Origin of the sequence: Cupriavidus laharis (genome assembly GCF_914271435.1) — a bacterium.
GTDB classification, from domain to species: Bacteria; Pseudomonadota; Gammaproteobacteria; order Burkholderiales; family Burkholderiaceae; genus Cupriavidus; species Cupriavidus laharis.
Window position 1 is genome coordinate 1 of sequence record NZ_CAJZAI010000003.1, and the last position, 57,671, is coordinate 57,671.

General features: G+C 66.9%; 43 protein-coding genes and 1 rRNA gene (1 of these 44 running past the window's edge). 19 read left to right on the forward strand and 25 right to left on the reverse strand.

Translation table 11 applies throughout. The features are described 5' to 3' along the window. Positions 1-93 precede the first annotated feature (93 nt). Positions 94-207 (forward strand): 5S ribosomal RNA (gene rrf / locus LDO29_RS07325). Positions 208-269: 62 nt separating this feature from the next. Here the strand turns inward: rrf and LDO29_RS07330 are convergent. The 20 genes from LDO29_RS07330 to LDO29_RS07425 all read right to left on the reverse strand — a co-directional run bounded on the left by LDO29_RS07330 (position 270) and on the right by LDO29_RS07425 (position 26,655). Then, a complete protein-coding gene (locus LDO29_RS07330) occupies positions 270-779 on the reverse strand; it encodes a hypothetical protein (RefSeq protein WP_224079136.1) in 510 nt (169 codons plus the stop codon). Between the two features lie 33 nt (positions 780-812). After that, positions 813-4,049 (reverse strand): DUF6519 domain-containing protein, encoded by a 3,237-nt coding sequence (locus tag LDO29_RS07335; protein WP_224079137.1) that lies wholly within the window; start codon positions 4,047-4,049, stop codon positions 813-815. Between the two features lie 32 nt (positions 4,050-4,081). Continuing rightward, positions 4,082-6,199 carry a hypothetical protein gene (locus LDO29_RS07340; protein WP_224079138.1) on the reverse strand — a complete coding sequence of 706 codons (2,118 nt, stop codon included), beginning with the start codon at positions 6,197-6,199 and terminating at the stop codon, positions 4,082-4,084. Continuing rightward, on the reverse strand, positions 6,196-8,862 hold the full coding sequence (locus tag LDO29_RS07345) for a putative baseplate assembly protein (RefSeq protein WP_224079139.1): 2,667 nt from the start codon (positions 8,860-8,862) through the stop codon (positions 6,196-6,198). Before LDO29_RS07345 ends, LDO29_RS07340 begins: the two co-directional genes overlap by 4 nt. Beyond that, a complete protein-coding gene (locus LDO29_RS07350) occupies positions 8,859-11,420 on the reverse strand; it encodes a putative baseplate assembly protein (protein ID WP_224079140.1) in 2,562 nt (853 codons plus the stop codon). Before LDO29_RS07350 ends, LDO29_RS07345 begins: the two co-directional genes overlap by 4 nt. Next, positions 11,417-11,794: a GPW/gp25 family protein gene (locus tag LDO29_RS07355; RefSeq protein ID WP_224079141.1), complete on the reverse strand. Its 378-nt coding sequence runs from the start codon at positions 11,792-11,794 to the stop codon at positions 11,417-11,419. The genes LDO29_RS07350 and LDO29_RS07355 overlap by 4 nt, the downstream gene beginning before the upstream one ends. A 15-nt stretch (positions 11,795-11,809) precedes the next feature. Further along, a complete protein-coding gene (locus LDO29_RS07360; RefSeq protein WP_224079142.1) occupies positions 11,810-12,127 on the reverse strand; it encodes a hypothetical protein in 318 nt (105 codons plus the stop codon). 9 nt (positions 12,128-12,136) lie between these two features. Further along, positions 12,137-12,649, reverse strand: coding sequence for a phage baseplate assembly protein V (locus LDO29_RS07365; RefSeq protein WP_224079143.1), 513 nt, complete (start codon positions 12,647-12,649; stop codon positions 12,137-12,139). After that, the gene (locus tag LDO29_RS07370; RefSeq protein WP_224079144.1) at positions 12,646-13,779 is read right to left on the reverse strand and encodes a hypothetical protein; all 1,134 of its coding nucleotides are present in this window, start codon (positions 13,777-13,779) and stop codon (positions 12,646-12,648) included. The genes LDO29_RS07365 and LDO29_RS07370 overlap by 4 nt, the downstream gene beginning before the upstream one ends. A 13-nt stretch (positions 13,780-13,792) precedes the next feature. Further along, positions 13,793-14,143 carry a Base plate wedge protein 53 gene (locus tag LDO29_RS07375; protein WP_224079145.1) on the reverse strand — a complete coding sequence of 117 codons (351 nt, stop codon included), beginning with the start codon at positions 14,141-14,143 and terminating at the stop codon, positions 13,793-13,795. A gap of 39 nt (positions 14,144-14,182) precedes the next feature. Further along, positions 14,183-14,842, reverse strand: coding sequence for a CIS tube protein (locus LDO29_RS07380; protein WP_224079146.1), 660 nt, complete (start codon positions 14,840-14,842; stop codon positions 14,183-14,185). 22 nt (positions 14,843-14,864) lie between these two features. Beyond that, on the reverse strand, positions 14,865-16,196 hold the full coding sequence (locus LDO29_RS07385; RefSeq protein WP_224079147.1) for an eCIS core domain-containing protein: 1,332 nt from the start codon (positions 16,194-16,196) through the stop codon (positions 14,865-14,867). After that, entirely contained in the window at positions 16,197-19,007 is a 2,811-nt protein-coding gene (locus tag LDO29_RS07390; RefSeq protein ID WP_224079148.1) for an eCIS core domain-containing protein, read from the reverse strand. A gap of 104 nt (positions 19,008-19,111) precedes the next feature. Next, positions 19,112-19,375, reverse strand: coding sequence for a hypothetical protein (locus LDO29_RS07395; RefSeq protein WP_224079149.1), 264 nt, complete (start codon positions 19,373-19,375; stop codon positions 19,112-19,114). 4 nt (positions 19,376-19,379) lie between these two features. Continuing rightward, positions 19,380-21,368 carry an ATP-binding protein gene (locus LDO29_RS07400; protein WP_224079150.1) on the reverse strand — a complete coding sequence of 663 codons (1,989 nt, stop codon included), beginning with the start codon at positions 21,366-21,368 and terminating at the stop codon, positions 19,380-19,382. Continuing rightward, positions 21,365-22,714, reverse strand: coding sequence for a DUF4255 domain-containing protein (locus tag LDO29_RS07405; protein ID WP_224079151.1), 1,350 nt, complete (start codon positions 22,712-22,714; stop codon positions 21,365-21,367). The genes LDO29_RS07400 and LDO29_RS07405 overlap by 4 nt, the downstream gene beginning before the upstream one ends. Next, positions 22,711-23,445, reverse strand: a complete 735-nt coding sequence (locus tag LDO29_RS07410) for a hypothetical protein (protein WP_224079152.1) — start codon at positions 23,443-23,445, stop codon at positions 22,711-22,713. The genes LDO29_RS07405 and LDO29_RS07410 overlap by 4 nt, the downstream gene beginning before the upstream one ends. Beyond that, positions 23,445-24,185 (reverse strand): T4 family baseplate hub assembly chaperone, encoded by a 741-nt coding sequence (locus LDO29_RS07415; protein ID WP_224079153.1) that lies wholly within the window; start codon positions 24,183-24,185, stop codon positions 23,445-23,447. Before LDO29_RS07415 ends, LDO29_RS07410 begins: the two co-directional genes overlap by 1 nt. A 23-nt stretch (positions 24,186-24,208) precedes the next feature. Then, on the reverse strand, positions 24,209-24,733 hold the full coding sequence (locus tag LDO29_RS07420; RefSeq protein WP_224079154.1) for a phage tail protein: 525 nt from the start codon (positions 24,731-24,733) through the stop codon (positions 24,209-24,211). A 32-nt stretch (positions 24,734-24,765) separates the two neighbouring features. Continuing rightward, positions 24,766-26,655, reverse strand: a complete 1,890-nt coding sequence (locus LDO29_RS07425) for a phage tail sheath family protein (protein ID WP_224079155.1) — start codon at positions 26,653-26,655, stop codon at positions 24,766-24,768. 745 nt (positions 26,656-27,400) lie between these two features. On the opposite strand from LDO29_RS07425, the gene LDO29_RS07430 reads away from it, so the two are divergent. The 10 genes from LDO29_RS07430 (at position 27,401) to LDO29_RS07475 (ending at position 43,957) form a co-directional block, all read left to right on the forward strand. After that, the gene (locus tag LDO29_RS07430) at positions 27,401-28,213 is read left to right on the forward strand and encodes a phytanoyl-CoA dioxygenase family protein (RefSeq protein ID WP_224079156.1); all 813 of its coding nucleotides are present in this window, start codon (positions 27,401-27,403) and stop codon (positions 28,211-28,213) included. A gap of 72 nt (positions 28,214-28,285) precedes the next feature. Continuing rightward, the gene (locus tag LDO29_RS07435; RefSeq protein ID WP_224079157.1) at positions 28,286-28,777 is read left to right on the forward strand and encodes a hypothetical protein; all 492 of its coding nucleotides are present in this window, start codon (positions 28,286-28,288) and stop codon (positions 28,775-28,777) included. A gap of 55 nt (positions 28,778-28,832) precedes the next feature. Further along, the gene (locus LDO29_RS28190) at positions 28,833-29,519 is read left to right on the forward strand and encodes a hypothetical protein (RefSeq protein ID WP_290369537.1); all 687 of its coding nucleotides are present in this window, start codon (positions 28,833-28,835) and stop codon (positions 29,517-29,519) included. Between the two features lie 8 nt (positions 29,520-29,527). Beyond that, entirely contained in the window at positions 29,528-30,586 is a 1,059-nt protein-coding gene (locus LDO29_RS07445; protein WP_224079158.1) for a hypothetical protein, read from the forward strand. Positions 30,587-30,590: 4 nt separating this feature from the next. Further along, positions 30,591-38,672 (forward strand): RHS repeat domain-containing protein, encoded by an 8,082-nt coding sequence (locus LDO29_RS07450; RefSeq protein ID WP_224079159.1) that lies wholly within the window; start codon positions 30,591-30,593, stop codon positions 38,670-38,672. Positions 38,673-38,773: 101 nt separating this feature from the next. Next, the gene (locus LDO29_RS07455) at positions 38,774-39,604 is read left to right on the forward strand and encodes a prenyltransferase/squalene oxidase repeat-containing protein (RefSeq protein WP_224079160.1); all 831 of its coding nucleotides are present in this window, start codon (positions 38,774-38,776) and stop codon (positions 39,602-39,604) included. Continuing rightward, on the forward strand, positions 39,601-40,482 hold the full coding sequence (locus LDO29_RS07460) for an acyltransferase domain-containing protein (RefSeq protein WP_224079161.1): 882 nt from the start codon (positions 39,601-39,603) through the stop codon (positions 40,480-40,482). The genes LDO29_RS07455 and LDO29_RS07460 overlap by 4 nt, the downstream gene beginning before the upstream one ends. Further along, on the forward strand, positions 40,479-41,723 hold the full coding sequence (locus tag LDO29_RS07465) for a cytochrome P450 (RefSeq protein ID WP_224079162.1): 1,245 nt from the start codon (positions 40,479-40,481) through the stop codon (positions 41,721-41,723). The genes LDO29_RS07460 and LDO29_RS07465 overlap by 4 nt, the downstream gene beginning before the upstream one ends. 123 nt (positions 41,724-41,846) lie before the next feature. After that, entirely contained in the window at positions 41,847-43,445 is a 1,599-nt protein-coding gene (locus LDO29_RS07470) for an MFS transporter (RefSeq protein ID WP_224079163.1), read from the forward strand. A 50-nt stretch (positions 43,446-43,495) separates the two neighbouring features. After that, positions 43,496-43,957: a MarR family winged helix-turn-helix transcriptional regulator gene (locus LDO29_RS07475; protein WP_224079164.1), complete on the forward strand. Its 462-nt coding sequence runs from the start codon at positions 43,496-43,498 to the stop codon at positions 43,955-43,957. Positions 43,958-43,982: 25 nt separating this feature from the next. Here the strand turns inward: LDO29_RS07475 and LDO29_RS07480 are convergent, their stop codons facing one another. Both LDO29_RS07480 and LDO29_RS07485 read right to left on the reverse strand, forming a co-directional pair. Then, the gene (locus LDO29_RS07480) at positions 43,983-44,642 is read right to left on the reverse strand and encodes a response regulator (RefSeq protein ID WP_224079165.1); all 660 of its coding nucleotides are present in this window, start codon (positions 44,640-44,642) and stop codon (positions 43,983-43,985) included. A 375-nt stretch (positions 44,643-45,017) separates the two neighbouring features. Continuing rightward, complete coding sequence (locus LDO29_RS07485; protein ID WP_224079166.1) at positions 45,018-45,974, reverse strand: LysR family transcriptional regulator; 957 nt, start codon at positions 45,972-45,974, stop codon at positions 45,018-45,020. Positions 45,975-46,852: 878 nt separating this feature from the next. Here LDO29_RS07485 and LDO29_RS07490 point away from each other — a divergent pair. From LDO29_RS07490 to LDO29_RS07505, 4 genes are all read left to right on the forward strand, one after another. Continuing rightward, positions 46,853-47,140, forward strand: a complete 288-nt coding sequence (locus LDO29_RS07490) for a transposase (RefSeq protein WP_224079167.1) — start codon at positions 46,853-46,855, stop codon at positions 47,138-47,140. 120 nt (positions 47,141-47,260) lie between these two features. After that, positions 47,261-47,596: a hypothetical protein gene (locus LDO29_RS07495; RefSeq protein WP_224079168.1), complete on the forward strand. Its 336-nt coding sequence runs from the start codon at positions 47,261-47,263 to the stop codon at positions 47,594-47,596. 52 nt (positions 47,597-47,648) lie between these two features. Beyond that, on the forward strand, positions 47,649-49,022 hold the full coding sequence (locus LDO29_RS07500) for a DUF3300 domain-containing protein (protein ID WP_224079169.1): 1,374 nt from the start codon (positions 47,649-47,651) through the stop codon (positions 49,020-49,022). 2 nt (positions 49,023-49,024) lie between these two features. Beyond that, positions 49,025-49,867 carry a DUF2950 domain-containing protein gene (locus LDO29_RS07505; RefSeq protein ID WP_224079170.1) on the forward strand — a complete coding sequence of 281 codons (843 nt, stop codon included), beginning with the start codon at positions 49,025-49,027 and terminating at the stop codon, positions 49,865-49,867. 28 nt (positions 49,868-49,895) lie between these two features. Here the strand turns inward: LDO29_RS07505 and LDO29_RS07510 are convergent, their stop codons facing one another. Continuing rightward, positions 49,896-50,672, reverse strand: a complete 777-nt coding sequence (locus tag LDO29_RS07510; RefSeq protein ID WP_224079171.1) for a Crp/Fnr family transcriptional regulator — start codon at positions 50,670-50,672, stop codon at positions 49,896-49,898. Positions 50,673-50,929: 257 nt separating this feature from the next. Here LDO29_RS07510 and LDO29_RS07515 point away from each other — a divergent pair, with 257 nt between their 5' ends. The 3 genes from LDO29_RS07515 to LDO29_RS07525 all read left to right on the forward strand — a co-directional run bounded on the left by LDO29_RS07515 (position 50,930) and on the right by LDO29_RS07525 (position 56,458). Next, a complete protein-coding gene (locus LDO29_RS07515; RefSeq protein WP_224079172.1) occupies positions 50,930-52,018 on the forward strand; it encodes an extracellular catalytic domain type 1 short-chain-length polyhydroxyalkanoate depolymerase in 1,089 nt (362 codons plus the stop codon). Between the two features lie 152 nt (positions 52,019-52,170). Further along, a complete protein-coding gene (locus LDO29_RS07520; RefSeq protein WP_224079173.1) occupies positions 52,171-56,094 on the forward strand; it encodes a DUF748 domain-containing protein in 3,924 nt (1,307 codons plus the stop codon). Between the two features lie 166 nt (positions 56,095-56,260). Beyond that, positions 56,261-56,458 (forward strand): rubredoxin, encoded by a 198-nt coding sequence (locus LDO29_RS07525; protein ID WP_224079174.1) that lies wholly within the window; start codon positions 56,261-56,263, stop codon positions 56,456-56,458. 43 nt (positions 56,459-56,501) lie between these two features. Here the strand turns inward: LDO29_RS07525 and LDO29_RS07530 are convergent, their stop codons facing one another. Together LDO29_RS07530 and LDO29_RS07535 are read right to left on the reverse strand one after the other, a co-directional pair. Then, positions 56,502-56,660, reverse strand: coding sequence for a hypothetical protein (locus LDO29_RS07530; protein ID WP_224079175.1), 159 nt, complete (start codon positions 56,658-56,660; stop codon positions 56,502-56,504). 46 nt (positions 56,661-56,706) lie between these two features. Continuing rightward, complete coding sequence (locus tag LDO29_RS07535) at positions 56,707-56,889, reverse strand: hypothetical protein (RefSeq protein WP_211958527.1); 183 nt, start codon at positions 56,887-56,889, stop codon at positions 56,707-56,709. 282 nt (positions 56,890-57,171) lie between these two features. Here LDO29_RS07535 and LDO29_RS07540 point away from each other — a divergent pair, with 282 nt between their 5' ends. Continuing rightward, positions 57,172-57,671: the 5' portion of a hypothetical protein gene (locus tag LDO29_RS07540; protein ID WP_224079176.1), read on the forward strand. The gene runs 4 nt beyond the window's last position; 500 of the gene's 504 nt are visible here — the first part of the coding sequence; it begins with the start codon at positions 57,172-57,174; its stop codon lies off the right edge, out of view.

Consider the following 57,671-nt stretch of genomic DNA (forward strand, 5'->3'; position numbering starts at 1 on the left):
CCCGTGTGTTGACACAGCAAGCACAACCCAACACTACAGACTACATCCCTATTCGTGACGTTGGCCTCAACCCCAACGCCACAACCCCTCATGCCTGGTGACCATAGCGAGCTGGAACCACCCCTTCCCATCCCGAACAGGTCCGTGAAACAGCTCCGCGCCGATGATAGTGCGGACTACCCGTGTGAAAGTAGGTCATCGCCAGGCTCTTACCCCTCAAAACCCCTCGACAGCGTTCGCTGCGAGGGGTTTTGTCTTTGGGGCGCTGCTCAGCGCAGTAGCTTCCCCAGTTCCTGCCATGCATCGCTGGCCACTTTTTCCAGCGTTTCCAGATGCTTCGCGGCTTCCTGCATGCGTTTTTGCTCGGCACCCGCTTCCTCGCCAGCGGCATCCAGCTGTTTCTTCAGCAGTGGATCACTCTCGATCAGGCGTTTGACCGCCGCAGTCTTGACCACGGATGCGACCGCGGAGCGGTCCGCGGCAAAGCTCTCGGTCGCCTCGCGCAGGCGGGCGCTGGCAGCCTTGAAGCCGTCAGCCGTCTGCTTCACCAGGACTTCGAAGGTGTCGCCATCAAGCGTGTGCGTGTCCTTGTCCGGTGCCTTCAGGTCCGGCGCATCGGGCAGCAACAGGACGGTACCCGGCTCGATCCGGTTGAAGTCCACGTGCGGATTGAGTGCCTGCACGCGTTCCAGCGTGGCCGACCCCGTTGTCTTTGTTCCCGTGAGCCGCGTGGCGAGCGCTTGCAGGTCGGAGGCTTGCTTGATGACGAGGACGCGCATGGTGACGTGCTCCTGAAGTGATGCGGATACCGTTCAGCCGATGAGGTTGAGCGGCACCATCTCGGGCCGGACCGGCGCCTGGATGGGCCTTGTGGTGATATTACCGATGGCGGTGACCAGCGCCTTGCCATCCGGCACCCGGATCGACACCTCCGTCCCGCCCCGCACGCGATTGGCGCTGATGACTGCGACCGGCGTGCCCAGCAGCACCGCGATGCTGACCTCCGCGCGCAGTTCGCACCGGTTGTCGCTGAACAGCACGTCACCGCCGGCGGAGATGTCCACGGCCGGCACCCGGCCCCGCGCGATCAGTACATTGCCGACGACCTGCGCACTTGCCCCCGGCAGCGTCACTGCGGCGCCCGTGGCGGGATCCACGCCGGCTGCCGCGCCCGCGGTCTCGACAAAGGCGCGGTTGCCGACCAGCACCAGCGTACGCCGTTCATCCACGCGCAGGGCGGTGTAGCGGTCCAGCCGCGAGAGCCCGTTGGCGCCAGGCTGCGGTTCATCGATATGCAGGGCATACCAGGCGGTGTCGCTCCTTGCGTTGCTGAACTGGACGTCGCGCTCCACGTGATTGTGGCTCACCTGGGCCTGCACATACGGTGCACGGATCGCGATACCGGCCACCATGCCGCCGAACGCCTCCTGCGGGCCGACTTCCGACACCACATTACTGCCGATGCGCGGCTGCTGCACCGAAAATGCCGCGATGCCCGCGATCAGCTGCTGACCCTGGATTGCCTCCTGCCCAAGCTTGCGCAGCGTATTGCCGGCCACGGTGACAGACTCTGTGCGCACGATGCCGATGCCGACGATGGTGCCGGTGTTCGCCGCGTTGGCGCCGGCGGCAGGGCCCAGTTCGCGCAGGTGGTTGTTCTCGATCGACAGCGAGCCCGACCTGGCAGCATCCGTCATGACAATGCCGTTGCCGCAGCGCGTGATGATATTGAGCTTGGCGATCAGCTCCTGCACAGGCGCCTCGACCGAGATGCCCGCGTCGGCGAAACCTTCGATCTGGTTTGCCAGCACCTGTGCCTGGTCGCTGCCGTTTTTGTCCAGGCCGGCTACCAGCGCGATGCCGGCGCCGCGCAGCACCCGCTCGCCGTCACGGCTCGCGCGCAGCTTGTTTTCGCCGATCCAGACGCCATCCGCCGCGCAACGGATGCCGGTGCCATGCACCTGCAGGTTGTTGCCGCAGATGCGCATGCCCGCGCCGGGCAGGCCGATGCCCCCCGCGCTCAGTCCCGCTTCATGCGTGCCCAGCACCTGATTGCCCGTCATGCGCGTTTCATAGGCGTGCGCGACCGCACCGTCCAGCAGCACGGCGTTGTCGCGGCAGGCAAAGACGTTGTCGTCGATGCGCAGTACTGCGGTCACCAGACCCTGCGGCGCCTCGCTGGTGCCGGCTTCGAGAGCGCGCACGCCGTCCGGCGCCAGCAGCAGGTTGTCTTCGATGCAGGCGCCCATGACGACGCCGCTCAGCGCAATGGCCGCACTTTGCGCATCGCCGGTGTTGAACACGGCCACGGCGAGCTGGCGCAGCGCCAGGCCCGCGGCGGTGCGCACGCAGATCGCGGATTCGCGGCCCAGCGAGACAATGGCCAGCGCATCGATGGCGATCGCCCATGAACTTTCGACGATGAATGCCGCGCCCGGCGCGGCAATGGCGGTGGCTGCGCCCTGGCCGGTGATGCGCACGGACCGGGCAGAGGTGATGCGAACCGGCTCGCCGAGCACGTACTGGCCGGCATGCAGGCATACCGTGCCGCCGGTGTCGCGCACCTTGTCGACGGCGTCCTGGATGGTGAACTGGCCACTCGCGTGCGAAGCCGGCGTGACGCAATGCGTGCAGGCGCAGCCGTCGCCGCCGCTTTGTGGCGGCCAGTCATTGCGGCAGTCCGACACGGTGCCGGCACCCACGTCCCAGATGCCCAGCCGTGCGTAGTGATGGTGGATGCCGCGCGGCGGCGCGAGGTCGAGGATTTCCACCGATGCATCGGCCGTGCGTGCGGCGAACACCCAGTAGTCGCCGGCGCGGAATCCCTTGGTGCCGGTCGAAGCGAAGCGCACCGTAATGCCGTCTTCCAGCAGCAGCGTGGTAGCTGCCGCGGGCACCTTGATCACGCCGGCGGAGCCCGGGCCGTCCAGGTCCTGCACCGGTACCGGGTTGCCGCCCGGATTTGTGCGGAAGACCTGGCCCTTCTGGTCCCAGCGGCGCACGCGCAGGTTGCGCGATGCCGGGAAGGTATTGTCCGGAAAGCTGCCCGGCAGCATCGCTGCGGGCAGGCCCGGCGCAAACGTGATGCGCCGGGTCGCATCGTCGACGGTGATGCGGCGCATCTCGCCGCCGGCCTGCGAGAACTCGCGCACGTCGTCGGTGATCTCGACCCAGTCGCCCGTATTGAAGCGCAGCACGTCGTCGCGGCCCAGTGTCGCCAGTTCCAGTTCGGTGGCGGAGGCCATGCTCGCCACGCGGCTGCCGACGCTGGCATTCTCGCGCGACCACTTGAAGGTTGCCGTACCGCCCGGTTGCCCCGGATCGTGGATCTCCACGCGGTAGAGCTGGTTTTCGAGCCCACGATAGCCACCCGTGGGCGGCAGCTCGCACGGGTCGTCCGTGGGCGCGGCATCGAACGTGCCGGTGCTCAGCACGCCGGTGGACGGCGCGATCTGCGCGGACCAGCCCGGCACATCGGCATCGGGCGTGCCGCAGGTAGTGGCGGTGCCCGCATCGTCGGCCAGCACGCGCACCTGCCACACTGTCTGCACACGCGAGCTGGTCTCCACAGCGACCGCGCTTTCCACAAGGTCGGGCTGCTCCAGATGCGTGACTTCGCGATTCCACACATCAAGGTAGACCAGGTGGCGGCCGGCGGTGGGCAGCGCGGGTGCACCGGGCAGATACGGCTGCGCGCCATACGTGCCGGGATCGGTGTATACCGTTTCCGCCATCAGGCTGTCGAAGGCGCGCTTGGCCGGGTCGCCGGAGGCCGCGCCGTGGTGCTCGGCGAGCAGCCCGTCCACGTACATCCGGCCCTTGCCGATCTGCAGCGTGCCGGCCGTGGCCGTGATCTTGAACGCGTCCGGCGTGGTGGACGAGACCGTGGCGCGCCCCAGCGTGTCGCTGGCCAGCGCGCGCAGGCGCCGGTCGATGACCGCTACCAGTTCGTTGGCGTCGGCATCGAGCAGCACGCCGCCCTGTTTGAGCTCGACGCCCGCGTAGTCGAGCAGGGGATTCAATCGGACTCGGGAGAAATCGGCAGCCATGGGAGGTCTCCGGCGTGTCAGCGTGTGGCGCGTCAGGTAGCGTAGAAGATTCCGGCGTGCAAGCCGAAGCGCAGGTATTCGTCTAGCCGGATGCGCAGGTTGGTCTCGCGCTGCGGCTGGAACAGGGCATGCAGCACGCCCATCTCGCCGCCATCGCTCGCGCCTTCGCGGATGGCCTTGTCGGTGGCGTGGCGCAGTTGCCCGTAGCCGGGATCGCCGTACCGCAGCGACGTGAAGTGGGGCATCACGCCGGGGTGCTGTGCGTCGGGAACGCAGCGATAGCGCTGTGGCGTGATGGCGCCCGCCGGCACGAAACAGAAGCGCACGCAGCCTTCCTGCCGGCGCTCGGCGATGACGGGGGCGGTCCACGTTTCTCCCGGCGCGGCGCCAAGCCGCGCGAAGAACAGGCTGTCCGATGCGAGCACGATCACGCTTGCATGGACCTTGCCGATCACCGTGCTTTCCGCCAAAGTCAGCCGGGCTCCCGGGCCGCCCGTATTGCCGGCGGCGCAGGCCGTGTTCTCGGGGGCGCCGGCATCGACGATGCAATCGCGTAGCGTCACCTCGGCATCGGGCACTGCCAGGATGGGGCCCGTGATGCAGCGCTCCAGCGTGACGCTGGCGAACGGATGCCCGATCACGAGGCTCACCGCGCCCGGCGATACCGCGTTGCCGTCCGGATGCAGGGCCAGCCCCGGCACCAGCGTGCAGTCGCGCAGCACCAGTTCGCGCGGCTCGTCGTCGGCACCTGCCGGCAGGCGCAGCGCGCCGCCGCTGAAGACGATGCCCTCGATCACCAGCCGGCCACGCGCGCCGATATCGAGCGTGACGTCGCCGCTTGCGGCGACCAGCGGCCGCGCGCTGCTGGCCGCCGCCACCACCACGCCCCGGCCGGGCGCGTTCGGCGCCAGCACCGGATCGACTTTCAGCACCGGCGTCTGCGCATAGGCGAGGCTGTCCTGGATGAGCAGCCTGCCGCCGCCGGCAATGGCGTCCAGTTCCGGCTGCAGCGCGCCGCCCTGGCCGACGGTGCGCTGGACCGGCAGCTTGCCGCCTTCGGGCGCGCGTTCGTATTCGCCGCCGCCGATGGCGCGCGCCTGCCCGTAGTGGAACGTGGCCAGCAACGGCCCATCTTCGGCGGCGCCAAGCAGCACGCGGCCACGCTCGGGATCGAAGCCGATGGTGCCGGCTGGGACCGCGTCTTCATGGTTCCAGCCCACGACGTTGCCGCCGCCGTCGACGATGTCGCGCAGGTCGCACACGCGCACGCTGCCGACCGGGACCGGCACGGGTGGATTGCCGGGGCGCAGCAGCGCGAGGCTTTCGGCGGGGCCGTAGTCGTCGTCCAGTCGCGCGTCGGGAGCCGGCGTGGTACTGCCCTGCGCAGCGCGCACGGCCAGGGCCATCAGGCGCACGCCGAGCGGTTCTGGCACGTTGACCGGCTCGGCAAGATGGCTGATGTCATCCTCGGTCTGCGCGCGGCGGAATAGCCGGCAGTCGGCCCCGAGCGGATTGAGCCGGAACCGTCGCCCGCTGGCGTCGTCCGGATCGGGCGTGAGCGGGATGGCAGACAGGCGCAGCGCCAGCAGCCGCCACAGGAAGATGCCGACGTTCGGGATGTTGTAGCGGCCCGCGCCGCTTTCGGGGCGGCGCATTTCCGCGGTACGCGCCACCGCGTTGAACGCGCCGCCGAGCCGCAGCATGGCGGGCAGGTCGCGCAGCGGTGCCGTGGCCGGCGCCTGCAGGCGCACGTGTTTCATGTACTGCGTGGTGGCCAGTTGCGTGAAGAACTCCACCGCATGGGCCGGCCAGTCGGTCACGTCCTGCGCCAGTTCCTCGAGCATCAGCGCGGTGCCCTTGCGCCGGCGGAAGGCAATGGTATGGGCCACCTCGGCGCGTGGCGATGCGATCCTCGGCGATACGCCGTGCAGCGGCCGGTAGCCGATCAGGTCGCCGATATAGGGCGCGACCCAGTCCGCGCAGGTTTCGATGAACTGGTCGTCATAGAGCTGCGCTACGTTCTCCTCGAGTGCGGCGAACTCCTGCGCGAACGCGGCCAGCAGCGCGCGCAGCGGTTCGCCTTGCTCGGCGTCGCGCAGCCGGTAGACTGCCGGCAGCAGGCTGTAGAGCCGTTCCGCGCTGATGCTCATGTCAGCTCCTCCAGCAGGTCGAACGGCCCCGGATCGAGCGTGAGCAGCTCGGCCGGCTGTGCCGCGCCGCCCTGCACGCGCATGCGCGCCGCCAGCAGCCGCACCTGCCGTGACGGCACGGTCTGCGCTACCGGCTGCGTGCCGCCGTAGAGCCGGGTCAGCGCGACGGCCACCACGCCGGGCACGGCCTGCGCGGCGGCGATCACCTCCGACTGCTGTACCGGCTGCGCCAGTTCGCGCGCGTCAAAGGCAAAGCGCGCGCGCAGCGCCGCTTCCACCGCGGCCAGCACGGTCTTGGTGTCATAGTCGGGATCGCGCCGGACGCGCAGGCCAAGCCTGAACGTGCTCAGGCTGGCGGGCAGCAGTTGCACGGCCACGTGCGGGTCGCCACCGTCTCTGAGCGCGCCGAGGAGGTGCTGCCAGACCGGACTGGCCGGGGTGAGCGGCAGGCCATCCGGCGCCGCCACGGTAATGGCGATGGTGGCGCCCGCGTGCAGGTCCAGCACGCGCGCCTGCGCCTTGGCCACGCCGCTGAACGCGCGTGCGAAATCCTCATAGTCGAGCAGTGACACCGCGCGGCCCAGTGTGCGCGTGAACAGCGGCATGCTGCGGCGCGCGGCGTCCGGGCCTTCGGGGTCGGTGCCGCCTTCCGCGGCAATGGGGTTGCTCACGCTCTTCAGGCCGAGCGGGCGGCTCATGAGCTGCGTGAGCTTGTCGGCGTCGACATTGCCTTGCGCACCCAGTCCCTTGCGATACGCGGCGCGCACGTTGTTCGTGCCGCTCGGCAGGCGCGCGCCGCGCAGGCCATCGCCGAATACCACATGCAGCCGGCCCTGCTCGTCGGTGCCGAGCGTGTAGGCGCGCTCGGTGGCCGCCGCGCCGTACATCGCCGGCCGCTCGTGCCAGGCGATGTCGCTGACGCGCACGGTCAGGTCGGCGGCGGCGCCCAGTTCATTGTCCGCGGCGCGCCAGGTCAGCGGCAACTGCTTCAGCTCGAAGCGCTGGAAGGCCTGGCTGGCATCGCCGCTGCCCAGCACCTGGGCGACCGACTCGCCGTGCGTGGCGGGCGCCACGTTGGCGTGCACGACCACGCTGTCGCGCTGCAGCGGCTGCGGCAGCGGCGGCGCGATTTCCAGCTCGCAGCGGCCCGCACCGAGCGGGTGCGCGGCGACAAGCGTGGCCTGCACGACCACTGTCTGACCGTCCTTCACCTGCGTGCCGCGTACGATCAGGCGCCGTCCCGGCAGCAGGCCATCGGCGCCGATGTCTGCCGGGATGCGGTCGCCCGCTACCGCCGTGGTGACAGGGTAGGCCGCGAAGGCCAGCGGCTCGGACTGGGCAAACACCGCCGTCTCGCGCACATAGGCCTGGAACTGCGCGGCGTAGTTGGCACCCTGCAATTGCAGCCGCGTGACCTTGGCCGCGGTGGCGAACGCGGCGCGCGATACCTCCGACACATTGGTGACCCGGTACAGCTCGACATAGGTCCCTGACGGTGCCGGCTCGCTGGCGTACAGGAACCCGCCCTTGGCCAGCACCACGTGGCTGCCGTGCTGCACCTCGGCATACACCGCATCCAGGTCGACATGGCCGCCCGCCGCGGTGGCGCCCGCGGGCGACAGCGTGAAGCCCGGCCACTCGCTGGCCACGTTGCCTTCCGAATCCGAACCGCCCGGGTAGTTGGCGCGATAGCTCCACGGCATGCTGCCCCACATCGGCGCGTTGTGCCCGAACACGGCGGCACGCTTGCGCAGCACATATGCCTGTGGGTGCTGCGTAGCCGGATTGGCAAACGGCTGGATCGATCCCAGCCCGCGCTTCCAGCGCACCAGCGTGCGGTCGGCGTCCGGCTGCGGTTCGACGCTGTCGATGATGCGGAAGTCCCAGTTATTGCTGTTGGCGTCGGCAAGGAATTCATCGCCGAGGAACAGCAGCGCATCGCCGGCTCGCAGGCTGTTGCGCACGCCGGCCAGGTAGGTGAACGTGTCGTTGTGCCCCGGCATGCGGCTGTCGCTCATCCACGGGCGGATGCCGTTCCATGCGGGCCGCGCCTCGGCCAGCGCTTCCACGGTCTCGAAGGTCTGCGGCAGTTCGCCCGGGCCGGGCACGCTCTGGACTTTCAGGCCGGCATCGAGCGACAGGCTCGGCGGCACGCCGGTGACGAAGTTGCCGGGCTCGGGCGGCAGGCCGGGCGGCGGCGCCGGCGGCGTCTCCAGGGCGAAGGCCAGCCAGGTCTGCGCCGCCACGCCCGGGCGCAGCCGGTAGCCGATGAGCTTGCCCATCTCCTGCAGCGATACGGGTTCCACCGCCGTGCGCAGGTACGACTCGTTGGCGATGCGTTCCTGGTAGAAGGTCAGCACGTCCGCCGCACAGGCAAACGCATCGAGCAGACCGATCGTGAAATCGTCGCTGTCGCGCGTGCGCAGCCGGTCCAGCGGCGCGAATGCCGAAGACGACAGCGAAGCCTGCAGGCTTTCGCGGAACTGCGCATAGTCGCCGATGCGGTAGGCGATGGCGGAAAGGCCGCCGCGGTTGCCCAGCCCCTGCGGCGTCTGCGCGACGATACCGTCGCAGCAGCCGCACGCTTCGCTGCCCGGCGGCAGCGCCGGCACGTGCGGCTTGAGGTGGGGCACCGGCGTCATGCCGGCCTGGCGTGTGGTCATTTTCCGCCTCTCGCATGCAAGGTGATCCGCCCGCGTTCGCGGAAGTCGGGATGGTTCGCCAACTGGGCGATCTCCAGCCTGCCCAGCGGGATCACGCCCTGGTCCAGCGACAGCGGGCTGGGGTTGAGCAGGCGCTGGAAGCGCAGCGGTTGCACGGCGTCCATGCCTTCCACTGCCTGCGCCGCCGCGATGATACGGCTCAGGTACACGGGCTGGCCGAAGGTGAAGTTGTCCGGGTGGAAGACGCCCAGCGTGCCGTCGGGCAGCACATCGGCCGACAGCACGCGGCGCACGGCCTGCAGCACCTGCGCGCGGAAGTAGTCGGCCTTCACGCAGAGATGCAGCGCGACATCGAGCGCCACGTAGCGCGGGCCGTTGACTTCCAGGTCATAGCCGGCCATGCGGAAGCGCTCCAGGTGCCGGCGCAGCCGCGCCGCGAAGCGCGCGTCGATCTCGCCGCCGCCGTAGCGGTCGGCGGTGACGAACACCGTGTGCCAGCTGCCGGTCCAGCGGAAGGTGGCCGCGGCGCGCTGCACGTCGGGCCGGCGTTCGGCCGCGGCGGCGTAGTCGGCCGGCGTGACCGCGCGCTCCTGCGTGCGGAATGCCTGCGGCGCATCGCGGCGGACCGCTTCGATGTCCTCGGGGTCCACGCCGCCCGCGGCGGGCATCGGGTTGCGTACCGCCAGGAAGATACCCGCCGCCGCGCTGACGATATGGCGGATCGCATCGGCGCCGACATTGCCCGCAGTGCCGTTGCCGACACGGTAGCGCACCGCAAAGGCGGTGCCGGCGTCGGGCCGCTTGCCGTTGGCGTCGTCGCCGAAGCGCAGGCGGGTGGTGCCGTCGTCCTCGATCTCGACCACGAAATCGTTGGCGTCGCCGGCGCTTTCCAGCAGGTCGCGCCGGGGCGTCCACGGTTCGGGCGGCACGCCGGGGGCGGCCGGCGTGCCGATCAGCGACAGGATGCGCGGCGTAGCCTGGCGCGCCGGGATGGCCGGCAGCGCGCTGGCTGGCCACCAGCCCTCGTCTTCCGACAGCGGCACGGCAAGCAGGCCGGCCAGGTCGAAGCCGTGCGTGAGCGGCGCCTGCGACAGGGCGGGGCGGAAGCGAGTCGGCACCGGCACGGGATCGGGCTTGCGGCAGGTGCCGGCGGGCGCGGGCGGGGCGATTTGCAGCGCAGCTTCGGGCACTGCGCCGAGCGCTTCGGTTGCCACGCCCATGCCGTGGTCGGCCAGCACGATATTGCCGCGCGCCACGCTGATCGCCTTGCCCGGCCGTTCGGCGACGCTCAGGCACAACGGGAAGGGCAGTGCGTCGGCCGCATCCCACGTGATCTCCGTCACGTCGAGCGCTGCATCGACCGGCGGATCGTCGAACAGCTGGCCCGACGGATCGCTGGAGAAGGTGACATCAGTGAGCCGCACCACCCAGCGGTGCGTGCGGTCGGCATCCTCGTCGACGAAGGTGGAGGGGCTGCAGACCTCTTCGAACACCACGAAGTCGCCGGCCTTGAGTCCCGTGACATGCGTGCGCAGCGTGGCGTGCGTGGTGCCGCGCGGCAGGCAGCAGCCCTGGTCGCCCCAGGTGTAGAACCGCAGTTCGTTGAAGCGTTCGTCGAGCACGGCGTCATGCGCGGTCTCGAACACCAGCGAGCCGCGCGCGATCGCGTCGCGCAACGGCGGCGAGGCCGGCTGTACCGTCGGATCCAGCCGTGGCGCATGCGTGAGCAGCGGGGTACCGGCCGCCAGCGCGACGTCGTGGCCCTTCACCCGGAAGTGCACGAATGCGCGCGCGTTGCAGCCCTCGTGCATCAGGTAGTCGACAAGCCGCGCGTGGCGGCGCACCGAGACCCGCTGGCGCGCGGTGGCCAGGTAGGCTTCGTTGGCAATGGCGTCCTGCCGGTAGGACAGGTTGTCGGCCGCGTAGGCCAGCAGCTCGACCAGCATCACGCCGAGGTCCGCGGCCGAGCGCTCGCTCCAGCCGGGCACCAGCAGGCTCAGGCGGTCGAGCATCAGGCGCCGGAAACCCTGGTAGTCCTTGGCCAGGTAGTCGATGTCCGGCTTCGCGCCGACGTCCGGCGGACAGGCCGGCGCCTGCGCACAGTCGAAGTCCGCGCCGCATTCCACCTTGAACGAGAATGCGATGCCGGACAGGACCGGGTCAAAGCCGTCCGGCGGGTTGGGGCTGCCCGGGCTGGCAACGATGGCCAGCGTGTAGCGCGAATGGTCGCCGCTGCCGTCGGTGCGGACCACCAGCGTGCGGGCGGGGTCGTCGGTCAGGCTGGCCAGGCCGGGCTCGGCCTGCGGCGGCAGCGCGTCCGCAGGGGCGCACCATGTCACGCCCACCGTGGGAATGCGCTCGCCGCCCGAAATGCGCAGGTTGTCCGGCGTCAGCGCAAAGCCGGTGCGCAGCAGGCGCACGAACAGCGTGCGCTGGCGCGGCACGCCCGGCGGCGCGGCCTTGTCGAGCACCTCGACGAAGGCGATGCCGTTGGCGCTGCCGTTCAGGCGGATGACCTCCAGGCGGCGCGGGTCGCAGCAGTGGAAACGGAGACTCATGTCGTGGCACTCCCCGGCGCGGTGAAGCTGGCGGTATGCGTGCTGCGGTCCAGCAGCACTACGTAGCGCACATCCACGCGCAGCGCGCCGTCATCGTTGCGCACCTCCACGGCCTGCACCGCGATCAGGTGCGGCAGGTGCTGCTGCAGCGCGCCCTGCACCAGCATCTGTGTGGTGGCGGCCAGCGTGGTGCTGTTGGGCTCGAACACCAGTTCGAGCAAGCCGCTGCCGAAATCGGGCCGCATTGCGCGCTCGCCGGGCGCGGTGAACAGGACCTGTTCGATCAGGTCGCGGATATGGTCGTCGCGGCCCGTCACCGCGGTGCGCCCGCGGCCGTCGAAGCGGTAGGGATAGTCGAGGAAGCCGGTAGCCATGGCGATCTCTCCGGTTCAGGTGGCCAGCACGCGCGTCTGCGCGGCGACGGGCAGCATCGGCGTGCCGGTGGGCACGCAGGTGGATTGCCCGGCCATGGTGGCCAGCGGCACGCCCATGGCCATGACGCGCACGGCGCCCGCCAGCCACTGGCCCGTGGCGCACGGCGGGTTGGGGCTGCCGGTCAGCGCGCAGCCCGCGACTGCATACGGGCTGGCCAGCGTGACCGCCGGCTGGCCCGACAGCAGCACGCGCGGCACGGGCGACAGCGGCGTGGCCTGGCCCGCGTGCGAACACAGCACGGTGGCGCCGAGATGCAGGACGGGTGCGGGCATGGCCGGCTCCTAGACGACGGTCAGCGCGCCGAGGTTGACGTCCACGGTCGGCCCCGTCATGTTGATGACGGCGCCCTTGCCGTTGGAGATGATGATCCCGACGTCGCTCACGGAGATCATCGCGCCGGTGGTGGTCTGGATCAGGATGCCGCCTGTAGGCCCCGGCACGTCGCTGATCACCAGCCCGTTCTTGAGCGGCGTCTGCAGCGCGATGCCGGGCACCCCGGGCGGCACCGTGCGCGCCATCACGGGCACCTCGGCCGCGCTGCCCCAGTAGCAGCCGACCCAGATCGGATAGTCCGGGTTGCCGCGCTCGAATTCGATCCATACGCCCGAGCCGATCATCGGCACGGTGAACATGCCGGTGTTGATGCCCGCCACCGGCACGCAGGGCATGGCCCAGGTGCCGGGGATCAGGCCGGCCACGTCGGGCACCATGGCCTGGATGCGGCCGATCTGCATCGGGTCGACATTGTTGACGACCGTGCCGCGATACTTGCCATAAAAGGGTGTCGTGCTCATACCGGTACCGAGGGAACGGTGGAAATCAGCGCGTTGCGCGCCAGCGAAAAACCTTGCTTGTAAGCGCCGCGCTCGATCTCGTGGGTGACGCTCTTTACGTAGAACAGGCCGTCGAACGGCAGCCCCGCGCCGCGTACGCCCACCAGCTGGCGCGACTTGAGCAGGCGCCCGTAGCGCGCGACGTCGAGCGAGCCGCTGCCGAACACCGAATCGCTGTGCTGGCTGGCATAGGCAAGCCCCGCCATCAGCGCCTGCGGGGCCGGGAGCTGCGCGGTGTCGGTCAGTTTCTCGATGCGCGGCGGCAGCGGCGGCACGATGCCCAGCGGCGGGTTCAGCGGGGTGATGTCGGGAATCGGTATGGGGATCGGCACCTTGCTCACGCTTTCCTGGAAGAACACGATCGGCATGGTCTTGGCCTCCTTGTCGAACGTGAACGAGATCTGCTCCACGTTGTTCAGCGCGTCCATATTGGTGGTCAGCGCGGGCTGGGGCTCGCCCACGCGGATCTCCGGCCCCCAGTAGGCCTTCGATGTACCCGGCGCGGGGCCGGGTTCGAGGTAGAACACGTAGCCGGCCTCGCCAGCCAGCCGCCTGACGTAGGCGTAGTCGCTGCCGCGCTGCTGCGGGATCTGCTGGATCGGCAGCGGCGGGATGTCGAGCAGGCTCGGGATAACCAGCGGAATCACGCCCAGCGCGGCGTACTTGGCCAGGCACAGCAGTACGCGCGCCGACGGCGGCATGGCGGGGTAGGGAATGCCGGGCAGCTCAATGATGTCCATCAGCGCCGACATGTCCTTGCCCTTGACCACCAGCCTTGCCACGCCGCCCTGGCCGGGCTGCGTTTCCACGTTGGTGGTCACGCCATCGATGACCGGCTCGGCGCGGCCGTTGATGGTGACCACCAGCACCACGCGCATCAGCGGCACGGCGCCGCCGCCCGTTACCAGGAACAGCGTGCGCAGCGGCGAGCGCGCGGGCAGCTCGAAGGTCAGCTCGAAGCCGCTCTGCGCGTCGCCCGAGCCGCACTCCACGCGCGCATGCACGAGCGACTCCACCACCTCGCGCGGCGCGGGCACCGGCACCGGGCCGATGTAGAGCGAAAGCTGGACGCCACCGTGGATCAGCGACATGGCCGGCTCGTCCTCACATGCCCGGCGGCAGCGGGATCGCCACGCGCTGTCCGAGCGTATCGGTCAGCGCGAACGGGTCGGTCACCGCGTTGGCATCGGCCAGCCGCCAGTACAGCTCGGCATCGCCGAGCGTGCGCGCGGCCAGCAGCTCGGGGCGTTCGCCGCTCTCGACGATATGCTCGGCCACCACGGCAATATCGCGCCGCTGCGGGATGAAACGCCGCAGCACGTAGGCCGTGCCCGGGTCGCCCGCGTCGCTTACGTGGTGGCCCAGCGGCACGCCGTGGTAGCGGCTGTTGGGGCCGAACGGGCTGGAAGGGATGGCGCCGGCCTCGATCAGCAGCTGTACGGGATCGGTGGTCATGGTGGTCTCCGTTCCGTCCTGGTTCAATGGCCCGGTGGCTCAGGGCAGGCTATCGATGCCCAGCGCGCCCAGCGTGGCGCCCGCAGCCTTGCCCGCCAGCGTCTCGCGCGTGCGCAGGTAGCTCAGGAACAGCGTGGCGCCCTTGTGGCGGAAGCCCAGGTCCTCGGTGCTCATCACGCGCAGTCCCAGCGACACCTTGGCGCGCAGCGGGTTGAGCGCGGGGTCGAAGGCTTCCTCGTTGACGGAGAAATCCGTCACGCGCACCGGCACCACCTGGTTCCGGCTCCACACGAAGAGCACCAGCGGCGCCTCCGGCGGCAGGATTTCCAGTGTGCCGCTCTCGCTCTGCGCGGCCAGCCTGAGCAGCTCGTCCACGCTCGGGTTGACCAGCGCTTCCAGCAGCGCGAGCTGCGGGGCAATGCCGTGGGCCACCACGCCGGCGTGGCTGTCGGGGAACTCGAGCTGGTCAGTGGCATCGATCTCGGCGTCGAGCTTGATCGATTCGATCGCCGGCCCCTTCAGGCGGAACGGCTGCGCGCGCTCGCCGCCACCGTCGCCGCCCACGCCCTGCACCTGGTAGCTGCGCGACAGCGTCTCGGGGTTGTACTGCAGCGCGATCGTGCGCTGCACGGGGCCGCCGCCGGGCGCGAGCACGACCAGTCCGCCCTTGATGAGCCTTGGTGACGAGCTGAGCGTCATGGCCGGTCCTCTCCGCGCCTGGCTACTTCTTGGTGGTCTTCCATTGCTTGAGCCATTTCTTCTTGTCGCTGCGGGTCACGTTCTTGCCGCCCGAACGGATCTGCAGCCGCTTGATCTTGCCGCCGGAGCGGTCGAACAGGTCGCGCATGGTGGCAATGCGGGCGTTGTCGTCGGCTTGCGGCGGCAGGTCGCCATCGGCTTCGAGCTGCTTCGAGCGGGTGACCAGCCATCGGTTGAAGGTCTCGCCGAGCGTCTTGTTGCCTTCCTTCACGCGGAAGTCGATTTCCTGCGTGGAGATGGCCTCGATCCACTCGCCCGGTTGTCCCTTGATCTTCTGGCCGGTCTCGCCGTGGTCGGCCTGGCGCAGGAAGCTGTCGCTGGTGGTGCGCAGCGTCGAATCGATGGCCTTCACATCGGAATTGAAGATTTGCCCCACGGACTTGGTGGAGGTCTCGGTACCGCCGATGTAGCAGCCCCAGAACTCCACCGTGGAGCCTTCGGCCATCGCATCTTTGGCCTTGGACCTGACCTTGTCGTCGGCGGCCATCTGCTCCAGTTCCTGTGCGCTGACGAAGCGCCGGCCGGTTTCGCCCTTGGGCGTCATCTTGATGCCGCCGGTGGTGCTGCCATGGCCGATGATGCGGACGTTGGACACCTTGACCTGGTTCTGCTTCGCGTACTCGGCGATCTTGCCGGCTGCCTCTTCGAGGTTGTCCACCTCGATCACCTGTTCGTTCAGCGTATGGCGGACGTAGTCGGTCACGTCTTGGGTATAGGCGTCGTCGGGGGCGCGCAGCACGATGGTGACGGTGGTGCTGGCGGCCTGCTGCGCCTGCGCGGCGGGCTGCTGCGGCGCCTCGGGCTTCTTGTCGTCGGCCTGGATGCGCGGCCCACGGCTGGCAGACACGGCTTCGGCCTGGACGGCCAGGCCATGGCTGGCGCGTTCGGCGGCGGCGTCGGCCGCGCGCTCCTGTGCGGCGTCGCGCACGAGCGCCGCGCGCCCGGCGCCGGCGCCGCCCTGCTGCACCACGTGGGTCAGTTCATGGGCCAGCAGGCGGCGGCCGGTGGCGGAAGCGGGTTTGTACTCGCCCGCGTTGAAGGCGATATGCCGGCCGATGGTGAAGGCGCGCGCGCCCATGGCGTTGGCGGCCTCGGCCGCGGGGCGGTCGTCGTGCACGCGTACGTGCGAGAAGTCGGCATCGAACTGCGACTCCAGCGGCTCGCGCACGGGGGCAGGGAGCTCGCTGCCCGAGCGGCCGGCAAGCTGGTTGGCGGCGTCTTCGCCGCGCTCGGCCTGCTGGCGCGGCGCCGGTACGGGCGAGGAGGCGGGAGGCTTCTGGTCGCGCTGGTTCATCTATTTCACCTTGCGCCGTCCGAAGTCGTACTCGGTAAGCGACTCCTTGCCGCCCCGGCCGTAGAAGCTGTTTTTCGCTGACCAGAAATCGCGCGTGAAGTACACGTTGAATTTCACGTTGACGAACTTCACGCCGCCGATGGTGACCGGCGTGTCGGTGCGGCTCTCGAAGGTGATGCTGACGCCTTCGAGCTCGAAGGTCTTGCCGGTCTTCAGGTCGCTGATGCGCACCTTGCAGTCCTCGGCCTGGCCCGCCTTGAACTTGCTGGCCGGGCCCATGCCCGAAAGGATCACGAACGAGAAGATGCCGGCCGCATCGCGGTTCGATCCCGCCGGCGGGGCGGTGGCGCGGTCCACGCTGCCGCTGCCGCCCTGGGTGCCGGAGGCCTTGTCGCCACTGCCGCCGGCCTTGGCCGCCTGCCCTGCATCGCCGCTGCCGGGCCCCTTGCCCTGGCCTTTGCCGCCGCCACCCTGGCCCTGTCCGGCATCGGGGGAGGGCGTGTCGCCGGTGCCGCTGCCCGGCTCGGCGGGCGGCTTGCGTTCGGCCAGCAGCTTGCGGATGCGCTCGCGCAGCGCCTCCTCGGTCAGGCTGCCCGGCTTCCAGTCGAGCTGCTTGAGGTATTCGATTTCCTCGGTGGTCAGCCCCTGGGTCACGTTCATCATCTTCTGCACCCAGTCCGACGCGGGCACCATGTAGCGCTTGTCGGGCGACGCCTGTGCCAGGTGCCGCAGCAGCGCTTTCTGCGCCTCGGAAGCGTTCTGCACCAGCAGCGCGACCTTGGCGGCCTCGGCAGCAATGCGCTCGCGCTCGGCCTCGGAAGTCCCCAGCGGAATGACAGTGGAGACGCCAAGCGGGTTGCTGGCAGTGCCGCCGCCCTGGCCGGAGCCTGCACCTGGCTGCGCATTGGCCGGGCCGCTGCCGGCACCGGTGCCGCTTCCCGTGCCGGCGGACTTGTCGCCGCCGGCTGCCTGGCCGCCCTTGTCGGCGCTCTTGTCGGCGCTGCCGCCACCGCCGCTGCCCTTGCCGGGCTGTCCACCCTTGCCGGTGCCCCCTTGCGTGCCGCCTGCCTGCCCGGTACCCGAACCGGTACCGCCCTGGCCCGTGCCGCTGCCTGACGACGATGCGCCGGGTCCGGCCTTTCCGCCGGGCTGGCCCTCGGTGGTGCCCTCACGTGCGTCGCCCTCGGGGTCGCCTTCACCGGGAGGCTGCTTCTCGGCGCCGGATCCGCTGACCTCGGCAGGGTCGACCGCGGGATTCGGCGAGCCCGCCCGTCCCGCGCCGACCACGCCCTCGGACTTGCCGGAGCCTGTTCCCCCGGCGCCGGCGGCCATGCTGTCTTTGACTTCGCCCTTGCCGGCCGCACCGGCCCCCGCCGTCATGCTGTCTTCCGACTTGCCCGCGCCGGCCACACCTGCGCCCGCCGACGTGCTGCCCGATGCGGTGCCGGCGCCTGCCGCACCGGCAGCTACGCCTTCGCTGTCTTTGGCGGCTCCCGCACCGGCGGCGCCCGCCGCGGCGCCCATGGTGTCCTTCGACACGCCGGCACCCGCGGCGCCGGCCGCGGCGGAGTCGCTGGAGATGGCAATGCCCGCACCGGCGGTGCCCACGGCGGCGCTGTGGCTGTCCACAGAGATGCCCACGCCGGCATTAGCGCCGCCGACGCTGGAGCCGCCTATCGATACGCCGACCCCGACATTGGCCGCACCGGCCTTGCCCTTGGGCTTCTTCTTTTTCTGTTCTTCCTTCTCCTTCTTGCCGGCGGCGTTGAGTACGCACCAGTAGCCGATCGCGCCGCCGCCGACTTCCTTGGCCATCAGGTCGCGCTTCTTGTCCAGCGAAAACGCATTGAAGTTCTCCGTGCCGGAGATGGCGCCGCTGAGCAGCGAGAAGACGCTGGCCGGCGTGATGGGGCCCACGCGATGGCTGAAGCCGATATCGTCCGGCCCCGGCCCGCTGCGTCGGCCGCACCCGCCGGTGCGGGTCAGCCGCTGCCGCGACTGCTCCGCGCGCCGCCGGTAGTGGCGCGCCTGCAGGCGGCCCGCGACCTGCGCGATGTAATAGGGCTTGATCTCGCCCACGCTGACGATGGGCCGGCTCACGCGGGCCACGTCGGCAAAGCCGGGAACGGCGCCCAGCGGCTGGCAGCGGCGCGACAGGCCTTCGGTCTTGCTGGCGCGCGGGATTTCCAGCTCGGACGTGATGCCGCGCCCGGCCAGCGCCTTCTGGATCTGCACATGGGCCGCGCTGCCCAGCACTGTGGCGCTGGCCGCGCTGAGCAGGCCGCAGCTGCCCGGGCCCTTGCCGCCTTTGCGCTGCAGCGCGGGCATGGCGCCGCGCGCCTGCGATTGCTGCATCACGTGGGCCAGTTCATGCGCGAGCAGGTGCCGCCCGGCCGTGTCCGCGGGCGCGAACCTGCCGCGCGCGAACACCACGTGGTGACCGACCGTATAGGCCTGCGCGCCGAGGGCGCTGGCGGAACGGTCGGCCACGTCGTCCGCATGCACGCGGACGCTGGAGAAGTCGCGTCCGAAGCGCGGTTCGAAGAACGTGCGCGTGCGGGCATCGAGCGGTATGCCAGGCGTGTCGAGCACCTGGCGGATGCCGGCCGGCGCCTGTGCCGTATTGGGCGTTGCCGCAGGCAGGCGTTGCAGGGCGGGAGGCGTGCCGCGCGATGGGTTCTGTCCCGCGGGGGTTTCCGGCTTGCCGGCAGCGACGGGATTGCCACGCATCACCTGGCCGGCGACACGATCGGCATCGCGCTCGAACGCATCGTCGGGGGCGCCGACGGCAAAACCGGTATCCGCTGCCATCTCGGCCTGGCATTGCTCGCATGGAGCTTGGGCGGGGGCCGCGTTCCGGCGCTGGACCAGTGCCGCCGTGGCCTGCGCAACGGGGGATGTCAGGCAGCGGCAGCTCATCGCAGCAGCCTCCCTGCCAGCACGGAGGCTGCCGTCTGCTCCGGCGCTCCGCCGGCTATGGCGTTGCCTGATGGGCGCGGCGCGGGCGACACATGCCCCGCGCGGACTTGCCGTGCAATCTCGCCGGCACTGGCGCCGCGGGCGAGCTGGCCTGCGATCTCCTCGCGCAGCCGGTCGCGGAAATCCTCGACTTCGAAGTCCCGGGTGCCGTGCACGACCAGGCGGCCGATATGGACGATGACGCGGACGGCGCGGGTCATGGGCTCACCATCCTTTCTGCGCCGCTTCCGTCAGCGGGCGTTCGAGCTTGGCCGCTTCGCGCTGCGCGGCATGGCGCAGGTGCGCCATCGAAATGGACTCGCCCGCGCCGGCGGCGATGAAGGCCGCGTTGAGCGCCACGCTGCGGATATGCCCGCCGGACAGCTGCAGGCGCGCCAGCGCGGCAAAGTCCACGTCGTGCAGCGGTGCGCTGGCCGGCAGCTCGCGCTGCCAGATCTGCTCGCGCGCGGCCTCGTCGGGGAAGGGGAACTGCACCACGAAGCGGATGCGCCGCAGGAACGCGCGGTCCAGCGCGCTGCGGAAATTGGTCGTCAGGATCGCCAGGCCGCGGTAGGCCTCCACGCGCTGCAGCAGGTAGGCCACTTCGATGTTGGCATAGCGGTCGTGGCTGTCCTTGACGTCGCTGCGCTTGCCGTAAAGGGCATCGGCCTCGTCGAACAGCAGCACCGCGCCGCTGGCTTCGGCAGCGTCGAACACGCGCCGCAGGTTCTTCTCGGTCTCGCCGATGTACTTGCTGACCACGGTGGCCAGGTCGATGCGGTAGAGGTCCAGCGCGGCTTCGTTGGCGATGGCCTCGGCCGCGAGCGTCTTGCCGGTGCCGCTCTCGCCGGCGAACAGCACGCACAGGCCCTGGCCGCGCCTGGTGCGGCCGCCCATGCCCCAGGTTTCGTACACCGTGGCGCGGTGGCGCAGATGTCCGGCAATCTCCCGGAGCAGCTGTGCCTGGATCGGCGGCAGCACCAGGTCGTCAAAGCGCGCCTGGGAATCGACGCGCTGGGCCAGTGCGTCGAGGCCGCCACGCGCGGCATTGCGGCAGGCGTCCCACACGCGGCGGTCCAGGTCTTCCGCATGGTCGTCGTCCAGTGCTACCTCGGCCAGCACGCTGTGCAGCGCGCTGGCCGGCAGGCGGAACTGCTGCAATGCGCGGCGCAGCGCCCGTGCGGTGGCCGCATCCCGCAGGTCAGGCTCGTGGTCCTGCGCATCCGGTACCCGCACGCGCACGATGCGGCGATGGGACAGCCGCGCGAGCCGTACGGGATCGATCGGTCCCAGCAGCAGCGCAGGGCTGGACAGGTGCGCGAGCAGCGTGGCGCAGTGGCGCTCGTCGTGGGTGTGCTCCACGTCGGCATTGGCGCATGGCTCCATCTCGATCACGGGAAGGGCGCCGGCCAGCGCGGCTTCGCGGTCGATGAGGAGGGCGGTCTGCGCGAGCCCGGCGGCGTCGCCGGGCAGGTCGTGCGCCAGGGTCCACAAGCCGAGGCTTGCCGTGGCGGCCATGACCTCCTGTGCCGCAGCGCGCAGGCATTCGACATCGGCCCGGTCCTGCGTGAGCACCACCAGTGGAACGCGCGCATCGTCTCGCCCGAGTTCGCGGGCGATGCGCTGCGCCAGCGCCGCTATCGTGCCGGATGCGTTTGGCTGGGCAGGCGCAGTGAGCTGAGCCACGCCAAACAGCCGTTCGTCGAAGCCGGCTACGCCCGTGAGGAAATGCAGCACGCGCTCGTCGGCGTGCAGCGGCTGGCGTGCCAGCGCGCGGCGGCCTTCGGGTTCCAGCAGCTTCCAGCGGCGCAACGGGGCCTGCGGCGAAAGCGCGTCCCAGTGCGGCTGCGCGAGCATGGCCAGCGCCAGCGTGAAGGTGGGCTGCGCCAGGCGGCTGCCTTCGAAGATCCGTTCGTGCGCGCGCACCACGCTGTGGCGCAGCGCGTTGTCCAGCTCCACGCCGGCGGCCAGCAGCAACAGTTCGCGCTCGAATGGCGACAGGCCGAACAGCGCCGCGCACTGGTCCAGTGCGGGTTCGAAGTCGGGGCCTGGCGCCGGCAAATCGTTACCGTCAGTCGGCGGGCTCGCGGCATCGTCCGCGGCAAGCCGGTCGAGCCGGGCGCACAGGCTGGCCAGGGCAAGCGTCAGCCATTGCTGGTTCCGCTCGGACCAGGGCAGATGCTCGCCGGGGAAGGTATCGACGCGCGCGTTCATGCCGGCACCGTGACCTGTTGCGTGCCGTCGAACACCGGCGCCGGGCCGGTGCGGTCGAGCAGGATGCTGTCCGCGCCGTCCACGCGCAGGCGCAGCCAGTGCGTGCCCGGCGGCACGCTGCCGGGGAAGTCGCACACCAGCGGCTGGCCCGCGTTGGCACGCGGCCTGGCGACGGCCTCCAACGCGCCGAGCATCAGCGTGGCGCGCTGTTCGGGCCGCACCTGCGGGCGCGCATGCAGCGTGACCTGCACGCGCTGCGGCATGCCGGTGCGGACGATCTCCACGCCCGGCAGGCCCAGCCCGGCGTCGGCGGCAATCACCGGCGACGGGGCCAGCACCAGCGGCACGGCATTGGTCTCGCGCTCGGCAGCTTCGCCCGCCGGCGTGAAGCGCACCGTCAGCGACCACTGTCCGGGCGCGAAGGTAGTCTGCGCCGCCGCGTCGGCGGGCAGCGTGAAGCTCATGCGCGTGCCGGTCGCATCGGGCGAGGACGGCACGATTTCCACCGGCGTGGCCACCAGCCGGTGCGTGAGCCGCACGCGGTGTCCGCTGCCCGAGAGCCGTACGCCTTCGAGCGTAACCGGCTCGCCCAGGCGCGCGCCGCTCTGGCTGTGTTGCGGCCAGGCCGCGAGCAGCGTCGGCAGGGGCGGCAGCATGTCGGCGTTGACCACCACGCCGCGGTCGCGCTGGGACAGCGGGTCTACCGCGCCGCGCGACAGCACCGGCAGGGCCGTCACGCCGGGCCGCCTGCCTTCGATCAGCACCACCGAGACCACGTATGCCGCCGACGGCCGGTAGTGGGTCTGGATGGCCGACCAGAGCTTGGACATCTCGTCGCTGGTCATCGCGGCGGGCGTGATCTTGAGCAGCTCCACCTGGTCCGCGAGGTCGGAGGCGGCCAGCACCTGGAACGCGGTGGGCAGCATGGCGATGTCCAGCGGGCTCGGGTTGAGCGCGCGGCGGATCGCGGCGCGGTCGAGCACCGGCCGCTCGTGCAGCAGGTGCATGGCATAGCCGAGCAGGATCTCGGCCTGGAAATCGGCGCGCGCGTACGCCGTGACCAGGTAGTGCAGGTCCAGCGCGAGCGGGGCGTTGGTCAGGCGCTCGCCGCTGCTGCCGCTGCGCGACGGCAGCCCGACATTGCGCCAGCCGCTGTTGGGCGTGAGCTGGTGCAGGAAGATGTTGAGCCGCGGCGCTTCTTCCGCGTTGTCGAGGTCGATGGTGTCGGGCGCGACGGCGCTCACGTTGACGGTGCCGCCGACGGCCGGCCCGGCCTCGACCATGCCGTTGTCGAGCAGGTTGCGCAGCACGGCACTGACGGCGCCGATGGCCAGCGGTGAACTCATGGTGTTCCCCAGCCCTTGCGCGGGCGGCCGCGCTGGCGCAGATAGTCTTCCAGTGGCACGGCCGGCGCGGCGCGGGGTTTGGCCTGGGCGGCACGCTGCTGGGGCGCAGGGCCAGGCATGTGCACGTCGACACGGTCGATGGTGACGTGCACAACGGCGGGTTCCTCGCGGCGCGCGGATGCCGCGCGCTGGGCCACGGCCCCCTCGCGCAGCGGTGGGCGTGTTGCCGGGGCCGCGCGTGGTTCGCCGGCCGGCGGCGCCTTGGCGGGCATTGCTGCAGCGGACGAGGCGCGTGGCGGTACTGCCGGTACGGCAATGGCCGGCATGGCGGCTTCGTGCCGTACCGGCGCTGGCGGCATGGTGGCGGTTTCGCGGACCGGCAACTGCGGTGTACCCGGCTGCACGGCAGGACTTGCCTCGCGGGTCTGTACAGGCATGGCAGGCGTGCGCACTGGTGTCACCGCCGATGCGCGGGAAGGCGCTGCGGCGACGTTGCCGACAGCGGGTGGCATGGCCTGCCGCAGATCCGCGGGCATCGGCTGTGGCGCGTCGCGGCTGGTGCCGTCGTCCTGCGCGGCAGGGGCGAGAGCCAGCTCCGGTGTGGCGTCCGCGGTATCGGGCGGCTCGAACCGCGAGGGCAGCGCCGCGCGTACCGGCGCTCCGGCTTGCCGTGCGCCCGGAGCCAGCCGTGCCAGGAACGGGACCGGAGGGAGCGCCGAAGGCCGTGCCATCAGGCCGCCCCCGTCAGCTGCAGGTAAGCGGCGCGCCGCACGGGGCTCAGCGCCAGCACCTGGGCTTCGTTCCAGCCGTAGGCGCGTGCCAGTGCGTCGACATCGAGCAGCAGGCGTTCGGCGCGGGCCTGCAGTTCGCTCCACACGACCTCGCCCACCGGCATCGGCGCATTCCAGGCCTCGCCGCACTCCGGGCAGGTGAGGTCGAAGCTCACGCTGGCACCTGGCTCCAGGGCCTCCATGCGGTGTGACAGCGCCTGTGCGACTGGCGCGGGCAACGCGTGTGGCGTGCAGGCGTGGCCTTCGCTGTCTTCGCAATGCGTGATGCAGCGTTGCAGCAACGCGCGCACGAAGCCATCGTCATCCGCGGCCTGCCGCGCGGCGTAGCGCAGGTCATCGGCATCGGGCATGCGGAATGCCAGATGGTAGCCACCGGCGTCGAGTTGCTGGGGTTGCAGGGCCTCGTCCGCTGGTTGCAGGGTCTGCGCCAGCGCTTCGCAGTCGATCGTGAACTCGGCCACGGCCGCGCAGCGCGGGCAGTTGCACCGCAGCGGCTGGGCCTTGCCGAACAGCTGCGCGCGCAGGGCCAGCAGCGCCGCGTTGCGTGCGCCGGGCAATGCGGGCGGCATGCCGTGCGCGGCGCCCAGCAGGATGTCGCCGCGGTCTGCCTGCGCAGCCGGGGCAGCACGTTCCCACAGTGCAAGCAGCGCTTCGGCGGCGCTGGTGTCGGGCGTCTGCACGGGCCGTTCCTTTCCGGTGCGCTTCAGGCCGGCTCGGTGAAGCTGGGCTCGCTCGGCTCGGTCACATCGAGGTCGCGCTCCCAGCCCTCGTTTTCCAGCTTGATGTGCTGGATGGCCACGGCATTGGCATTGGCGTCCAGGTCGGGCAGCGCCTGGAATTCGGACACCCAGCAGCGGAAGATCTTGTACGCCAGCACCAGTTGCCCGGCCTCGTTGTAGACCTCCAGGATCAGGTCCTTGCGGAAGTCCTTCAGCGAGGTCTCCGCACCCAGGCCGGAGCCGAAGTTCCACACCTTGTTGGCCCACTTCTCGAACTCGGTGTCGTGCGTGACGCCGCGTTCCAGCGTGATGGCTTCATACTTGGTGCGCCCCGGCGACTTGCGGCTCGTGGACGGGTCGCCGCCTTCGCGGTGTTCCACCACCTCGGTGCTGCGCTTGAGCGCCGACACCTTGCTGACGCCGGCCACGAAGCGGCCGTCCCACTTGATCCGGAATTTGAAGTTCTTGTACGGGTCGAAGCGCTGCGGGTTGACGGAAAACTGGGCCATGTCGCGTCTCCTCGGGATCGGGGGGCTTCGGATCAGGTGGGAATGTCGCCGGCGATCTGCTGCAGCTTGAGCACCACGAACTCGGCCGGCTTCAGCGGCGCAAAGCCGACCAGGATATTGACGATGCCGAGGTTGATGTCCGCCTGCGTGGTGGTCTCGCTGTCGCACTTGACGAAGTAGGCCTCGCGCGGCGTGCGGCCCTGGAATGCGCCCTGCCGGAACAGGCCCTGCAGGAAGGCGCCGATATTCAGGCGGATCTGGGCCCAGAGCGGTTCGTCGTTGGGTTCGAACACCACCCACTGCGTGCCGCGGTACAGGCTCTCTTCGAGGAACAGCGCCAGGCGCCGCACCGGGATGTACTTGTACTCGTCGGCCTGCGCGTCGGCGCCTTTCAGCGTGCGCGCGCCCCAGGCCACGCGGCCATAGGCGGGGAAACTGCGCAGCGCGTTGACGCCCTTGGGATTGATCTGGCCATTCTCGCCGTCGTTGAGCGGCAGGGCCAGGTCGAGTACGCCGTTGAGCGTGGCATCGGTGCCGGCAGGCGCTTTCCACACGCCGCGCGTGGCATCGGTGCGCGCGTAGATGCCGGCCAGCGTGCCGGACGGCGCCATGGCGCGCGGACGCAGGTCGTCCAGCGGATCGGCCAGGCGTACCGCGGGAAAGTAGACCGCCGCGTTACGCGACTGCGTGGCGCCGTTGGCCCAGCCGGCGATATTCGACAGCGTCTTGCCCGCCGGCGCGTCGACGACATAGAACGCGCGCCGCTTCTCGCACAGGTCCACCGCCGCGGGGATGACGGCCGCGGCCTGCAGGTCCGTCATGTCGAAGGTTTCGGGGATGCTGAGGAGGTTGAACAGGTCGACGTCGAGCAGCGCGTTCATGCCGGTCTTCAGGGACGGACTGCCCACGATCTCGGCCGGGCCGCCGCGCGAGCCGTCCGCGCCCTTGGTCGGGGGCGCCAGGTCGGCCGCGTCGTCGGGGCGGTGCTGCGCATTGCCCGTGAATTCGCGGCCGCCGTTGGCCAGCCCGAGATGCAGGGCGCTGGCGAGGCCGCCAAACGCGCCGCCTGCCACCACGACGGCGGAGGCCTGGCCGGAAACCAGCGACGCCAGCCGCAGGCAACCGTTGCCCGCGGCGCCGTCGGCGCCGGATTCCGTGGCTTGCAGCACGGCATTGAGGCCGGCTGCGCCGATGGCGTCATTGACCGCCGTCACGAGGTCGTCCATATCGCCCGGCGTGGCCGCCAGGGTCAGCCGGAACGGCGTATTGCCGTTGGCGACGCCACCGATCACCAGGTCGCTCACGGCCAGCGGGAAGCTCACCGCGGTACTGACCGCGAAGCCGGGCTGGTTGAACGTCAGGCCTGCGCTGCGCGTGGCCCGCACCAGCGCCGAGGCATTGTTCACGACCGACTCCACATACTGCGAGGAGCCTGCGTTCATGTTGAGGTTGCGGTGCGTTTCCCTCGGCACCAGCGTTACCCCGTCGGCCTGCAGCTGCGAGACCACCAGGTTGAACTCCGCGTCCGGGTTGCGTGCGCCGGCGCGGTCGACGGTGAGGCGCAGGTCGTTGCCCCAGGCGCCGGGGCTTGCCGCGCTGACCTCCAGCACCGGGGCGGGGACGGTGTCCTCCAGCACCCATGCCGCGCTGGCGTAGCCCGTGGCCACGCGCACGATGATGGCTTGCGTGCCGCCGTTGGAAAAGAACTGCCGTACAGCGTAGGACATCGGGCTGTCGCGGTCCAGGCCGCCGTAGGCGCGCTCGAAGTCGCCGAAGCTGGTCAGCGTCACGGGCTTGTCCGGCTCGCCTTTGCGCGCGTAGCCGACGAACGCCGTCACCGACGTGGCCACGCCAGTGATCGTGCGTACGCCGCTGGGCACCTCTTCGATATAGACGCCGGGATAGTTCAGGGCAACGGGCATGGTGCGCTCCTTGCTGAGCGTGTTGCGGAAGGGGCGGCTAGGGCAATGCCAGGACAACGCCCGACGAACGGAGATCCGGCGGATGAAACCTCGATGCCGTCATGCGCGGGGTGATCAGGCCGCGGACCGGGAAATTCCTGGTGGAGATGATTCTTTTTCCAATGCAACCACACAGATTGCATTGGAAATTCTTGAATGAAATCAGGAATTTTTCTGAGATATACCGATAAGTAATTGAGAAAGCCGATGGCTGATATCCGGGTATCATGGATCCACATTTCGGTCTTCCCCTTTGTAACTACTACAAGTTCCGGCGCTAGCTTGTCTGACCTGGCATGGGAGCGTCGATAAGAAGTCCAGAGGTACTCTAGGTTTTGCGGGGATGATGGGAAGTAGAATATTTTTACATCAGATTTAATGTATTTTTAAAATGTAAAGATTTCGATACAAAACGAGAAATATCTCTTGCGAGACGCTAAGAGCGATCCGCAACATATAGCCTTATAAAGAAGATTGAGTTCAGTGCGCCGGATTTTGATCCTCGCACAACAATTTCGGATTATTTTTTTTCTTGCCGGTGAACTGTTTCATGAATGTGACGAAGTAACGCCGCAGCAGATCTGATCTAGAAAGGCGTACGTTGCGCTTTGCTTTTGGCGCCATATAGTGACTCTGCCTGGCAAGATCAGCCTCTTGGCTCCCTGATCGCCGGTCCCGTCAAACCAGGATTCCGTGGGAGTGAGAGATGAGACGCGTATTCAGGTCGCCAGAGCATAACGAAACGTTCCTCAACGAAGGGGCCGTTCTCGCGCAACTCCTGACTGAAGAAGAAGCGCATGCATTGCATCGCTTTTACTGGCATGAGGCGCCATCTCCTGGGCTTGGGTTTCATGCGACGATGTTCAGCGATGATGCGGAATATCGTGCCCGTGTCGACGCAAAGATTAAGGAATATCTGAGCCCGCGTCTTTCATTGTTTCTCGATGACTATCGCTGTGTTGTCGGCAATTTTGTCGTCAAGGAACATAGCCGTTCGGGAACCGAGGTTTCCGTGCATCAGGACTGGACCTTTGTCGATGAGCGTCTGATGCGTTCGGTCAATGTCTGGTGCCCTCTCGTCGACACGGATGCCTCGAACGGCGGGCAATCGATCTTCAAAGGCAGCCACCGGATCGTCGACGTTCTGCGTGGTCCTTATTTCCCGAACCCGTTCGTGACGCACGCCGAGACGATCGTCGAAAAGTATCTGATGGACGTTCCGCTGCGCGCGGGGCAGGCGATTATCTACGATCACGCGCTGGTCCATGCCACGCCACCGAACCGGAGCCGGCAGACGCGCGTTGCGGCGAACATGGTACTGGTTCCGAGCGAGGCGCAACTGCTTCACTGCTATCTCGATCAAGACACCCCACGCGCCAGGCCAGAGATGTACGCAGTTGACGACGAGTTCTTCCTTCACAACAAGATCGGCGATCGGCCAGGCGGCCGCTTCCTCGGTCATGTCGATAACGCCATTCCGGCCATTGCCCTCGATCAGTTGCCGCTCGTCCCGGCGTGACCCGGCCCAGCCGGCTGTCGCACCCGGCTCACGGTCAAATATCCCAACGTTGCGACAAAGGAGTCGTACGCAATGACTAACGAGCAAATGGAAGATTTCCTCGCCATCGGCGAGCAGTTGGGGCATAGCCGAACCCACCTCCTGGCGCGCGGTTCACAGACTTCAACGGTAACGGTGACAAATATCGAGCAGCTCCGCGCCCTGGTGCGTCCGCGCAACCCGCAACAATTGCAGGACCGTGAAGCCGATATCAGCCAGCGTTCCGCGGGAAGAGCAAGGACGCTTGCGGAACACATCGAATCGTACCTGTACGGCCAGGGCGAGCTTTCGACCTCGCAAGTGAAGGCAGCAAATGGGGGGCTGCCGGTGAACGTGCGTCTTGTGTCCGAGGGCACCTCCACGATGCCGCACGGCGAAACCGTGATCGGACCCAGCGCCGATCCCACCGTCTGGAATTGCGGAACGCTGAATTTCTATAGCGATTCCGTTCTGACGGTGAAGAACACGTACTTCACCCTTAACGTGCAGAACCTGGTGATGCAATACGTGGACCCCAAACACTAAGTAGCCAGCACGGATCGAACGGGAGACTCATATGCCTACTTATGGAATCGGAATCATGGGCGCGGTTCAGGATCCGCCGCCCAAGCCCGCGAAACAATCCCAGGGAAATACGCCGCCGCAGGCGAAGGAAGGAAAGTGTGTCTGGGGGGATTCGCATTGCATGCAAGACGGACAGAACGGCGGCGATGGTGCCATGGGCAATGCTGGAACGAACGGTACCAACGGCGTCCAGGGTCTTGGTGCGCTTGCCGCGGAACTCAATATCACGACCCTGACAGGTTTCCTCGTCGTGGCATCGCAAGGCGGTCCCGGGCAGGACGGCGGTCCGGGAGGGGATGGTGCCGATGGCGGAAATGGCGGTAAGGGCGGTAACGGGCCTTCATGCCAGGCCGTAGGCTGTAGCGCGGGCAACGGCGGGAACGGAGCCAATGGCGCTGCCGGCGGGAATGGTGGCAACGGTGGGAATGGCGGCAACGCGCAGAAAGTCACCATCAACATCCCGTTGACCGGGGGCGGCACGATTTCCACCAACCCGGTGGCCGGTATTGTCGGGCAAGGCGGTATCGGTGGCCTTGGCGGCGATGTCGGTGCGGGCGGCGAGCCAGGAACGCACGGATACGGCGGGCACGACGGGAAGCGGGGTTCACCGGGCACGGCCGCGGGCGCGCGCGGCAATCCGGGGAATCCAGGTGCCACGATGGGCAACATTGGCATCATTGCCATTGTGCCGCCTCGCAGCTGACCGCCGTCATGCCGGTGCTCGGTGTGATCGCGATGGCGCCATACACGGACCGCTTGTTTCGCGGGCTGTTCGGCACCGTGGCATCACTGCTACCGGAGGGAGCAGGATATGCGCGTCAAGTCGCGGATATCCTGCTCCATCATCCTCCGGTCGATGCCGAAGCGGCGCACCCGTACTCCGATCTTAACGTCAACGGCTCGCCGCTTCAGTTGCTGTTGTCGGCCAGGCCAACACGTTGGGAGGCCCGTCTGATCGCCGATCCGGCGTTCTATGAATCGGATCCGCGGGTCCGTTGGCAAAAGAGCCTGGCGGCACTGGAGGCAACGCTCCGTGCTACCGGCGCCGAAGGACTGCGAGACCCGGTTCGACTGGCCCTGGAGTCCGTGATACCGCAGGATGAACTGGCGCTCCGCCAGTACCCGACCGGCATGATCCGCCTCGCCGCGGGACTCACTTCGCGCGGTGCCGCCGTCTATATGGGGGCACCGCATCGGGTGGATCGCTGGGATGTGGCACGGAGATGGGCCGCTTGCGTGCTCGGCTCGGCGGACACGGCTCTTGCGCTGATCGGTCGGCTCGAGCCGAATGCGACAGTCTTCGGCATGGGTGTGGAAGGCGCGAGCTTGCCGCACGCGCGGGCGAAGCTGTATTGGCGATTGCGGAAGTCCGTCCCGATCGACGCGTTCGGCGTGCCCTGGCTTTCCACTCCGGCGATGACCCGCTTTCTCGCCGCGGTACTTGGCGACGGGACCGTACCCCTGAACGCGCTCACGTTCTCCGCCGCGTTCGACGTCGTGGATGGCACGCTGACGGATATCAAGACCGATGTGTGCGTCGCGAACGCAGGTCTTGGCCTGCGCGATGCGCTGCATTGTGTCAACGAGCAAGCCGCACTGCTCGGCCTGTCGCCACGGCCGCTCGACCGATGCAGTGAAGTGCTCGAGCAGCATCATGTCGATATCGGCTGCCTGGGGTTGGGAAGCGACAGCCGCGCCACGCACCGCCTCAATATTTACCTGCACCAGCGATACCCGGCTGCGAGCATTCCCCGATCAGACAGGTGGTGACGCCATGAGCATCGAAACATCAGCCAATCCCATCGGCGTCGAGGAGGAATCGACAGTTCCGGAGCTGCGGACGTTCCAGACGCTCGACAGCTCGATCGGACGCATTTCGGAGAACGTCAATCTGTTTCGCGGCGACGTGACCCTCTCGCTGGCTTTGCTTACGCTCGCGAATCGCGGCGGACTCGAGGTGGATGTCAGCCTGAACTACCAGAGCGACATTCTTTGGGAGGTCAGCACATGGAATCTCGAAAGTCCGACGTCCATAGTCGGACTGGGCTGGCAGTTGCCCTACGAGATGATTCAGCTCGATATCCATAATTCGGTCTCGCCATTCGACGACGCGTACTACCTCAGCAGCACGGACGGATCGCAGAGCCAGCTCCGTCTGACGTCGCAGACCGCCGACGTGTGGACTTTCGAGTCGGAAGATTTCGACTTTTCCACCATTCTTTACTACCCGAAAAAAGAGATCTGGAAGATCACGGATACGTCCGGCCTGACTCGCATCTATGGTGCTGACGTTGCAGCGGGCGATAGCCCGGCAGCGTTGCGCAATGCGATCAAGTGGGGCGGAGCGGACGGCAACTGGACCGACAGCAGCGTCCAGCTGGGGCAAAGCAACTTCCCGATCAGCTGGAATCTTGCCCGTGTGCGCAATCAATGGGGTGACGAGATCCAGTTCGGCTACTCGCAGTTTCCCGACGATGCGATCCAGATCGGCGGCCCCGGCGGGAACTACTTTACACGTGCCTCTTATCTGACAAGGATCACCGACCCGGCGGGACGTATCGTCACGTTCAACTACGCGGCCAAGACCTACAACGACACGATCCGCGAATACGAGGCGCCGCACGTCAGCCCCAATCCGGCGGGGCCTTACGCCTTCCAGGACCGCTATGAAACAAGGTTCCTCGACAGCATCGACGTCAGCCAGAAAACCGCGGGTGTCGTGCATGACTTGTTTACCATCCGCCTTGCCTACCTTGTTCAAAATCTCGCCGATCCCGCGACACCGGGTGATCCGCGTTACCTGTACAAGCGGTATCTCGCCGGCATTACCACGGTGAATGCCGATGGCAAGATCCTGCCCGGCTTGCAGTTCACGTATTACGACGGTTCGCTGGCGGCGAGGGACAATGCGGCGGTAGTCCATCGCGGCGCGATCGAGAGCATCACCTTTCCGGATGGCAGCGTTGCAACCTACAAGTACACCTGGCAGCCGGTTGTCAGTACCTCGCTCGACTGCACGATGCAGAGTTCGGACCCGAACTGGATCGCAGGCGTTCCACGTTTCTGGTTCGCGCCAGACTATCTGGTCATCACTTACTACGACGAAATCAACTCGAACAAGCTGACCGTTGCCGTCTATGACTGGAACGGTCGGTGGCTGGTCTCCAGGCCCGTCGTCACGAATCTTCCCTTTAGCCTCGACCTGAATTCGCTTCAGGTCAATTTGCAGGAGGAGAACTTCTCGGTCTCATATCGCCTGACCGGGGCCGGCACGAACGGTGTGCTTCAAACCTACGCGGTACGCCGCGCTTTCGGCCAGTACGGGCGATGGGAAGCCGTTCAGTTGGCGATGCCGGATCTGCTGGCGCCCGATGCGCCGTACCAGGTGGTAACGGGCCGTGGATTCGTTGTCGCCGCCGCCATGGGTGTCTCGGAGCTTTGCCGGTACACCTGGAATCCGCGCTCGAAACAGTGGGTGTCCGATCCGCTTTATATCTCCACGGTACTCGCCGGCGAATGGGTGCTCGGCGCGGCAAACAACTTCCTCACGGTTTGCCAGTATCAGCCCGGCGCACCGCTGTCGTTGTCGTTCTACTACTACGATGTGGCGACGCTCGCGTGGAACGACAATCTTCCTCCGCTCGACAGTCTTCCAACCTATGTCTGGCAGAAGGACCTGCCGAAGCTCTCCTGGAGCCTTTCCGATACCTTCGCGACGACCACGTACATCACCAGTGCGAACTCGGTTCAGGAGACCTTCAACTACGAAGTCCGCATCTATCCGTGGGATATCCATTTCCAGGCTTTGCCGTCACCGAATCCGGTCGTCGGCACGGATATTCCGGCGAGCACGCTGGAGCCGGTTGCGGTTTCGCTCGCCGACGGCAGCATGATCGGCAATGTGGGCAACCTGCGCCGGTTTGACGGCATCCACTGGAATTCGGGCACGCTCGGGCAATTCGGTTCGGGCACGGACGTTGCGCAGTTTGCGTTTGGGGACGATCTGGCGGTCGGCATCAGCTCGGTCCATGGCGTGATCGGTGTCTACAACGCCTACCAGGGCACGTTCGCGCAAGTTCCGGTCGCCGCGGGATCCGGCGGGCCGGCTGCGCCGACCATCAACGCCCCCTACGTGACGGTGCGCAACCTGATCTATCAGCAGATGCCAACCGGCGACCTCAGGTTGCTGAACGAGCAACTGCCGCTGGATGCCGTGTCGGTCTCGAACCAGGCGCCGCTGTTTCTCGCCTATGGGCGGGCCGACGGCAGCTCCTTCGTGTGGACGATGAAAAACGGCGTGCTGGCTGCGAATCCTGTGCAAGTGCAAGGCAGCATCTTCCCGGACAACGACGGGCCAGGTACGGACCTTACCGGAGCCTTTGCCTTCGCCACGTTCACCGGCGTGTCATTCGACTCGCCCAGCAGCATTACGCTGCACCGCGTGTTGTTCCAGTCGTATCGCGGACCGATGTACAGCTTCGTGGTGTCGTCGGTCGAAGTGACGGATGGCATGGGTGTCACATCGGGCTCCGTGTTCGACTACAACCCCCCGGGAGCAACCGGAACAGTCAGTCCCTATGGCCTGTCGACGCAGTTTTCCTGCGTGAAGGCAGCGATGGGCACGACGCAGGCAGGCACCGCTCCGTTCGGCTATTCGATATATCGCTACTTCGACGGTATGAGTCCACACCCGGATTCGGATACCACCCTGTATTCGATGCTCAACGGCTTGCTGCGCGAAGTCGACGGCTACGACAGTCACGGCAACCAGGTGGCGCGTACCAGCAGAAGCTGGGATGTTGTCCGGACCGCCGTCAACGCTTCGACAGGCGCGACCGTCAATCTGATCGGCGGTTACGTACGGATGCGTCAGTCCGTGGAAACCATTTTCGACGTCAATCCGATGTCATTGCCGGCGCAGCCGCCACTGCAAGTACCCACGACGCTCATCTATAACGACGCAAACGGCCAGCCGCGCACGAAGCAGACCCAGTATTACGACGGGACGCTGGGCCAGCTTGTCCAGGTTCAGGAGAGCTACACGTTTGCCTATGAGAAATATCCGGCGCTGGCTGCGCCGGAAGTCAACCAGATTGCACCGTCGATCCTCAAGACCGTCACGGTGGGCAATACCGTGACGCAGATCGAAGCGACCACGTGGAGCACTGCCAATCCAGGTTCGACCTGGGCGCCCTACCGGCGGTACCGTGCATTGTCGGCCAGCGCGGCCTTCACGCCGGACAACTGGAACAACACCTCCGACCCCGACCCCCTCGCATGGCGCAGGATGTGGCAGGTCACCGCACGCGACAACCGGGGAGAGATAGCCGAATATATCGCGACAGACGGGCGTTCCAACTCGGTGATCACCGATACCTCGCAGGAGTTGGTGCTTGCGGTGGCGGGCAACGCGAGTGTCACGAAACAGCAGGTGCTCTCTCTCGGATTCGAGGTCTATGAGGACCTGAGCGGGTGGACGCTGGCGGGTAGCGCATCCAATCTGCCAGGCGCGATCCAGGCCGAAGATGCGTTCACAGGTCCCCGCTCGCTGGTCATGGGCGGGTCCGGTGTCGCCAACTCGTCGCCGCTGGCACGGACCCTGGCCGTCACGGAGAGCACGGGCCGGCAATATGTCCTCACCTGCTGGTTCAAGACGCCGACCGGATTCGGAGCGCTTCCGGGGGCCGCCAACTGGACCATTACCGGCACGGCAGCGGGAACCGTGACGGCAGATGTCCCCGACACGGACGGAGCATGGCAAACGTTTTGCGTGTTGTTCGACCTGGCGGCCAACGCGTCGCCGCAGAACATCGCGCTGACGCTGACCAATACCAAGGCGGCTGCCGTCAAAGTCGATGACTTGCGTTTCTCGCCATCCCGGGCGGGATTTACAGCGAACATCTATAGCCCGTCGTGGCTCGTGACGACAGCGTCCATGGAGAGCTCGAGCCGGACGACCCGAACCGTGCGCGGCGACTTCGAGGAGCTGCTTGCCTATATCGACGCCGAGGAATCGATCGGCACGATCACGGATGCCTATCTCTCGCGCAGGGGAAACCTTGGCAGGTTCTCAGCCGTGGATCCGAACGCGATGCTCTCGATTACGCCGCGTGAGTTCGCCTTCTATCAGCGCTTCAACATCGGCGATGTCTTCGACGGGGACTGGTGCAGCACTGCCCAAGCAAAATGGTCAACGGGAAGCGGGAAGCTGATCCACAGCGCTGGCGCCCGAGACAGCATTTCTTATACCGGCTATCCGGAGGCGGCAGCAGGCATCAATGCCTTCGGCGCTTCGATGCGTGCAATGCCGTCAGGCGCGGTGACGGCCGCCACCGGCATCGAAATCAGTGCAGGGTTCCAGATTGCATGGAGTCCGCAGATGGCTGCCTGGACGTTGACGGATAGCGCGTCGAATACCGCGGTGACGGCGAGCGTTCGCTCCTTGCTCGATGTGTCGTTCGCCACGTACGCCGCCAATCTGAACGCCAGCGTGCTGCCAACCGATTTCCCGTCGCTTTTTTCGGTTGCCGGACTGCCGCTTGCACCGCTGTCTACCGTCACGGCGGTCGCGGCCAATGCCCAATGGCGCGTCAGCGATTCTGTCAGTGCGCTGGTTTATTACCTGGTGCGTTCGTCATCGGACAACACGAAGATTCATGTCGTGGCGTTTCCGCGGCAATGGACCGTGGTCGTGGTGGACAAGAATATTGCGTTCTTCGCCGATGGCGGTCGCGTGTTCAGCTATCGTGCCCCGACCGCGCCGGCGCGTAGCTTCGCGCTGTTCGCGACAGACGCGATCGGCTTCGACAACGCGCTTTTTTTCGCGGGGCAAGAGGTGCAGATCAGCTATCTGGACGGTGATGCCCGGGTCCGGCAGGAACTGGTTGTCTCCGGCACGCAGGCGGCGCCGAACCAGTGGACCGCCAAGGCCACGATCTACGATGCGCTGGGACGCGACGCCATCCATACCCAGGGCGCGACGCTGACGCCGACGGCAGCGACCTGGGGCGGCTATGAAGCGGACCTGGCCAGCTTCGACTGGCCGTCGATCCGGATCACCGGGCTGGTGAAGACGGACAATCCGCAGTCAGGCGACTATCCATACTGGCGCACGCGCTACGAGGACTCTCCGCTCGGGCGCAAGGCGGAGCTGGGCCTGCCTGGCAATGACTACGCCATCAATCCGAGCAACGTTCCCGCGCATACGGCGCGCTTCTACTACGGACTCAACAACAGCGCGCTGGGGTACGCAGCGGGAAAATACACGCACGCCACGACGGTCGACCCGAATGGCACGACGGGCGTCGAGCTGGCGGACGAGCGAAAGTCGACCGTTGCGAAGGCGGTGCTGACGAATCCGGGGGCGGTGAATCCGCAGTGGAGCACTACCAGGCAACAGTTCGATGCATTCGCCAATCTCGTCACCACCACCAGCCCGATGGGGTGGAGCGATACGTTCACCTATGACTATCTCGGCAACCCGATCACAGCCAACCGGGCCAATGAAGGCCAGACGCGGTCGATGTATGACACGGCGGGGCGCCTGCGATTCCAGATGGATGCACGGGGAGCGGCAGCATCTTCCCCCTATATCAAGTACTGGAAGTACGATGCGCTATCGCGTGTTGTCGAGGAAGGATGCAGCATACAGACGTGGCCCGGTACGCTGCCACAGCACGTCGATGACCAGGGCTTTCCGGTGGCGGCACCATCCAACCAGTATGGGTACGACTTCGAAGTCAACGAGGAAGACTCGCCAGCGTCGATGATCGCTGCCGGAAAACTGACGAAGATCGTCAGCGCCAATGAGGTCGCCGTGCCGGGAACGACAGATCCGTTCTCGGCGACGGAATGCCTCTATTACGATATCTGGGCGGAAGTCATCCGGCATTCGATTTCGTTTGCCGGCAACGCCACGCCGTACGTCACGAACTACTCGTTCAACTATCAGGGCGAGATCGTCGAGATTGCGTACCCGGGTCCGACCGCGATGACGGTGCAGTATGAGCTGGATTCGATCGGACGTGTCACGTCGATCGGCGTCGATGGCAACCGGTGCGTCGCGTACACCTACGACCAGAACGGAAAGGCCGTCACGGAAACGATGTTCTCTTCCAGTGGCCAGCAAGTCGGGGCAAAGCGAATGCTGCAGTATGCGCCGCCGGGCTGGCTGTCGGACACCGCCGGAACGGGGTTCACGGAGACGACGGTTTATGCACCGTCGAACGAGGGGGCACCCGGATACTTCGATGGCTCGCCGACCCAGGCCATCACCGCACCGCGCGGATCCCGCGGCCAGATCACGGCCAGCTATACCTACGATCCACAGGGACGTGTTCAATCGGCGCAGTTCAATGCAGGGGCGGCAAGCGCCTACAATTACGACGCGAATGGCAATATCAAGCAGGTCGGGGCAGCCACCAACGCTTATCTGGGCGCGACGAAAGACCTGGTGCAGTCGACACAGGCACCTGGAAGCCAGCGGACGTACCAGTATGACGCCGCCGGCGAACTGAACGCCCGCATCTCGTCCGATACGCCGGCCGTCGGTCTTACGCTCTCGTGGGATGGCTTCCGCGGCCTCCCGCTGCAAGCGGTGGTTGGCCCTGGCACGCAATCGACCTTGAATGTCCGCTATGGCCACCGCGGACGCAGGGTCCTGAAAGCGATCGCAGCGGGGGGAAATCCGGCGAGCACGCTTTACTACCTGCGCGGTGCAGGTGACGATGCACTGGTCGAAGTCAGTTCGTCGGGGGCAGTGAATCAGTATGTCGTCGGACCTGCCGGGCTGGTTCACTTCCGGCAGGACGGCAGCGAGTTCTTCGTATCGAGAGACCGGCTCGGCTCCGTTCGTGCGGTCCTTGATCCTTCGGCGAATCTGGTCGCCGGACGCGACTACCTGCCATATGGATTGGACAATGGCGCCGCCCTCGGCTCGAATCCGGACATCCTGCGCTACCGGTATCTGGCGCGCGAACTGGAGGAGACCGGACTCTATGACTTCCGCGCGCGACTGTATGACGCGCTGCAAGCACGGTTCCTGTCGCCCGATCCGCAGCGGCAGTATCTCAGCCCCTACCTCTATGCCGGCAACAATCCCTTGCTGCTTTCGGACCCGAACGGCAGCTTCGCGTTTATCCCGCTGATACTGGCGTTCCTTGCGGAGGCTGCGGAAATCATCGAGGCAATGTCGGTGATCGGTGCAGGCGTCGGGCTCGTGACCGGTGTCGTGCAGGGCGCGGAAGCCATCGCGCAGAACGATCTCAGTGGCGCGGAGGCCGCGGGCGTATTCTTTGGCACGGTGGTGCTCAGTACCGTCGGCGGCGGACTGAGCGGCGGCGCAGGCGCAGTGACCGGGGCACTGGTCGAGGGGGTCACGCTGGCCTCGGCCGCGGCGATTGCCGCGGGCGTCGTGGCGCAGGCTGCGCTTGCTTCCGCCCAGTCGGCCGCGCAAGCGGCACTGGTGGGTGATGATGCTGGCGACGCCGCCTGGAAGAATGCGATTGCCGGCGGGACCTCGTTCCTTGCCGGCAGCCTGGTGACTGCGGGTGTCAGTACCGCGCTTGAAACGGCCGCTTTCGCGGCAACCTGGAAGGGGACCACCAAGAGCGTGATTACCGGGGCGACGTCCGGGGCGGCAGGGGGCGTCGTCGGCAGCAGCGTGACATCGGCGCTCAACGATGCGGATACCAACGTCGCGTTCTCCGACGTCCTGCAAGGCATTGCCTTTGGCGTGCTCGGAGGTGTCTTTCCGGAAGTGGTGGCCTACAAGCTTGAAAAGCGGGACGCCATTATCCAGCAACGGACACGGGCCGCACAGCAGTTCGACGTCGAGAGCGACATCCACCCATTATGAACAGTGCCTGCGAGGCAGCCATCGACCGGGGCGTCGCCTTCCTGTGCGGACGACAACGCGAGTGGGGCGAGTTCGCCTGCCACAAGTTCACCAATGCGCCATTGCGCGGCGAGGGTCGCTTCGATTCCTCGCCGTTCGCCACGACGCTGGTGCTGCATGCATTGAGCTTTATCAGGCACCCCTCGATCGATGAGATGCGATCGAAGGCGGTCGGCTTCCTGCTCGATGAACAGGAGGCGCCGGGTGTGTGGCGCTACTGGTCCTCCCGTAACGGCGCACGCATCGACCCCGATCTCGATGACACCTGCTGCGCTTCCTTTGCCTTGAGGCAGGCAGGCGTCGACGCGCAAAGGCTGCAGGCGAATGTCGGCTGCATTCTTGACAACCGCCATGACAGCGGCCTGTTCAAGACGTGGCTGCGCAACGCCGACGCCGACAACGATGTCGATGGTGCGGTGAATGCGAATGTCCTGTTGTATCTCGGCGAGCGTCAGGAGACGATCGCGGCGCGCGATATCGTGATCGAAGCCATCCTTGCCGATCGCGAAGACGAGGCATCGTGGTACTACACCAGCCCACTGGCTCTCTACTACATGGTGTCCAGGGCATGCTTCCATGGCGTGGCGGGCTTCCACGCATGCCGCGATGCAGTGATTGAAAAGACAAGGGCTTGCGCGCGCCGCGCATCCGGGCAGCCGATGTCCGTAGCGCTTGCGCTCTGCATCCTGGCGAACTACGGCGTTCGGGACAGCGGCATCGCGGCAGGCATCGGTTTGCTGCGCCAGCAGCAAGACAAGGAGGGTGCATGGGCGAGGTCGGCATTCTACAGAGGCCCCGAGCCACCGGTCGCGCATTCGGTCTGGTGGGGCTCGGAAGAACTCACCACGGCGCTGTGCATCGAAGCGCTCGCACGCGCGGCGGTGGCGCGATGACACGCACCGTGATCGCGTTCTCGGGATGCACGCCAGTTCGGCCGCAGCCGATCCGGTCCCTGATGCAGCGCGAGGCGCGATTTGCAGAAATGATTGCACAGTGCGATTCGATTCTCGTAGAGGAGGCGGGTTGGAGCATGGGACAACTGTGGGAGCAGGATAGAGAAGTGACTGACCTGCCGAGGAATTTCCCATTGATGGTCACGCTCCAGATCGGCATGTTTGAATTGCTGGCGCATCACGGCGTCCGGCCCGATGCGGTGATTGGCATGAGTTGCGGCGAGGTATCCGCTGCCTATGCCACGGGCGCGATCGGACTTCGCGACGCGCTACGCATTGCCGTGCATGGCGGGAAGTCGATGGAGGCCGTGGCCACCCAGTGCCGCATGGCGTTGGTTCGGATGCCCGCTGCAGCGTGTCGCGCCATGACGGACCGGATCAGCGTCGCTGCGGTCATGGCGCCGGAATTCACGGTGATCTCCGGTTTGAAAGCGGACGTGATGTCTGTCAGTCATTTCCTGGAGGAAAGGCGGGTACTTGTCTATCCTCTCCCACTGCCGTGGGGCGTCCATACGACGCTGCTGCCGAAGCGACATCCGGGGTTCGAGGCATTGGTCGGGAGAATCGCCGTCGGTCCCACACGGTGCCACGCGTTTTCGACTTCGGGCGGAGACTGGACGTCCTTTGATTTCGATGCCGCGCGATGGTGGCGCATGTTTCGGGCGCCAGTGCTGTTCGCACCGGGAATTCGCGCGTTCGCCGAGCGGGGAATCCGGACATTCATAGAAGCGGGGCCGTCTTCGACGCTCGATTCGCTGTTGCCGCGGCTGGGGGCATCGGCCATATCGGTCACGGCTGCCCTGGCCGTGGGCGCATGATGACGGCGCCATCGCTACGCACATTGCCCGCTGCCTACCAGGAGTACGCGAGGCTGCGGCGAGAGATGCCGGTCTTCCATGATGCTGAAGCCGACGTATGGATCGTCAGCCGATTTGATGATGTGCGGACCGTGCTGCGGGAACATCGCCATTTCAGCTCCTGCGTACTTGGTCAGGACAGCTTTGAGATCCGGTCGCCGGTAGACGGCTCTGTCCTTCCGGCCGAGGAAACGCTCCTGGCGTCCGATCCCCCGCGGCATGACGCATTGCGGATGCACGTCGGACGGCTGTTTGCGCCAGAACGGCTGGTGGCCTGTGAGGCGGCTGCGCGCCGTGAGCTGGATCGCGTTATCGTACAGCTCGTGCAGGGAAATCGATTCGAGGTAGTGCACGATGTCTGCGAACCAGTCGTCGCTGCCGTGATGGCGTCGGTTTTCGGCCTCGACACATGCTGGCGTGAATGCGTCGCACAATGGCTGCAAGTCAGCGGCCAGTGCAATGCGCGTTCCCGGCCCGCATCGCTCAAGGCAAGGTTTGACGCCATGCTCGACGACATATGGCAGGCCGCAGAGCATTGCCCCGATGCCGGCCTGGGTGTTTTCATGGCGGCCTGTCATCGTGGCGAAGTCGATGCCCGGCACGTACTGGACCTGACGGTCACGCTGTTGAAAGGCGGAGCGGATACGACGACTTACCTGGTTGGAAATGTTCTGGCGCTGCTGGCGGAACAACCCGGCCTCGTGTCCGACATACGCCGGGACCCGACGTTGATTCCCGCGCTGATCGAGGCATCGCTGCGGCGGGATTCGCCGGTGCAACTGACGGTCCGGGTGACGACTGCCGATGTGGAGTTGGCCGGACACCGCATTCCCGCCAACTCGCGCGTGATACTGCTGCTCGGTTCCGCCAATCGCGACGAGACGGTGTTCGGAAGCGAAGACGAAATTCATCTTGACCGGAGGGAGAAGTCCCATCTCGCCTTCGGGGCGGGTCCGCATCGATGCCCGGGCGTGGCGCTGGCAAGGATGCAGGGCGGGGTGATTGTTCAGGCGCTGATGACACGGCTACCCGCTTTCAGGTTGGTGCCGGAGCATGCGCGGGAGGTCGGGCTCAGAGCCCTGTGTGGCTTCGACCGCATGGACGCGGAATTCCTTGTCCGGGAATCGAACGGGGCGACGGCCGGCCCCGCCAAAAATCTCCTGCCGGCCTCGGACTATCGCAACAGACAGAGCGAACGCTGACTGCCGTTTTCCCGGGTAGCCTGCGCCATGCATGGGCGCTTCACGCGCGATCATCAGTCTCCGGAAAAATTCGCCAAGTCGTCCTATAATGATTGACATTACAACGATTGATCGGGCAATAAAATGACCTCAAAGGCACAACCGGGGCATGGCGGCGGACAGGTTCTACCGTTTCGCGAGTCGCTGCTCGCCATGCTGGGGGTGGCCTTCGTATCGATGCTGGTAGCCCTGGACCAGACCGTGGTCGGGACAGCATTGCCGACGGTTGTTGCCGAACTGCAGGGCTTTGAGTACTACGCCTGGGTGGCGACGTCATATCTGCTGATGTCCGTCATCACCGTGCCGATTTTCGGCCGTCTCGGCGATTACTACGGGCGCAAGCCTTTCGTGCTGGCTTCGATCGTGGTGTTCTCGGTGGCCTCGGCATTGTGCGGCATGGCGACCAGCATGCCGTTCCTGGTGGCGGCGCGCGGGCTGCAGGGGATCGGGGGCGGCATGCTGGTGGGCACCGCCTTCGCGTGCATTCCCGATCTGTTCCCGGATTCGCATGTCAGGCTGCGCTGGCAGGTGCTGATGAGCGCGGCGTTTGGCGTGGCCAATGCGATCGGGCCGTCGCTGGGCGGCGTGCTCACGGAATGGTACGGCTGGCGTGCCGTGTTCTACGTGAACCTGCCGGTGGGGGTGCTGAGCCTCTGGTTCGTATGGCGCTACCTGCCGCATCTGCGCCAGCAATCGCACAGCGAGCCGATCCGGGTCGACTGGCTCGGTGCCTTGCTGATCGGCGTGGGGCTGGGCTGCATGCAGATGAGTGTCGAACTGCTGCCGCAACGCGGCATCGACTGGCTGACCGCTGGGCTGCTGGCCGTCGCCGTCGCAGCCCTGATCGGGTTGTGGCAATGGGAACGCCGCTGCGCCAATCCGATCCTGCCGCTGGACATGTTCCGGCACCCGGGCGTGGCGCCGCTGTTCCAGCTTGCGGTGCTGGTGGGGTTCACCATGTTCGCGCTGCTGATCTATGCGCCGCTGCTGCTGCAGGGCGGGTTCGGGTACTCGCCGCGTGATGCGGGCCTGCTGGTGACGCCGCTGGTGGTGTGCATCACCGTCGGCAGCATCGTGAACGGCCGCATCATCACGCGTATCCGCCATCCGAATGCCATGCTGTTTGCCGGCTTCGGCATGCTGGCCGCCGGATGCCTTGCCTTGTCGCAGGCCACGCGCAGCATGTCGCATCCGGTGCTGCTGACGATCATGTTGCTGGCGGGGTTCGGGCTCGGCTTTATCATGCCGAACCTGACGGTGTTTGCGCAGCAGACGGTGGGCCGGGAACACCTGGGCATCGCCACGGCGATGCTGCAGTCGCTGCGGATGGTAGGAGGCATGATCGGTACGGCGATGGTCGGCACCATGGTTTCGCGTTCCTACACCGCCGGCGTGGAACAGTCGCTGGCCCCGGCCAATGCGCTGGGCTGGCTCAGCCGCATGTCGGACCCGCAGGTGCTGATCGACAAGACCGTGCAGGCCGGGTTGCTGACCGAACTCCAACAGGCAGGGCACAATGGCGCCTTGCTGCTGGAGCAGGCGCGTGTTTCCCTTGTGACAGCGATCCACCTGGGGCTCGTTATCGCGGCGGTGGCCGCGCTGCTGGGCCTGTGGCGTGCACGGCGCGTGCCGCCGGTCAGGCTGGTGCGCGCAGGCCAGCAGCCGGCCATGGCGGCTGACTGAGACCGGCGCGGCATGACTGGCATGCCGCAGCCCTGGATACGGGAGAATGGATGGAACTGGAGCGACAAAGCCTTGCGGTACTGCAGCAGTTCGGGCGGACTTATCGCGCCTATGCGGCCGCTTTCGAGCAGCGCATCGGGCTGCCGTTGCCGCGCTGGCGCATCCTGTTTGCGCTGCACACCCAGCAGGATGCCATCGCGCAGAAGGCCCTGGCCGAGCGGGTAGGCATGGACCCGGGCGCACTGACACGGCAGCTCAAGGCGATGGAGGAACTGGGCTGGGTCTTGCGCAATACCTCGGAGCGCGACAACCGCGTGACGCACGTCACGCTGTCTGCGCCGGGCAGGGCCATGGTGGAAGGCAAGCTGCCGCTGCGCTCGGCTTTTCTCCAGGATGTGCTGGAGAACGTTCCCGAGTCGACCATGATCGAACTATCGAGAGGCCTGGCCCAGTTGGAGGCAGGCATTGCCGATGCCGTGGCCCGCGCCACGGAGATGGTGGACGCCGGGTGAACGCCCGGCACGGCAGGGTGGCTTGCTAACGCGGCAGCAGGATGCCCTGGCGCGCTGCGCATTCGAACAACTCGCGGTCATTGCTGGCGCCCAGCTTCTGCATGGCGCAATTCTTCTGGCGGCTGATGGTCTTGACGCTGCGGCATAGGATGCCGGCGATCTCGCTGACCGAGCGCCCGCTCAGGTAGAGCCGGATGACTTCCGTTTCGCGCACCGACAGGCGTTGCATGGCCGGCTGGCCGGGCTCGATCAGGCTGTCCGGGTCGGCTTGCGTCAGGATATCGAGGGCGGATTTGCCAACGTAGTTGAAGCCTCGCTGGATGCGGGCAACGACCGTGACCAGTTCGCACAGCGGTGCGTCCTTCAGCAACAGCCCATGCACGCGCGCATTGAGGATGGAGCGCAGGATCATGGGGTTGGTGATCATGGTCAGCACGATCACGCCGAGTGCGGGATGGTGTCGCCGCAGCGTGGAAATCAGCCGGATGCCATCCGAATCCCTGGGGCCGGGCATGTGGTAGTCGGTGATCACGATGTCTGGCCGCAGTGCCTGCACGCTGTTCAGCAGTTCCGTGGCACTGGTGACCATGCCGCAGACTACCCAGCCGGCCTGTGTTTGCAGTTGATCCCGTACGGCAGCGGAGACGACCGGGTGGTCATCGGCCAGCAGGATTCTCAGTGTCATGGCGCGGGTCCTTGTCGTGGGGATGGCAGGCTGGCTGTGCCCCAAAAAGTCGCCGCACGCCATGACGGCGTGCGGCGCTAAGGACGCATCAACATCTGCGCACGTGCCGGGATCTCGAGCCAAACGGGAGGCGGCCGCGACACGGCAGTGCGGGCCCAGAATACTGGCCCCGACGCCATGGCGGACTAGGAAATTTCGCAAATACTTGCGGCCAAAGGTTGCGGTGCCGTTGACCGGACCGCCCCGCAAACGCCCGTGTGGCGGGCGGTAGCGGGCCACAGGCGCTGCGCGAAACTGGCCGCGCGCGACGAAGGTTTGCGTTACGGCAAACGTCGGAAGTGTCCGAGTTCTCCGGAGTAGGCTGCCTGCCGCGGCTCAGGCCGCAGCGGCGTGCCGATGCGGTTCCTGCCGGCTCTTGCGCCGGCTGTCGATGGCCTTGAGCGGGTCGCGCAGGATGGCGCTGCCCACGTCCATGATGTCGCGCAGGGCGCCCCTGTCGCGCGCGCGTTCGGGCGCCCAGAAATGCAGCGCCGCCCATTCGGGGAAGCTGCTCGGCGGTGCCAGCAGTCGCGTCTTGCGGTCACGCGTGACAAGCGGCACGTTGAAATCCAGTACGGGACAGATGCCGCCGGCCGAATGCAGCAGCGTGATCTGCGTGTGCCACGACGGCACCACGGTTTCACGGTGTCCGGGGGTGCTGGCCTGGCGTGCCAGGAAGCTGCGCAACGGACTGCCGGCTTCGCAGTCTTCCTGTAGCAGGATCCAGTCGCTTTCCGTATCGTCGGCACTGCCGGCGCGCATCGCGCTGACCAGGCGGCGCGGCGTTGCCAGGATGTTGTGCGGCAGTACCTTTTCCGGGTTGTGCCCGCCGTCGACCACGAAAGCGCAGTCGAGTTCGCCGCTGTCCAGGCTCTCGGCCAGCGTGGCATCGGCAATGACGGGGCGTGTCACGAAGCTGTCATGCGGAAACTGCTCGCACAAAGTGGTCAGGATCTCCGTGATCACCGGGTCGCCAATGGATGAAGAAAACCCGATCGACAGGCGTCGGCCCTGGTGGCTTTTCTCCGCGGCAAGCTCGTTTGGCCGCACCAGCTGGTTCCATTTGGCCAGGATCTGCCTGGCGGTCTGTTCCAGGCGCAGCGCGTGCGGCGTCGGCTCCAGCGTGCCGTTGCGCTTGACGAAGAGCGGGTCGCCGGTGATCTCGCGCAGCCGTGCCAGGCTGTAGGCGACGGTCGGAACGCGGCCTTGCGTGCAGGCCGCTACCGCGCTGAGATCACGGTACTCCATGACCAGAACAAAAACGTGCAACAACTTCGTGCTGACATGACGCATTCTGACTTCTCCCGATCCATGGATTCTGTTTTCGTTTTTCTTTTGTTCTTTTTGCACGGCAATGTGACAGCGTTGTGCAGCAGGTGCATGCCGTGCGCCGCGAACCTCAGCGGTCGGGTTCGCGGGCGGAAAAGGGGATGGGGACGGGAACCGGCAAGCGCTGTTTGCGGCGGATCTGGCTGCCAAGAAGCATGACACGACTCCTAAATGTGCGACTGGCGTCGACAAATGGCGCAGTGACTCCTCAATCCTTCAGGCCCGTGCTTGCCGGCAGTTCTGCTGTGTCACCAGGCGTGTCCGTGCCGGTGGAGAACTGGCGGGCCGCCCGTCTTTGCGTGCTCCGTGGAGCGCCGTCTGCGGGCGTACGAAATTTAGTTGATGCCGAGGAATCTTAATACAACAACCGGAAAGTTCCTAGGAAGTAACTGACATTCCGAGATGCTGCACACACAGGTCCAGGGGCGCTTGTTCGGACATGAAAACATGGGCGGAAACCTGCCGGGCACAAGGAAAGACCGCCTGTGCACCGTGTTTCCAGGACTCCGACATTGCCAGGCCTGTATGGTACTCATCCGCACTGAAATTCCAGCGTCGCGTTTTGCGGCGAATCTGGATTCCAAATTGGAAAAACCAAAGTGGGCGGACGAGGACGCGCGCGCTCCAGGTCTTCACGGTTATCTGCGTATCGCGTTAGCGCGCCCGGCTCATGACAGCTGCTCGCCGATATCGCCGCCGCACGACTGCCGGCTTGCACAATTTGCTTAACTCGCCCAGCAAAGACGTTGAATTGCCTTTTGGCTTGGCGGTGGGCTAACGTACGGGCAGGGTCGGGCACGGTTACCGGCGCGCATGGGATCGTTGCGTAGCGGAGAGAATCGGTGAACAGACGGTATTCGGAAGAGCAGATCCGCACCTATCTGGCCGAAGCCGCCAGCGGCGTGCCGGTGCGCGAGTTGTGCGCGCGGTATGGCTTCAGCGATGCTTCTTTCTATGGCTGGCGCGCGCGCTACGGGCAGCCCGGACAGGGCGATGCGCGCGAAGGGCGCAAACTGCGCGAGCTGCAGGAGGAGAATGCCCGGCTCAAGAGCATGCTGGCGGATGCACTGCTCAAGCTCGAGTTGCTGCGCAACCGTACTGGTCGCAGCGGCAGCGGCAAGGACCGTTGACCGCCAGCCCCCAAATTCCGGATCCGACACGGATCCAGCAGGTACCCGCGCCCGTCATGTGCAGGCAGGGCGCCGTCCCGGAGTCTCAGCTTGAACAAGGTGATTTGTCGCAGGGTATGCATGTTGGCTTGTGCCGGGCTGCTGGCCGCGCGGGCCTGGGCCGCGTCGGATGCGCCGCCGCCGGCGCCGATGGTCGCGCCGCCGCCGCCTCGCATGCTCGACAGCGCTACGGCAACAGTGGAATCCGCCGACGGCACCTTGTCGGTATCGCAGCGCCAGCGCTGCCAGTCGCTGCTGGACCAGATCAATGCACTGCCCGCGGGGCAGCAGTGGTCCACCGGCAAGTCGTCGGTCACAACGGCTGACGGCCGCACGTATCCGACGCTGGAGCATCAGGCGGACCGCAAGCGCCTGGAAGAGGCGTACCGCCAGGAATGCACCCAGCAGGGCCGGTAATGGCGGTACAGCCGGCCGCGCTTGATGGACTGCATTCTTGTGGAGAGCGAACATGCACCGCTTACGTCATATCGTTGCCTGGTGTCTCGGGCTGATGCTGCTGGGCCAGCTTGGCGCCCCGATGGCGCAGACCACGCTGAGCCCGGCGCAGCTCGACCAGCTCACTGCGCCGATCGCGCTCTATCCGGATGCGCTGCTGTCGCAGGTGCTGATGGCGGCAACCTATCCGGCAGACGTTGCGGCAGCGGCGCAATGGTCGAAGGCCAATTCGAGCCTGTCCGGCGATGCGGCTTCCAAGGCGGTCAGCAATGAACCCTGGGACCCGAGCGTGCAGTCGCTGGTGGCGTTCCCGTCGGTGATGGACATGATGGGCCGGGAGCCCCAGTGGGTGCAGTCCGTCGGCGATGCCTTCCTCGCACAACCCAACGATGTGATGGATTCGGTGCAGCGGTTGCGGCGCCAGGCGCAGCAGGCGGGATCGCTCAAGACCACCGAGCAGCAGAAGGTGGTCACCCAGACCACCGGCGGGACCACGGTCGTGCAGATCGAGCCCGCCAATCCGCAGGTGGTCTATGTGCCGTCGTACAACCCTACGGTCGTCTATGGTGCGTGGCCGTATCCGGCGTATCCGCCGGCATACTATCCGCCGCCGCCCGGTTCGGTGTTTGCGACGGCGCTGGTGTCTGGGATCGGCTTCGGTCTTGGCGTTGCGGCGGTCAACTCGTTGTGGGGCGGCTTCAACTGGGGCTCGCACGACGTCAACATCAACGTGAACCGCTACAACAACATCAACGTGAACAACCGGCTCGACGTGAACCGGTCCAATGTCAACTGGCAGCACAATCCCGCCAACCGCGGCAACGTGCCCTACAACAACGCGAACGTTCGCAACCGCTTTGACCAGCAGCGGCAGGCGGGCCTGGCCAACCGGCCGCAGGGTGGCCAGCTTGGCGGCGCGCCGCGCCCCGGCGCGGGTGGCGGCGGCGTGCAGCGTCCGGGCGGCGGGGCGGCCGATTCGCGCGAACAGGCGCGCGAGCGCGCCGCGCAATCGTTCCAGAGCCGCACCGGGCAGTCCATGCCCGGACATGCCGGCGGCGTTGCCGCGGACCGTGGCCGGCAAGGCGCGGAAAGCCGGCCCGGCGCAGGCGGAGGCGGCACGCAGCATCCGCGTCCGGCTGGTGCCGACCGGCAGCGCGCCGACCAGGCTGCGGCGCGTGACCGGGCGCGCAATGCCAACCGCAACAGTGCGCTGCACGATGCCGGCAATGGCGACCGCATGCGCCAGCAGTCGCAGCGCGTTGCTGCCCAGCCCGCCCGGGCTGTACCGCAGCGAGAAGGCAGTGGTGGCTTCCAGGGCGGCGGAGCACGGCAGGGTGGCGGCTTCCACGGCGGTGGCGGCGGACATCTTGGCCATGGCCGGAGGTAATCATGATGCGTAAATCCATGTCTGCAATGCGCGTGCTGGTTGCCTTTGCAGCCTTGTCGGCCGGCCTGCCGGCGCTGGCACAGCAGAGTTACCCGACGCCGGATGCCGCGGCCGAGGCGCTTGGAGATGCCATCGCCCGCAGTGACGACGATGCGCTCAAGCATGTGCTGGGCAACAACTACCACAAGCTGCTTCCGCCGAGCGGTGTGGACCGCGACGATGTGTACGACTTCCTGGCCGCATGGGCCAGGCATCACGGCATCCAGCCTGACGGCGAGCGCCGCGCGCTGCTCGCGGTCGGCGAAAGCGGCTGGACGTTCCCCGTGCCGCTGGTCAGGCAGAAAAATGGCTGGCAGTTCGACTTGCGCGCGGGGGAGCGGGAAGTCCTGCGCCGGCGCCTGGGCCGCAATGAGCTGGTGGCCATGGAAACGCTGCTGCAACTCGCCGACGCGCAGGAGCGCTTTGCGCAGCAAGTGGGCAACGGGCGTTACGCGGCCCAGCTTGTGAGCAGTCCGGGCAAGACCAACGGCCTGTACTGGCCGTCGACCAGCCAGGAAAATGCCAGCCCGGTCGGACCGGATGCGCTGGCAATGGTGCCCGAGACGCCTGCCGATTCCGCCTTCTACGGTTACCACTATCGTGTGATTGCACCGCCCAAGGGCAGCGATGCCAAGTACGCCTTCGTGGCCTGGCCCGCGCAATATGGCCAGAGCGGCATCCACACCTTCCTGCTGGGCAGCGACAAGGTGTTCTACGAACGTGACCTCGGCTCCGGCACGGCAGCGCGTGCCGGGACGATCCGGAGCTTCTCGCCGGACGGCTGGCAGCGCGTGGCGGATCACTGACCGGCGCAGCGGCCGGCCCCCGTGTGAACTAGAAAGGGCGGGGTTCGTCGCCTGTCCCGGCACGCGCGGCCGTGGTGGCCGGCGCTTGCCGTGGCATCGGCTCCAGGTCCGCATAGACCGCGGCCAAGCCATCGCGGTCGACCAGCCGCAGGCGCCGTTGCCGGACCGAGATCAGGCCCACCGAGGCAAAACGCGACAACAGGCGCGACACCGTTTCCAGCGTCAGGCCGAGCAAGCTGGCGATGTCTGCCCGCGGCATCGCCAGCGTGAGCGGGCCGTCGGCGCCACCGCGGCGCCGGTGCTCGGTGTCCAGGTCCAGCAGCAGCATGGCCAGCCGCTGCGCGGCTTTCATCGAGCCAACCGCGACCAGCAGGATGCGCTCACGTTCGGCTTGATGGCGCATCACGGCCAGCACGGAATCCCGGAAGGCCGGGTCGGCCATGTGCGTGCGCAGCGCTTCGATCGCCACGACGCAGCACTCGGTGTCTTGCAAGGCAATGGCACTGACGCTGTGGGCTGGCGCCTCGTTCGGCTCCAGCCCCAGAATGTCCCCGGACAACGAAAACCCCGTCACCTGGCGCCAGCCCAGCGGCGATTCATAGACCTGCTTGGCGCTGCCTTGCCGCAGCGGAAATACCGCGGACACCGGGCGGCCCTGGCGAAAGAGCACATTGCCCGCAGGCACCGCCACCTGTGCGGGCTGCAAGGGTTTCTGCGCGTTTGGCGACATATCGGCCGTCGGAGCGTCGCGGCAGACATGGCGAAAAAGGCAGAGCGAGCAGGAGGGCGAGCCGTGGTCCGACATGGGGATGAGCGCCTGTGGGCGACAGCCTAGTATAAGGAGCGCTGCAACGGCTGCTATCTCGCTGCGATCTGTATTCTTTCGTTGTTCTACTTGAATTTTTTCGATTGGCCTGAGGACGTTGGCCGCACATTGCCGCGTCGCCGCGGTGATGTGAAAAAGCCACGCTCGACGGAAGCCCGGCAATCCATGTGTTATGCTGCATCGCAACAATACGCAGAGCACCGGGGGAGACACGTCTCAGGCGACCAGGAGTTCTCATGGCCAAGAGCCTTGCCACGGACTGGCAGGCGCAAATCCGGCGATTCAGCCGGGCGCAGGCCCAGACCGAAGCACAAGTGAAATCGTGGCTGGAACGTATTGAATCGTTGAGCCCGCTGGCGCCCCGGCGCCGTATCCGGACACCGCATGGTGCTCCGCTTTCTCCGCGGCATCCCGCGCCGCAGTTGCCAGGCAGCTGGGAATCGCACCGTCTGCGCCTGGCGCCGCTGCCCGGCGAACTGGTGCCGCAGCTTTCCTATCACCTCTACGTGCCGGCCAGCGCCAAGCACCGCTTTCGCGCTCCATTGCCCGTGGTGGTGATGCTGCATGGCTGCCGGCAGACTCCCGACGACCTCGCCGCCGGCACGCGCATGAACGCGCTGGCCGAGCAGGAAGGCTTTATCGTCGCGTATCCGCAGCAGCCGCTGCGGCGCCAGCTCCAGCGCTGCTGGCAATGGTTCGACCTTGCTGCCGGTGAAGGCGGCCGGGAAGCGCAGGCGGTAGCGGCGCTGATCGAGACGCTGGCGCGGCGCCACGACGTGCGCGAGGACCAGGTCTACGTCGCGGGGATGTCCGCTGGCGCGGCCATGGCGGCAGTGGTGGCACTGCGCTATCCGGACCGTGTCGCCGCCGTAGGCCTGCACTCCGGCGTGGTCGTTGGCGCGGCGGACAACCCGCGCGCCGGCCTCAAGGCCATGCGGCACGGATCGTCAGCGGATCCGGCGTGGCTGCTCGATGCTGCCGGTGCTGCACCGGGCGGCCCTGAACTGCCGGCGATCGTGGTGCACGGGCTCGACGACGATGCCGTCCACCCGGTCAATGGCCGCCTGCTGGCACGCCAGTTCCTGGCCTACAACCGCCTGGAAGACCGTCTGGGCGGTATTCCGGATGCACACATGCGCCTGCCGGCCGGGCATTTCCACGAGGCGCGCTTCGGGCGCTGGAGCCGCGACCTGGTCACGCTCGTGGAGGTGGAAGGGCTCGGCCACGCATGGAGCGGCGGAGACGGCGACTACAGCTACCACAGTGCCACCGGCCCCGATGCCAGCGCGATGATGTGGGAGTTCTTCCGCGAGCACCGGCGCTGATCCAATCAGATCGGCTCTTGTCCTGTTGAATAAGACAAAGACGATTTCTTTGCTTTGCGTCCAACCATTGCCATAATGTCAAAAAAAAGTGAAATCCGGGGCACAAAGTGCTGCGTATCACCGGTAGCGGGGTCGGATTTTTCGGGAATGACATGGCAATCAAGGATTCCATCCAGCTCGCCACGGCAACGCCGCGGCGCAGGCTGGCCGTGCGCGTGGCCGGCGGCGTGGTGGCCGCATTGGCGGTGTTCGGGCTTGCGGGCTATTTCGGCGGCCCGCCACTCATCAAGTCGCTGATCGAGAAGAACGCCACCGAGGCGCTCGGCCGCAAGGTGACGCTGGGCGGGGCGCACGTGCGTCCGTTCGAGCTGGCGGCGACGCTGTCCGATCTCACGATCTATGAGCACGACGGCAAGACGCCCGCGGTGACGCTTGGCGAACTGGAGGCAAACACCTCGCTGGCCTCTGTCTGGCACCTCGCGCCGGTGGTGGATTCCCTGCATGTCGACCGGCTGGCCGTACACGTGGTGCGCGAGGCCGACGGCCGCATGAGCTTTGCCGATGTCCAGGACAAGCTGGCGGCCCAGCCGCCGAAGCCGCCCGATGCCAAGCCGGCCCGCTTCTCGGTCAACAACATCGCCGTGACGGGCAGTTCGCTGGCCTATGAGGACAAGGTGGCGGGGTCGGCCGTGCGCGTCGACAACCTGACGCTGACGCTGCCCTTCCTGTCCAACCTGCCGCACGATGTGGAGATCGTCACGCGGCCCACGCTCAGCGCGCAGGTCAACGGCACGCCGCTGGCGCTGGACGGCACGGTCCTGCCGTTTGCCGATTCGCGTGAAACGCACCTGAACGTCAACTTCGACGGACTCGATGTTGCGCGTTTCATGCCGTTCGCGCCGAAGCTCAAAGACGCGGACGTCAGGCACGGCCTGCTCGACACGCGCCTGACGCTGGGCTTCCGCCAGCAGAAGGACAAGCAGGACATCTTCGTCTCCGGTACCGCCGCGCTGCGCGAACTCGATGTGCGCACCCTCGCCGGCGCACCGCTGGTCAGCAACGGCAAGCTCGCGCTCGACATCGACCGCGTGGAGCCGCTCGCGCAGCGCGCTCATCTGCGCAGTGTCGATATCGAAGGGCTGAACGTGGCCGCCGTGCGGCGCGCGGATGGCTCGCTGAACCTGGCGACGGCCTTCCTGCCGCAAGCAGCGCCTGCCGCCAAGGCCGCTCCCAAGGCTGCAGCAGCGGCGTCCGCGCCGGCATCCGCGCCAGCTGCGGCAAAGCCGCAAGACGCTGCGTGGCGCTACGCCGTCGACCGCGTCACGCTCAAGCAGGCCCGTATCGGATTCGAAGATGCTTTGGCGCCGTCCGGGCCGGGCAAGTTGGCGCTGGGCCCGATCGATGCGGAAGTGAATGGCCTGGCCAGTGCCGACGCCGACAAGGCGACCAGGCTGCAGGCCACGATCACCGTGGCCGACGGCCAGACGCTCACGCATATGGGCGAGCTGTCGATGCGGCAGGGCACGCTGGCCGGCACGCTGGAAACCGCGGGACTGCAGCCCCAGGGGTTTGCGTCCTGGTGGCCGCGCGAGCTCCGTGCCCAGTTCGGCAACACCGCGGTCAACGCGGAGCTCCACTACCGGATGTCGTGGGCGCAGCCCGTGTTCCAGTTCGTGCTTGAGAAGTCGCGGCTGGAACTGGCACCGCTGCGTGTCGCTACGCGAGAGCCGGTGGTCATGCCGGCTCTCGCCGCAACTTCCAGCGAACCTGAGGCACGCAAGGCGCGCGCGGAACGTGCCGAGCGCGCCAGCCGCGCCCGGCGCGTCCGCGAGACCGACAGCGAGGGCGCGAACCTACCCTTGCTGCAGGCGGACAAGGTGGTGCTGGACGATATCGGCCTGGACCTGGCCAAACAGACCTTCGAGGCTGGCCAACTGGCGGTCACCAAGCCGCAGATCGCGGCGACGCGCGACCATCATGGGCAGTTGCTGGAAATGGCGCGCATCTGGGCGAGCGAGTCGGCGCACCAGACTGAAGCCGAACGCCGGCCGCCGGCGCCGGCCGCATCAAACGGCGCAGCGCCAGCCGCCGCCGGGGGCTGGAAGGTGCGGCTAGGCAAGGTCGGGCTCGAGGGCGGCGCGGCCCGCGTGGCCGACTACGCGCCGGCCGAGATCAACCGCGGCCGGCCCGTCATCCACCAGTACCGCAATATCGGCCTGACCACGGGCGCCATCGCATGGCCGCTGACGGCCGCGGCGGTGCCCGTCAAGCTGCACGCCGAATCGGGCAAGCGCGGCGTCATCGGCCTGGAGGGCAATGTGCTGCCGGCCGCGCCGGCAGCACAGCTGCAACTGGATCTGCGCGGGATCGACCTCGCGCCGGTACAGCCATATGTGGGCGACCGCCTCAATGCGGCGCTGCGCAGCGGCACGCTGACCGTCAAGGGCAGACTGGCCGTCAACGCCCCGCCAGGCAAGCCGATTGCGGCGCGCTTTGCCGGCAACGCGCAGACGGCCAATGTGCGTACGGTGGACCGCGTGACCGGCGACGATTTCCTGCGCTGGCGCTCGCTGGCCGTGTCGGGCATCGATTTCAGCATGGATGACAGCAAGGGGCCGATGCGCGTGGCGCTGAACAATATCGCGCTGTCGGACTTCTATGCGCGCGTGATCCTGAACGCGAACGGGCGCCTGAACCTGCAGGACGTCATGGCGGGCGGCGCGGCCAAGGGCGAGGCACAGCCGGCCACCAGCCTGACGCAGGCGAACCCGGCTTCGGCGCCCGCGGCATCCGCGCCGGCCGCGCCGGCAGCGACTCCGCCCGCGCAGGCTGCCGCGGGCCCGAAGCCGCAGGTGCGTATCGGCGGCGTGTCGGTGGACAAGGGCAACATCAATTTCTCGGACTTCTTCGTCAAGCCGAACTACAGCGCCAACCTGACCGGCATGAAGGGCTCGGTGTCGAAAGTATCGTCGGGCGACCCGACGCCGGCCGACCTCGTGCTCAACGGCCGGCTCGATGACGATGCGCCGGTCAGCATCAGCGGCAAGATCAATCCGCTCGGCGAGCAGCTTTATCTCGACATCGCCGCCAAGGCGTCGGGCGTGGAGCTCACGCGCCTGACGCCGTATGCGGCCAAGTACGCCGGGTACCCGATTACCAAGGGCAAGCTGACCGTGGACGTGGCCTACAAGATCGACCAGGGCAAGCTCGATGCGAGCAATCACCTGTACCTGGACCAGCTCACCTTCGGCGACAAGGTCGACAGCCCCGACGCGACCAAGCTGCCCGTGCTGCTGGCCGTGTCGCTGCTCAAGGACCGCAACGGGGTGATCGATGTCAACTTGCCCGTGTCCGGCTCGCTGTCGGATCCGGAGTTCAGCATCGGCGGCGTGATCCTGCGCGTGATCGTGAACCTGCTGACCAAGGCGATCACGTCGCCGTTCTCGCTGATCGCGTCCGCATTTGGCGGCAGCAGCGGCGAGGAGCTCGGCTACGTGGAATTTGCGCCTGGCACGGCCACGCTCACGCCTGCCGCAAAGGACAAGATTGCCACGGTTGCCAAGGCGCTCAATGACCGGCCGTCGCTGAAGCTGGAAATCAGCGGCCGCATCGACCCGGCCACCGACGAGGCCGGCGCCCGCCGCGCATGGCTCGATGCGCGCGTGGCCGAGCAGAAGCGGCGCGACCTGCGCAAGAGCGCGCAGGAAGGCGATGAAGCCGGCGAGAGTGAGGCGGGCGAGCAGGGCGCCGACGTGAAAGTGTCGAAGCAGGAGTATCCGAAGTACCTCGAAGAGGTCTACAAGCGCACCTCCATGAAGAAGCCGCGCAACTTCATCGGCCTGGCCAAGTCGCTCCCGCCCGAGGAAATGGAGAAGCTGCTGATGGCGAACGCCACGGTGTCGGAGACCGACCTCAGGCACCTGGCCGACCAGCGCGCGCTGGTGGTCAAGCAGGCGCTGGAGCGTGACGGCAAGGTGCCGGAAAACCGGCTGTTCCTGACCGCACCGCACCTGAACACCGAGGGCATCAAGGACAAGGGCGCGCCGAACCGGGTGGACTTCTCGATCCGCCAATAGGCAGCCCCCAATAGCAGCCCCAATAGGCAGCCCCAATAGGCAGCCGAAAGGCCGGCGCCGTGCTGGCGCCGGCGGCCTCGCGCGCTCGCCGGCCGCAAAAACCGCGTATGATTCGGCCCGGAAAATGAATCGGGCCGCCAGCGGGCGGCCGTCTTGGGAGAGCGTTTTGCAGCAGGAGCAGCTTGAAGAGGCCGTTGCCTACAAGACCTGGGTTTGCGTGATCTGCGGCTGGGTTTATGACGAAGAACTGGGGTGTCCGGAAGACGGCATCGCACCTGGCACCCGCTGGGAAGAGATCCCCGATGACTGGCGCTGCCCGGAATGTGACGTCGGCAAGGGTGAATTTGCCATGATCGAACTGTGACGTTGCCGGCATCCGCCGGCAACGCGCATGACGCGGACAGGCCTCAGTGGCGGGCTGCGTGGCGGCAGATGCCGACGCGCTGCCGTTGCCGCGCACAGCGCCGGTAGCGCATGCGGTAAGGATGGGTGCATCGCCACAGTGCGACCCCGACGGTCATGCACAGCAGTGCCGCCATGACAGCGGCGATAAGGCCGATCGACATGGGCGGCCCTCCTCTCTCTCGACAAGTACCGACCGGGCCTTGCGGCTCAGATCAGCAGCGGCAAGGCCTCCAGTACCAGCACAGCCACCAGTGCGCCGATGAGCGCGCCCATGGTGCGGCAGCTGATACGCAGGAACCTGGCGGTCACCGGGATCGAGCCCATGGCGATCACGCCTACCAGTGCCATCGGGATCAGGAATACAAGATCGTGCGCCTGAAAATGCCACATGGCGGTCTCCTGTCTCTCTGTCTATGACACCAGTATAGGCAGTGTGTGGCGAATGAACGGCGGCATGCATCGGGATTGACCCGCATGCCGTGCAGCACCGCTGTAGCGCACTACGATGCCGCAAGCCGCGTACCGTCCATGCCACCTGCCGGCGCGCGATATGTGGCACAGCGTGGATTCCGGCATCTTTTTCGCCCCACCGGGTCTAATCCTGCGACCCGCGTGTCCTATGCTGAGCAAATACGCGGGCATGTTCCGTGATACAGAGAGGCGGAGGTGGCTATGGAACTTCACATGCATTCGCACCATTACGTGCGGCGCTCGCCGGACTGGACCGCGGCCGCGGCTTCCGGGCTGGCGGCCGGCGCGTTGCTGCTGGTGCTGGAGCTGTTCTGGTCCACGATGGTGTCGGGCGTGAATCCGTGGGGTACCACGCGCATGATCGCCGCGATCCTGATGGGGCCGGACGTGTTGCAGACCTCGCTGTTCAGCGTGGGGACCGTGGTTGCCGCACTGGTCATCCACTTCGTGCTGGGCGCCGTGCTGGGGATGGTGCTTGCCGTGATCGTCGCGCCGTTCCAGCTGGATTCAAGCATCCGCATGGTCATGCTCGCGGGCGCCGTGTTCGGCCTGGCGGTCTACCTGTTCGACTTCCATGTCATGACACGCTTCTTCACGTGGTTCGCCGATGCACGGGGATGGCACACGCTGGTTGGCCACCTGGTCTTCGGCATGGTGGCGGCCGTGTGCTACTGGAAGCTGGAAAGCAAGGATGTATCGCA

Excerpts from the sequence above, each read along its gene's own strand:
- LDO29_RS07330 (WP_224079136.1), bottom strand. The coding sequence starts at position 779 with ATGCGCGTCCTCGTCATCAAGCAAGCCTCCGACCTGCAAGCGCTCGCC.
- LDO29_RS07385 (WP_224079147.1), bottom strand. The coding sequence starts at position 16,196 with ATGAACCAGCGCGACCAGAAGCCTCCCGCCTCCTCGCCCGTACCGGCG.
- LDO29_RS28190 (WP_290369537.1), top strand. The coding sequence starts at position 28,833 with ATGGGCGCGGTTCAGGATCCGCCGCCCAAGCCCGCGAAACAATCCCAG.
- LDO29_RS07380 (WP_224079146.1), bottom strand. The coding sequence starts at position 14,842 with ATGACGCTCAGCTCGTCACCAAGGCTCATCAAGGGCGGACTGGTCGTG.
- LDO29_RS07400 (WP_224079150.1), bottom strand. The coding sequence starts at position 21,368 with ATGAACGCGCGCGTCGATACCTTCCCCGGCGAGCATCTGCCCTGGTCC.
- LDO29_RS07450 (WP_224079159.1), top strand. The coding sequence starts at position 30,591 with ATGAGCATCGAAACATCAGCCAATCCCATCGGCGTCGAGGAGGAATCG.
- LDO29_RS07465 (WP_224079162.1), top strand. The coding sequence starts at position 40,479 with ATGATGACGGCGCCATCGCTACGCACATTGCCCGCTGCCTACCAGGAG.
- LDO29_RS07435 (WP_224079157.1), top strand. The coding sequence starts at position 28,286 with ATGACTAACGAGCAAATGGAAGATTTCCTCGCCATCGGCGAGCAGTTG.
- LDO29_RS07360 (WP_224079142.1), bottom strand. The coding sequence starts at position 12,127 with ATGCCCGCACCCGTCCTGCATCTCGGCGCCACCGTGCTGTGTTCGCAC.
- LDO29_RS07375 (WP_224079145.1), bottom strand. The coding sequence starts at position 14,143 with ATGACCACCGATCCCGTACAGCTGCTGATCGAGGCCGGCGCCATCCCT.
- LDO29_RS07510 (WP_224079171.1), bottom strand. The coding sequence starts at position 50,672 with ATGTCGGACCACGGCTCGCCCTCCTGCTCGCTCTGCCTTTTTCGCCAT.
- LDO29_RS07405 (WP_224079151.1), bottom strand. The coding sequence starts at position 22,714 with ATGAGTTCACCGCTGGCCATCGGCGCCGTCAGTGCCGTGCTGCGCAAC.
- LDO29_RS07395 (WP_224079149.1), bottom strand. The coding sequence starts at position 19,375 with ATGACCCGCGCCGTCCGCGTCATCGTCCATATCGGCCGCCTGGTCGTG.
- LDO29_RS07485 (WP_224079166.1), bottom strand. The coding sequence starts at position 45,974 with ATGCGTCATGTCAGCACGAAGTTGTTGCACGTTTTTGTTCTGGTCATG.
- LDO29_RS07390 (WP_224079148.1), bottom strand. The coding sequence starts at position 19,007 with ATGGCAGCGGATACCGGTTTTGCCGTCGGCGCCCCCGACGATGCGTTC.
- LDO29_RS07480 (WP_224079165.1), bottom strand. The coding sequence starts at position 44,642 with ATGACACTGAGAATCCTGCTGGCCGATGACCACCCGGTCGTCTCCGCT.
- LDO29_RS07345 (WP_224079139.1), bottom strand. The coding sequence starts at position 8,862 with ATGACCACACGCCAGGCCGGCATGACGCCGGTGCCCCACCTCAAGCCG.
- LDO29_RS07505 (WP_224079170.1), top strand. The coding sequence starts at position 49,025 with ATGATGCGTAAATCCATGTCTGCAATGCGCGTGCTGGTTGCCTTTGCA.
- LDO29_RS07515 (WP_224079172.1), top strand. The coding sequence starts at position 50,930 with ATGGCCAAGAGCCTTGCCACGGACTGGCAGGCGCAAATCCGGCGATTC.
- LDO29_RS07335 (WP_224079137.1), bottom strand. The coding sequence starts at position 4,049 with ATGGCTGCCGATTTCTCCCGAGTCCGATTGAATCCCCTGCTCGACTAC.
- LDO29_RS07410 (WP_224079152.1), bottom strand. The coding sequence starts at position 23,445 with ATGGCACGGCCTTCGGCGCTCCCTCCGGTCCCGTTCCTGGCACGGCTG.
- LDO29_RS07445 (WP_224079158.1), top strand. The coding sequence starts at position 29,528 with ATGCCGGTGCTCGGTGTGATCGCGATGGCGCCATACACGGACCGCTTG.
- LDO29_RS07495 (WP_224079168.1), top strand. The coding sequence starts at position 47,261 with ATGTTGGCTTGTGCCGGGCTGCTGGCCGCGCGGGCCTGGGCCGCGTCG.
- LDO29_RS07460 (WP_224079161.1), top strand. The coding sequence starts at position 39,601 with ATGACACGCACCGTGATCGCGTTCTCGGGATGCACGCCAGTTCGGCCG.
- LDO29_RS07520 (WP_224079173.1), top strand. The coding sequence starts at position 52,171 with ATGGCAATCAAGGATTCCATCCAGCTCGCCACGGCAACGCCGCGGCGC.
- LDO29_RS07355 (WP_224079141.1), bottom strand. The coding sequence starts at position 11,794 with ATGGCTACCGGCTTCCTCGACTATCCCTACCGCTTCGACGGCCGCGGG.
- LDO29_RS07470 (WP_224079163.1), top strand. The coding sequence starts at position 41,847 with ATGACCTCAAAGGCACAACCGGGGCATGGCGGCGGACAGGTTCTACCG.
- LDO29_RS07370 (WP_224079144.1), bottom strand. The coding sequence starts at position 13,779 with ATGTCGCTGATCCACGGTGGCGTCCAGCTTTCGCTCTACATCGGCCCG.
- LDO29_RS07535 (WP_211958527.1), bottom strand. The coding sequence starts at position 56,889 with ATGTGGCATTTTCAGGCGCACGATCTTGTATTCCTGATCCCGATGGCA.
- LDO29_RS07425 (WP_224079155.1), bottom strand. The coding sequence starts at position 26,655 with ATGCCCGTTGCCCTGAACTATCCCGGCGTCTATATCGAAGAGGTGCCC.
- LDO29_RS07340 (WP_224079138.1), bottom strand. The coding sequence starts at position 6,199 with ATGAGCATCAGCGCGGAACGGCTCTACAGCCTGCTGCCGGCAGTCTAC.
- LDO29_RS07420 (WP_224079154.1), bottom strand. The coding sequence starts at position 24,733 with ATGGCCCAGTTTTCCGTCAACCCGCAGCGCTTCGACCCGTACAAGAAC.
- LDO29_RS07475 (WP_224079164.1), top strand. The coding sequence starts at position 43,496 with ATGGAACTGGAGCGACAAAGCCTTGCGGTACTGCAGCAGTTCGGGCGG.
- LDO29_RS07530 (WP_224079175.1), bottom strand. The coding sequence starts at position 56,660 with ATGTCGATCGGCCTTATCGCCGCTGTCATGGCGGCACTGCTGTGCATG.
- LDO29_RS07365 (WP_224079143.1), bottom strand. The coding sequence starts at position 12,649 with ATGAGCACGACACCCTTTTATGGCAAGTATCGCGGCACGGTCGTCAAC.
- LDO29_RS07350 (WP_224079140.1), bottom strand. The coding sequence starts at position 11,420 with ATGAGTCTCCGTTTCCACTGCTGCGACCCGCGCCGCCTGGAGGTCATC.
- LDO29_RS07430 (WP_224079156.1), top strand. The coding sequence starts at position 27,401 with ATGAGACGCGTATTCAGGTCGCCAGAGCATAACGAAACGTTCCTCAAC.
- LDO29_RS07500 (WP_224079169.1), top strand. The coding sequence starts at position 47,649 with ATGCACCGCTTACGTCATATCGTTGCCTGGTGTCTCGGGCTGATGCTG.